The organism is Halorhodospira sp. 9622, assembly GCF_022228025.1.
Classification (GTDB): Bacteria; Pseudomonadota; Gammaproteobacteria; order Nitrococcales; family Halorhodospiraceae; genus Halorhodospira; species Halorhodospira halophila_A.
The window spans coordinates 1-57,071 of sequence record NZ_JAJNRE010000012.1; the positions used below are offsets into that span (position 1 = coordinate 1).

The 57,071-nt window shown below is 68.7% G+C and carries 51 protein-coding genes, 1 tRNA gene and 1 pseudogene (1 of these 53 running past the window's edge); 42 read left to right on the plus strand and 11 right to left on the minus strand.

Features of this window, described 5'->3' with window-relative positions:
* The 3 genes from LRG07_RS08175 to LRG07_RS08185 all read right to left on the minus strand — a co-directional run.
* On the minus strand, window positions 1-936 hold a 936-nt coding region (locus tag LRG07_RS08175; protein ID WP_238633491.1), incomplete at its 3' end, for an ArsA family ATPase.
* 25 nt (window positions 937-961) lie between these two features.
* Window positions 962-1,240, minus strand: coding sequence for a cory-CC-star protein (locus tag LRG07_RS08180; protein WP_201172916.1), 279 nt, complete (start codon window positions 1,238-1,240; stop codon window positions 962-964).
* Complete coding sequence (locus tag LRG07_RS08185; protein WP_201172914.1) at window positions 1,237-3,012, minus strand: carbon starvation protein A; 1,776 nt, start codon at window positions 3,010-3,012, stop codon at window positions 1,237-1,239. The genes LRG07_RS08180 and LRG07_RS08185 overlap by 4 nt, the downstream gene beginning before the upstream one ends.
* A gap of 95 nt (window positions 3,013-3,107) precedes the next feature.
* Between LRG07_RS08185 and LRG07_RS08190 the strand changes: the two genes are divergently transcribed.
* Window positions 3,108-3,554, plus strand: a complete 447-nt coding sequence (locus tag LRG07_RS08190) for a universal stress protein (protein WP_201172912.1) — start codon at window positions 3,108-3,110, stop codon at window positions 3,552-3,554.
* Between the two features lie 21 nt (window positions 3,555-3,575).
* Here the strand turns inward: LRG07_RS08190 and LRG07_RS08195 are convergent, their stop codons facing one another.
* Both LRG07_RS08195 and LRG07_RS08200 read right to left on the minus strand, forming a co-directional pair.
* Complete coding sequence (locus LRG07_RS08195) at window positions 3,576-3,941, minus strand: hypothetical protein (protein ID WP_201242319.1); 366 nt, start codon at window positions 3,939-3,941, stop codon at window positions 3,576-3,578.
* 125 nt (window positions 3,942-4,066) lie between these two features.
* Window positions 4,067-4,537, minus strand: coding sequence for an Hsp20/alpha crystallin family protein (locus tag LRG07_RS08200; RefSeq protein WP_201172908.1), 471 nt, complete (start codon window positions 4,535-4,537; stop codon window positions 4,067-4,069).
* Between the two features lie 95 nt (window positions 4,538-4,632).
* On the opposite strand from LRG07_RS08200, the gene LRG07_RS08205 reads away from it, so the two are divergent.
* The 3 genes from LRG07_RS08205 to LRG07_RS08215 are packed head-to-tail and all read left to right on the plus strand — an operon-like array spanning window position 4,633 to window position 8,008.
* Window positions 4,633-5,523, plus strand: coding sequence for an ion transporter (locus tag LRG07_RS08205; protein WP_238633495.1), 891 nt, complete (start codon window positions 4,633-4,635; stop codon window positions 5,521-5,523).
* A complete protein-coding gene (locus LRG07_RS08210; protein WP_011814972.1) occupies window positions 5,498-5,710 on the plus strand; it encodes a heavy-metal-associated domain-containing protein in 213 nt (70 codons plus the stop codon). The genes LRG07_RS08205 and LRG07_RS08210 overlap by 26 nt, the downstream gene beginning before the upstream one ends.
* A gap of 30 nt (window positions 5,711-5,740) precedes the next feature.
* The gene (locus LRG07_RS08215; protein ID WP_238642128.1) at window positions 5,741-8,008 is read left to right on the plus strand and encodes a cation-translocating P-type ATPase; all 2,268 of its coding nucleotides are present in this window, start codon (window positions 5,741-5,743) and stop codon (window positions 8,006-8,008) included.
* Window positions 8,009-8,018: 10 nt separating this feature from the next.
* Here LRG07_RS08215 and uvrA read toward each other — a convergent pair whose 3' ends face one another.
* Complete coding sequence (uvrA, locus tag LRG07_RS08220; RefSeq protein WP_238642129.1) at window positions 8,019-10,841, minus strand: excinuclease ABC subunit UvrA; 2,823 nt, start codon at window positions 10,839-10,841, stop codon at window positions 8,019-8,021.
* A gap of 229 nt (window positions 10,842-11,070) precedes the next feature.
* Here uvrA and ssb point away from each other — a divergent pair, with 229 nt between their 5' ends.
* Window positions 11,071-11,553, plus strand: coding sequence for a single-stranded DNA-binding protein (gene ssb / locus LRG07_RS08225; protein ID WP_201172894.1), 483 nt, complete (start codon window positions 11,071-11,073; stop codon window positions 11,551-11,553).
* A 167-nt stretch (window positions 11,554-11,720) separates the two neighbouring features.
* Here ssb and LRG07_RS08230 read toward each other — a convergent pair whose 3' ends face one another.
* Window positions 11,721-12,245 (minus strand): hypothetical protein, encoded by a 525-nt coding sequence (locus tag LRG07_RS08230; protein WP_238636700.1) that lies wholly within the window; start codon window positions 12,243-12,245, stop codon window positions 11,721-11,723.
* A 185-nt stretch (window positions 12,246-12,430) separates the two neighbouring features.
* On the opposite strand from LRG07_RS08230, the gene LRG07_RS08235 reads away from it, so the two are divergent.
* The 27 genes and pseudogenes from LRG07_RS08235 (at window position 12,431) to LRG07_RS08365 (ending at window position 38,059) form a co-directional block, all read left to right on the plus strand.
* Window positions 12,431-12,883, plus strand: a complete 453-nt coding sequence (locus tag LRG07_RS08235) for a hypothetical protein (protein ID WP_201172883.1) — start codon at window positions 12,431-12,433, stop codon at window positions 12,881-12,883.
* Window positions 12,884-12,972: 89 nt separating this feature from the next.
* Complete coding sequence (locus tag LRG07_RS08240) at window positions 12,973-13,593, plus strand: class I SAM-dependent methyltransferase (protein WP_201172999.1); 621 nt, start codon at window positions 12,973-12,975, stop codon at window positions 13,591-13,593.
* Window positions 13,594-13,679: 86 nt separating this feature from the next.
* The gene (locus LRG07_RS08245) at window positions 13,680-14,690 is read left to right on the plus strand and encodes an NAD-dependent epimerase (protein ID WP_201242323.1); all 1,011 of its coding nucleotides are present in this window, start codon (window positions 13,680-13,682) and stop codon (window positions 14,688-14,690) included.
* Between the two features lie 30 nt (window positions 14,691-14,720).
* Window positions 14,721-16,064, plus strand: a complete 1,344-nt coding sequence (locus tag LRG07_RS08250) for a UDP-glucose/GDP-mannose dehydrogenase family protein (RefSeq protein ID WP_201172875.1) — start codon at window positions 14,721-14,723, stop codon at window positions 16,062-16,064.
* A gap of 82 nt (window positions 16,065-16,146) precedes the next feature.
* Window positions 16,147-17,742: a glucose-6-phosphate isomerase gene (gene pgi, locus LRG07_RS08255; RefSeq protein WP_238642130.1), complete on the plus strand. Its 1,596-nt coding sequence runs from the start codon at window positions 16,147-16,149 to the stop codon at window positions 17,740-17,742.
* A gap of 217 nt (window positions 17,743-17,959) precedes the next feature.
* A complete protein-coding gene (locus LRG07_RS08260; protein ID WP_238642131.1) occupies window positions 17,960-18,922 on the plus strand; it encodes a metal ABC transporter solute-binding protein, Zn/Mn family in 963 nt (320 codons plus the stop codon).
* Window positions 18,923-18,933: 11 nt separating this feature from the next.
* The gene (locus LRG07_RS08265) at window positions 18,934-19,752 is read left to right on the plus strand and encodes a metal ABC transporter ATP-binding protein (protein ID WP_201242327.1); all 819 of its coding nucleotides are present in this window, start codon (window positions 18,934-18,936) and stop codon (window positions 19,750-19,752) included.
* On the plus strand, window positions 19,752-20,672 hold the full coding sequence (locus LRG07_RS08270; RefSeq protein WP_238633504.1) for a metal ABC transporter permease: 921 nt from the start codon (window positions 19,752-19,754) through the stop codon (window positions 20,670-20,672). The genes LRG07_RS08265 and LRG07_RS08270 overlap by 1 nt, the downstream gene beginning before the upstream one ends.
* Before the next feature lie 51 nt (window positions 20,673-20,723).
* Window positions 20,724-21,296, plus strand: coding sequence for a Slp family lipoprotein (locus LRG07_RS08275; protein ID WP_238635077.1), 573 nt, complete (start codon window positions 20,724-20,726; stop codon window positions 21,294-21,296).
* Window positions 21,297-21,304: 8 nt separating this feature from the next.
* Window positions 21,305-21,835 (plus strand): Slp family lipoprotein, encoded by a 531-nt coding sequence (locus LRG07_RS08280; RefSeq protein WP_238642132.1) that lies wholly within the window; start codon window positions 21,305-21,307, stop codon window positions 21,833-21,835.
* A complete protein-coding gene (locus LRG07_RS08285) occupies window positions 21,832-22,401 on the plus strand; it encodes an isochorismatase family protein (RefSeq protein WP_201242330.1) in 570 nt (189 codons plus the stop codon). The genes LRG07_RS08280 and LRG07_RS08285 overlap by 4 nt, the downstream gene beginning before the upstream one ends.
* Window positions 22,402-22,418: 17 nt before the next feature.
* The gene (locus LRG07_RS08290) at window positions 22,419-22,772 is read left to right on the plus strand and encodes an Hpt domain-containing protein (protein WP_201172835.1); all 354 of its coding nucleotides are present in this window, start codon (window positions 22,419-22,421) and stop codon (window positions 22,770-22,772) included.
* 117 nt (window positions 22,773-22,889) lie between these two features.
* The gene (locus tag LRG07_RS08295) at window positions 22,890-23,183 is read left to right on the plus strand and encodes an STAS domain-containing protein (RefSeq protein ID WP_201172833.1); all 294 of its coding nucleotides are present in this window, start codon (window positions 22,890-22,892) and stop codon (window positions 23,181-23,183) included.
* 26 nt (window positions 23,184-23,209) lie between these two features.
* Complete coding sequence (locus LRG07_RS08300) at window positions 23,210-23,572, plus strand: response regulator (RefSeq protein ID WP_201172831.1); 363 nt, start codon at window positions 23,210-23,212, stop codon at window positions 23,570-23,572.
* A 37-nt stretch (window positions 23,573-23,609) separates the two neighbouring features.
* Window positions 23,610-25,736 (plus strand): chemotaxis protein CheA, encoded by a 2,127-nt coding sequence (locus LRG07_RS08305; RefSeq protein ID WP_201172828.1) that lies wholly within the window; start codon window positions 23,610-23,612, stop codon window positions 25,734-25,736.
* Window positions 25,737-25,865: 129 nt separating this feature from the next.
* Window positions 25,866-26,405, plus strand: a complete 540-nt coding sequence (locus LRG07_RS08310; protein WP_201172849.1) for a chemotaxis protein CheW — start codon at window positions 25,866-25,868, stop codon at window positions 26,403-26,405.
* Window positions 26,392-27,804, plus strand: a complete 1,413-nt coding sequence (locus LRG07_RS08315) for a methyl-accepting chemotaxis protein (RefSeq protein WP_238633509.1) — start codon at window positions 26,392-26,394, stop codon at window positions 27,802-27,804. The genes LRG07_RS08310 and LRG07_RS08315 overlap by 14 nt, the downstream gene beginning before the upstream one ends.
* A complete protein-coding gene (locus tag LRG07_RS08320; RefSeq protein ID WP_238635073.1) occupies window positions 27,801-28,583 on the plus strand; it encodes a ParA family protein in 783 nt (260 codons plus the stop codon). The genes LRG07_RS08315 and LRG07_RS08320 overlap by 4 nt, the downstream gene beginning before the upstream one ends.
* A gap of 772 nt (window positions 28,584-29,355) precedes the next feature.
* Window positions 29,356-30,588 (plus strand): annotated as a pseudogene (locus LRG07_RS13930) (methyl-accepting chemotaxis protein); the annotation flags it as partial.
* Between the two features lie 45 nt (window positions 30,589-30,633).
* Window positions 30,634-31,452, plus strand: coding sequence for a CheR family methyltransferase (locus LRG07_RS08330; RefSeq protein ID WP_201172820.1), 819 nt, complete (start codon window positions 30,634-30,636; stop codon window positions 31,450-31,452).
* Window positions 31,421-32,104, plus strand: coding sequence for a chemoreceptor glutamine deamidase CheD (cheD, locus tag LRG07_RS08335; RefSeq protein ID WP_201172818.1), 684 nt, complete (start codon window positions 31,421-31,423; stop codon window positions 32,102-32,104). The genes LRG07_RS08330 and cheD overlap by 32 nt, the downstream gene beginning before the upstream one ends.
* Window positions 32,105-32,118: 14 nt before the next feature.
* The gene (locus LRG07_RS08340; RefSeq protein ID WP_201242334.1) at window positions 32,119-33,165 is read left to right on the plus strand and encodes a chemotaxis response regulator protein-glutamate methylesterase; all 1,047 of its coding nucleotides are present in this window, start codon (window positions 32,119-32,121) and stop codon (window positions 33,163-33,165) included.
* Between the two features lie 2 nt (window positions 33,166-33,167).
* Window positions 33,168-34,412, plus strand: coding sequence for a methyl-accepting chemotaxis protein (locus LRG07_RS08345; protein WP_201172813.1), 1,245 nt, complete (start codon window positions 33,168-33,170; stop codon window positions 34,410-34,412).
* A gap of 52 nt (window positions 34,413-34,464) precedes the next feature.
* Window positions 34,465-34,770: an STAS domain-containing protein gene (locus tag LRG07_RS08350; protein ID WP_201172810.1), complete on the plus strand. Its 306-nt coding sequence runs from the start codon at window positions 34,465-34,467 to the stop codon at window positions 34,768-34,770.
* A 41-nt stretch (window positions 34,771-34,811) separates the two neighbouring features.
* Window positions 34,812-36,545 (plus strand): fused response regulator/phosphatase, encoded by a 1,734-nt coding sequence (locus tag LRG07_RS08355; protein WP_238642133.1) that lies wholly within the window; start codon window positions 34,812-34,814, stop codon window positions 36,543-36,545.
* 14 nt (window positions 36,546-36,559) lie between these two features.
* A complete protein-coding gene (locus tag LRG07_RS08360) occupies window positions 36,560-37,243 on the plus strand; it encodes a TVP38/TMEM64 family protein (RefSeq protein ID WP_201172806.1) in 684 nt (227 codons plus the stop codon).
* A 213-nt stretch (window positions 37,244-37,456) separates the two neighbouring features.
* Window positions 37,457-38,059 carry a superoxide dismutase gene (locus tag LRG07_RS08365; protein ID WP_201172804.1) on the plus strand — a complete coding sequence of 201 codons (603 nt, stop codon included), beginning with the start codon at window positions 37,457-37,459 and terminating at the stop codon, window positions 38,057-38,059.
* Window positions 38,060-38,212: 153 nt separating this feature from the next.
* On the opposite strand, the gene metH is transcribed toward LRG07_RS08365, so the two are convergent.
* Entirely contained in the window at window positions 38,213-41,899 is a 3,687-nt protein-coding gene (metH, locus tag LRG07_RS08370; protein ID WP_238635071.1) for a methionine synthase, read from the minus strand.
* 365 nt (window positions 41,900-42,264) lie between these two features.
* Between metH and LRG07_RS08375 the strand changes: the two genes are divergently transcribed.
* Window positions 42,265-43,533, plus strand: a complete 1,269-nt coding sequence (locus LRG07_RS08375; RefSeq protein WP_238642134.1) for an O-acetylhomoserine aminocarboxypropyltransferase/cysteine synthase family protein — start codon at window positions 42,265-42,267, stop codon at window positions 43,531-43,533.
* A 109-nt stretch (window positions 43,534-43,642) separates the two neighbouring features.
* Here LRG07_RS08375 and ettA read toward each other — a convergent pair whose 3' ends face one another.
* Complete coding sequence (gene ettA / locus LRG07_RS08380; protein WP_238642135.1) at window positions 43,643-45,313, minus strand: energy-dependent translational throttle protein EttA; 1,671 nt, start codon at window positions 45,311-45,313, stop codon at window positions 43,643-43,645.
* A gap of 249 nt (window positions 45,314-45,562) precedes the next feature.
* Between ettA and LRG07_RS14060 the strand changes: the two genes are divergently transcribed.
* Window positions 45,563-47,206 (plus strand): PP2C family protein-serine/threonine phosphatase, encoded by a 1,644-nt coding sequence (locus tag LRG07_RS14060; RefSeq protein ID WP_238642136.1) that lies wholly within the window; start codon window positions 45,563-45,565, stop codon window positions 47,204-47,206.
* Between the two features lie 38 nt (window positions 47,207-47,244).
* Here LRG07_RS14060 and LRG07_RS08390 read toward each other — a convergent pair whose 3' ends face one another.
* Window positions 47,245-49,281 (minus strand): ATP-binding protein, encoded by a 2,037-nt coding sequence (locus LRG07_RS08390; protein ID WP_238635069.1) that lies wholly within the window; start codon window positions 49,279-49,281, stop codon window positions 47,245-47,247.
* A gap of 214 nt (window positions 49,282-49,495) precedes the next feature.
* Here LRG07_RS08390 and LRG07_RS08395 point away from each other — a divergent pair.
* A tRNA-Gly gene (locus LRG07_RS08395) sits at window positions 49,496-49,570 on the plus strand.
* 110 nt (window positions 49,571-49,680) lie between these two features.
* Here the strand turns inward: LRG07_RS08395 and LRG07_RS08400 are convergent.
* The gene (locus LRG07_RS08400; RefSeq protein WP_201172774.1) at window positions 49,681-50,220 is read right to left on the minus strand and encodes a zinc ribbon-containing protein; all 540 of its coding nucleotides are present in this window, start codon (window positions 50,218-50,220) and stop codon (window positions 49,681-49,683) included.
* Between the two features lie 194 nt (window positions 50,221-50,414).
* On the opposite strand from LRG07_RS08400, the gene leuS reads away from it, so the two are divergent.
* The 7 genes in view from leuS to rlmH are tightly spaced (at most 49 nt apart) and all read left to right on the plus strand, a layout consistent with a single transcriptional unit that may run on beyond the window.
* Window positions 50,415-52,868: a leucine--tRNA ligase gene (gene leuS, locus LRG07_RS08405; RefSeq protein WP_201172772.1), complete on the plus strand. Its 2,454-nt coding sequence runs from the start codon at window positions 50,415-50,417 to the stop codon at window positions 52,866-52,868.
* Between the two features lie 26 nt (window positions 52,869-52,894).
* The gene (lptE, locus tag LRG07_RS08410; RefSeq protein ID WP_238642137.1) at window positions 52,895-53,416 is read left to right on the plus strand and encodes an LPS assembly lipoprotein LptE; all 522 of its coding nucleotides are present in this window, start codon (window positions 52,895-52,897) and stop codon (window positions 53,414-53,416) included.
* Entirely contained in the window at window positions 53,416-54,420 is a 1,005-nt protein-coding gene (gene holA, locus LRG07_RS08415; protein ID WP_238642138.1) for a DNA polymerase III subunit delta, read from the plus strand. The genes lptE and holA overlap by 1 nt, the downstream gene beginning before the upstream one ends.
* Window positions 54,421-54,469: 49 nt before the next feature.
* The gene (locus LRG07_RS08420) at window positions 54,470-55,744 is read left to right on the plus strand and encodes a glutamate-5-semialdehyde dehydrogenase (RefSeq protein ID WP_201172757.1); all 1,275 of its coding nucleotides are present in this window, start codon (window positions 54,470-54,472) and stop codon (window positions 55,742-55,744) included.
* A 19-nt stretch (window positions 55,745-55,763) separates the two neighbouring features.
* Window positions 55,764-56,420: a nicotinate-nucleotide adenylyltransferase gene (nadD, locus tag LRG07_RS08425; protein WP_201172755.1), complete on the plus strand. Its 657-nt coding sequence runs from the start codon at window positions 55,764-55,766 to the stop codon at window positions 56,418-56,420.
* 9 nt (window positions 56,421-56,429) lie between these two features.
* Window positions 56,430-56,783: a ribosome silencing factor gene (rsfS, locus tag LRG07_RS08430; protein WP_201172753.1), complete on the plus strand. Its 354-nt coding sequence runs from the start codon at window positions 56,430-56,432 to the stop codon at window positions 56,781-56,783.
* Window positions 56,759-57,071, plus strand: the 5' portion of a protein-coding gene (rlmH, locus tag LRG07_RS08435) for a 23S rRNA (pseudouridine(1915)-N(3))-methyltransferase RlmH (protein WP_201172744.1). The gene runs 152 nt beyond the window's last position; the window shows 313 of its 465 coding nt (coding positions 1-313); its start codon is at window positions 56,759-56,761; its stop codon lies off the right edge, out of view. Before rsfS ends, rlmH begins: the two co-directional genes overlap by 25 nt.

Here is a 57,071-nt window from a genome sequence, read left to right on the forward strand (position 1 = left end):
GTCCCGCAGATGCCCGGCAACGGCACGGAGGTCGTCCAGGTCGCGCACGTCGGCGGCGCGAAGCGGCACGTAGTAGCGCCGCCGATCGGCAAAGTGCTGCTCGATCGCCGCCAGGTGCTCCGCCTCGGCCTCGCGGCGGCGGGCGACGAAGGTGCCGTCGGCCTCCTCCGGCAGCACCTTGTTGATCACCAGCGCCCCCACCCGCAAGCGGTGGCTGTCGAGTTCCGCCAGCGCGCGCCGCGTCTCCTCCACCGGCAGGTGTTCCGGGGTGAGGACGAAGACGAAGGCCGTCATGGCCGGATCCAGCATCAGATCGCGGACCGCCGCGATCCGCCGGCGCCGCTCGCTGAGTAGATCGTAGAGCGGATCCTCGGGCACCTCGCCATCGCCGAGCCACTGCGAGCGCTCGCGGTTGTGCTCCGTGCGCCGGCGCAGCAGGCCGTCTACCCAGGCGCCCATGAGCTCCGGCAGGGTCAGTAGCCGGATGGTGTGCCCCGTGGGTGCGGTGTCGAAGACCACTTGATCGTAGCCCTGCGCCTCGCCCGGGTGCGCCTCGTCCAGCAGGATCCCCACCATGCGGTCGAACAGGGCCGCCTCGTACGCCCCGGGGGCGCGGCCGGCCATGTCGATCTGCCGTTCCGCCTCCTCGATCATGGTCGAGCGGACCGTGGCCCGGATGTTCTGCTTGACCTGCTCGATGTAGCGGGCGCACTCGGCATCCGGGTCGATCTCGATGGCATCGAGGTTCCCGGCCACGCGGGTGGGCTCCCCGCCGAGGGGGCGGCCGAAGGCGTCGCCCAGGTTGTGGGCCGGGTCGGTGGAGACCAGCAGGACCCGTTGCCCGCTGTCCGCCGCGGCCAGTGCATGGGCGGCTGCCGTGGTGGTCTTGCCCACGCCGCCCTTGCCGGAGAAGAACAGGATCGGTTCGCTGATCACCGCTTGGCCTCCCGCGGTTCGTCGTTCAGCAGCACCGGATGTGGTCCAGCGGCGAGTGATCCATCCCCATGCGCTGGTGCCACTCGTGGTAAGACTCGATCAGTGCCGGGTAGAGCTCCAGGGTGTAGTAGGAGGCCGGGTTGGGGAGGCCCATGGCCTCCCCGAAGAGCATCAGCAGGATCAGGTCCTCCTGGTCCTGCAGCTCCCGCTTGACCTCGGCGTCGTGGCCGAGGCGCAGCGACTGATCGTAGCCGCGCAGCAGCTGCTGAAGCCGTTCCCACCAGGAGCCGTCCGTGGCGCTCATGACCGCCCCTCGCGCTCCGGCTCTTCGTCGGCCGGGTCCCGCAGCGCCTCGAGTTCGTCACGGCTGCGGAACAGCCGCACCGCCTCGAGCAGGATCCAGATGGCGAAGCCGAGGATCACCGCGCCCAGGCCGAAGAGCAGCCACTCGGCGTCGGCTTCGCGCAGGCCGGACCACTCGAGGACCACCTGCTCGGTCATCGCCCAGATGGTCATCGCCAGCAGGAAGACCATCGGGATCAGCGTCGGGATGGGGCTGCGGCCCTTCCGGTAGAGCCACAGCGAGATCAGCATCAGGGTGATCCCGGCCAGCAGCTGGTTGGAGGTGCCGAACAGCGGCCAGAGCAGATAGCCGCCGGAGCCGAGCCCCTCGCCGCCGTCGGGGACCAGCACCAGGAAAGCGGTCAGGCCCACGGCCAGCGAGGTGGCCACGTGGCGGCGGGTGAGGTTGGGGATGCGGTACTCGGTGCCCAGCTCGCCGATGATATAGCGCAGCAGGCGCACCGCCGAGTCCAGCGTGGTGGCGGCGAAGCAGACGATGATCAGGGCGACGATGGTGGCGGCCACGTCGGAGGGGATGCCGATGCCGCCGGCCAGTTGCGAAGCCCCCTCGACGAAGTTGCCGACACCGGCCTGGCCGGCGGCGGCGAAGCTCGAGTAGCTGTCGGTGAACTCGGCGGTGCTGGCGAACAGCGTGGCTACGGCGATGATGGTGATCAGCGCCAGGGTGCCTTCGCCGAGCGCCCCCAGGTAGCCCACCGTGCGGGCGTCGGTCTCCTTGTCCAGCTGCTTCGAGGACGTCCCCGAGGCCACCAGGCCGTGGAAGCCGGAGATGGCGCCGCAGGCGATGGTGATGAACAGCAGCGGGAACCAGGAGGTGGTCGCCTCGGTGTTGTAGGCCGGGGCCGTGACCTCGGGCTGCATCACGAACAGGCCGAGGTAGAGGATGCCCAGGCCGACGACCAGCTGCTGAGCGTTGATGTAGTCCCGCGGCTGCAGGAGCTTCCACACCGGCAGGGTGCTGGCGAAGTAGACGTAGGCCAGCAGGACCAGGATCCACACCAGGAAGCTCGCCGGCGTGGCCTCCAGCCCGAACAGGGCTGTGGTCTCGCCCTCGCCGCCGAACCAGCGCACCAGGTCGATCTGCAGGAACTCGTAGTGCGTGGTGAGGATCGCCGTTCCGTACATGATCACCAGTGCGATCAGCGACGGCACCAGCAGGCTGCCGCCGCGGCGCAGGACCATGTAGCCGATCCAGATCGCCACCGGCACCTGCAGGACCACGGGCAGGACGGCCGCCGGGTTGCTGATGAACAGGTTGGCGATCACCCAGGCGAAGACCGCGTTCACCATCAGGATGAGGATCAGGATGATGAACAGGAACAGGAGCTTGGCGCGGCGGCCGATAAGGCGGTTGGCCATGGTGCCCACCGACTGACCGCGGTGGCGGTTGGAGAGCACCAGGGCGCCGAAGTCGTGCACGCCGGCGGCGAAGACGGTCCCCAGGGCCACCCAGGCCAGCGCTGGTCCCCAGCCCCAGTACATGGCGATGGCCGGCCCGACGATGGGCGCGGCGCCAGCGACCGAGGTGAAGTGGTGCCCCCAGAGCACCCACTTGTTGGTGGGGACGAAGTCGACGCCGTCCCGGTAGCGGTGGGCGGGGGTGGTGAAACGCGGATCCAGGCGGTAAATCCGCTCCGCCAGGAATCGCGAGTACCAGAGCCAACCGAAGATGTAGAGGGCGACAACGGCAACCGCAAGCCAGATGGCATTCATTTCGCCTTCCTTTCCCCGTAGTCTGTGCCGGTGGTTAACGGACTATAATTCACACGGTACGCCGAAAAACAGCCTGCACGACCCAAGGGGGACTTATGAGTTCGATAGTGGTTGGCATGGACGGCTCCACAGGCGCGCAGCGTGCCCTGAACTGGGCCGTCAATGAGGCGGCGCTGCGCCGGTGCCCGGTACGCGCGGTCTACGTCATCGACCGGCGCTACCTGGATTCCGATCTCGGCGTTCTGGTTGCCCCCGCCGCCTCGGAGTTGGAGGCGGAAGCGCAGGCGATTCTCGATCGGGCGGTCAACGGGGTCGGCGAGCTCCCCGAGGGCGTCGAGATCCGTAAGGAGGTGGTGCACGCCGAGCGCCATGGGATCGTCGGCACGCTGCTCGACCAGGCGGGGCAGGATGCCGAGCTGTTCGTGGTGGGCAGTCGGGGCCACGGCGGCTTTGCCGGGCTGCTGCTCGGCTCGGTGAGCCACCAGGTGCTTCAGCACGCGACCTGCCCGGTGGTGGTGGTCCCCCACGGGCGTGACGCCTAGAAGGTTCGCAGCGCCCCGGGCCTAGCGCTGCGGGAAGCGCCGCCAGGCGTCGCGGCCGTAGATCTCCGGGAAGGTGCCGAGGATCTCCGACTGCTCTTGGCGGATGCCTTGCTGGAGTTCGTGGAAGCCGGCCTCGAGTTCAGCGTCGCGGCCCAGGTTGCGCATCTCGGTGCCCGTCGCACGCATCTCCTCCCGGGCCTGGCGGTCGCCGGCGTCCGGGTCCATCTGATATCCGCCGGGCCACTGGCGGGGATCGCTGTAATCCGGCCGCGGCTCGGCCTGCTCCGCGGCGGGTGGTTGCCCGTAGCCGGTGCAGCCGCCCGCCATCAGGGCGGCGAGCAGCAGGGATCCGAGGCCGATCGCCGTTGTCCAGCTTCGATCCTTCATCCTTGGCAGTATGCGATGCGCCACGCCGTCGGGGAACCCCCGCCCGACGTCGTCGATGGGCGCGGTCCGGCACGAAAAAAGCCGCGGCGGGGCCGCGGCCGGTGGAGTGGTCGGCGCGCCGGAGGTTACCCGTCGTCGGCTTGGACCTGGATGCGCTTGGCGGGCTCTTCCTGGCGCTTGGGGACCGTCACCTCCAGGACGCCGTTGCGGGCGCGGGCCTGAATCCCTTCCGCGTCCACGTTGTCGGGCAGCGTGAAGCGGCGGAAGAAGGTGCCGCGGACCCGCTCCATGCGCTTCCAGTTGGCGCCGCTCTCCCTCTCCTCGGACTCGCGCTGGCCCTTGATGGTCAGCATGCCGTTGTCCATGGCTACCTCGATCTCCTCGGGGGAGACGCCGGGCAGGTCCACGTGGACCACGTAGTTCTGCTCATCCTCGTGGATATCCACGGCCGGCAGCCAGTTGCTGGCGGTCTCGCCGTTGTCGTCGCCGGCTTGCGCCATGGCGCCTGGGCGAGCCGAGCCCGGTGCAAAGATCCGGTCCAGGTCGCTCTGCAGGTCGCGCAGCGTGCTCCAGGGGTCGTAACGCATGATGGCCATACGCATCACCTCCTGTCTGGTTATACTGGGGGGTTCTTCGGAGCGGGGCCCGGTGGGCGGCGTCCCCGTCCGTAACAGTAAGGATGGAGGCGGGTTTGGCTTTTTCAAGTGGCCGCGAGCCGGGGGCGCGCTCCCCGCTCCGGAAATGGCACGCGCGCCTGCAGGCGCTGGTCGAGGCGCCGCTTTTCCAGAACACGGTCATTGCCGTGATCTGCATCAACGGTGTCACTCTGGGGCTGGAGACCTCCGACGACCTGGTGGCCTGGAGCCGCGGCGCCATCCCGCTGATCAACGAGATCATCCTCGCCTTCTTCGTCGTGGAGATCACGCTGCGGGTCGTCGCCTGGGGGCCGCGCTTCTTCCGCGGGCCCTGGAACCTGTTCGATTTCGGTATCGTGGCCATCTCTCTGGTGCCCGACGCCGGCGCCTACACGGTGCTCCGCGCGCTGCGCATCCTGCGCCTGCTGCGCCTGCTCTCTCAGGTATCGCGGCTGCGGGTGATCGTCGAGTCGCTGCTGCGCGCGCTGCCGGGCATCGGCTGGATCGGTGCGCTGCTCGGGCTGGTTTACTACGTCTTCGCCGTGATGGGTACCGAACTCTACGGCGACACCTTCCCGGACTGGTTCGGCAGCATCGGCGCGAGCATGTACACGCTGTTCCAGGTGATGACGCTGGAAAGCTGGTCGGAGGCCATCGCGCGGCCCGTCATGGAGGAGCACACCGGGGCCTGGTTCTACTTCGTGACCTTCATCTTGGTTTCAGCGTTTACCGTTCTGAACCTTTTCATCGGTATCATCGTCAATAGCATGCAGTCCCTGCACTGGGAAGAAGAGGAAGAGAAACGGGTGGCCACGGAGCAGAAAGCGCACGACGAGCGCGAGGAGATGCTCCGCCACCTGCGCGAGTTGCACGCGAAAGTCGATAGGCTGGAGCAACGGGTCCAAGCAGACGGAGCGAGTCATGGAAACGGTCAGAATCCGGATTGAGGGCATGAGTTGTGCCCATTGCGAGGCCTCGGTGCGCGAGGCTCTGGAGAGCCTGCCCGGGGTCGAGCGGGTGGTCAGCGTCAGCGCTGAGGACGACGAGGCCGCCGTGGAAGGGCGTCCCGATCCGGCGATGGTCGCCCAGCGCCTGGAAGAGCTGGGCTTTACCGGTATGGTGACCGACGATTAGCGTCCCGATATTCGGGCGCGAGGAGGCTGATTGGCCGAGGCGCGCGTTGAACTGAGCGTTGAGGGCATGTCCTGCGCCTCGTGCGTGGCGCGGGTGGAGCGCATTGCCCAGCGTCTGCCGGGGGTCAGCGAAGCCTCCGTCAGCCTTGCCACCGAACGGGCCAGCATCGCCTACGATCCGGCCCGTGTGAGTCCCGCTACGATCGCTGAGGCCCTGACCCGGGGTGGGTTTCGGGCCTCGCCGCGGAAGAGTGACGAGGCCGCCGCTGCGGGTCGCGATCGGGAGCTGAGCGGTCTGTGGCGTGATCTGGTTTTGGCCGCTGCACTGACCGTCCCGCTGGTCCTGGTGGCCATGGGCCCGATGCTTTGGCCGGCCCTGGCGGATGCCATGGCGGCACTGGCGCCGGATCGGGCCTGGCTGTGGGTCGAGTGGGCGCTGGCCACGCCGGTGTTGGCCTGGGCGGGGCGGCGTTTCTTCAGCCACGGCTTGCCCGCACTGCGCCGGCTGGCCCCCGAGATGAATACCCTGGTGATGCTCGGTACCTCGGCGGCGTGGTGCTACTCCACCGCGGTGTTGGTTGCCCCCGGGCTGTTTCCCGAGGAGGCCCGCGGCGTCTATTTCGAGGCGATCGGCGTGATCATCACGCTGGTTCTCGTCGGGCGCTACCTCGAACTCAAGAGCCGCGGGCGGGCCTCCCAGGCTATTCAGCGGTTGATGGCCCTGCAGGCCCCGACGGCCCGGGTGGAGCGCGATGGCGCGGTTCGCGAGGTCCCGGTGGAGGAGGTGCAGCCCGGCGAGCGGGTGCTGGTGCGCCCCGGCGAACGGGTGCCGGTGGACGGCGAGGTCATCGAGGGCTCGAGTTACGTCGACGAGTCCATGGTCACCGGCGAGCCGGTGCCGACGGCCCGGGGCGCCGGGGACGAGGTCATCGGTGGCACCATCAACGGCAGCGGCGCATTTGCCTTCCGGGCCACCCGGGTCGGGGGCGACACCGTCCTTGGCCAGATCGTGCGCATGGTCGAGGGGGCCCAGGCCTCCAAGCCGCCCATCCAGTCCCTGGTGGACCGGGTGGCCGGGGTGGTCGTCTGGGGGGCCATCTTCCTGGCACTGGGCGCGGTGGTGCTGTGGACCATGCTGGGGTTCGGTATCGATCACGCCCTGGTCGTGGCCGCGGCGGTCCTGCTGATCGCCTGCCCCTGCGCCATGGGTCTGGCCACGCCCATGGCCATCATGGTGGGCACCGGGCGGGGGGCCGAGCAGGGCATCCTCTTCCGCCGGGGGGCTGCCTTCCAGGCCTCGGCGGGGATCGACACCGTGGTCCTGGACAAGACCGGGACCCTGACCGAGGGGCGTCCCGCCCTGACGGAGCTGGTGCCCGGCGGCGACTGGCAGTACGACGAGGTCCTGGCGCAGGCCGCTGCCGTGGAGGCGCACAGCGAGCACCCGTTGGGTGTGGCCGTGGTGGCGGCCGCGCAGGAGCGGAGGCTGGCGGTACCGGCCGCCGAGCAGGTCGAGGCCGTGGCCGGCTTCGGTATCCGCGGTCGGGTCGCCGGCACCGATGTGGCCGTCGGCGCGCGGCGCTATATGGAGCAGCTGGGCGCGGACATCGAGCCGGATCAGGCGGCGGAGGCCGACGCCCTGGCCCGGCGTGGGCGGACGCCGATGTACGTCGCCGTCGACCGTCGCGTCGCCGGTCTGGTAGCGGTCTCCGACCCGATCAAAGATGGCGCGGTGGACGCCGTGGCGGCCCTGCAGGGGCTGGGGCTGCGCACGGTGATGCTCACCGGCGATGACCGCGCCACCGCCGAGGCGGTGGCCGCCGAGCTGGGCATCCGCGAGGTGCGCGCCGAGGTGCTGCCAGCGGACAAGGAGACGGCGATCCGGGATCTACAGGCCGAGGGGCGGCACGTGGCCTTCGTCGGTGACGGCATCAACGACGCGCCGGCCCTGGCGCGGGCGGACGTGGGGGTGGCCGTGGGCACGGGCACCGACGTGGCCATCGAGGCCGGCGACGTGGTGATCATGGCCGGCGATCCGCGCAGCGTGGCGCGCGGTCTGGGGCTGGCCCGTCAGACCTTCCGGACCATCCGGCAGAACCTGTTTTGGGCTTTCGTCTACAACGTGACCCTGATGCCGGTGGCCGCGGGGGCGCTGTACCCGTTCTTCGGTGTGCTCCTCTCGCCGATGATGGCCGCCGGGGCGATGAGCCTCTCGAGCCTGCTGGTGGTGACCAACAGTCTACGGTTGCGCCGGACGGTGCTGCCCGGCGGAGGGCTGGAGCCGGCGCCGGGGCGCTGAGCCGGGCCGCTCAGCCGCCGAGCAGCGGGCCCAGGTAGGCGGCGGTGTGGGATGCCTCTGCGGTGGCGACGGTCTCCGGCGGGCCGGCCGCCAAGACCTGCCCGCCGCCGTCGCCCCCCTCCGGGCCGAGGTCGATGATCCAGTCCGCGCAGCGCATGATGTCCAGATCGTGCTCGACCACCACCACTGTGTTGCCGTGGTCGCAAAGGCGCTGGAGCACCGCCAGCAGCTGCTCCACGTCGGCGAAGTGCAGCCCGGTGGTCGGCTCGTCGAGGATGTAGAGGTTGCGGCCGTGCTCGCGCCGGGAGAGCTCCCGGGCCAGCTTCACGCGCTGCGCCTCGCCGCCGGAGAGGGTCGTCGCGCTCTGCCCCAGGCGCAGGTAGCCCAGGCCCACCTCGCGCAGGGTTTCAAGCTTGCGCCGGATGCCGGGGACCGCCTCGAAGAAGTCGTGGGCCTGGTCCACGGTCATCTCCAGGACCTCGTGGATGGTGTAGCCGCGGTAGCGGATCTCCAGGGTCTCGCGATTGAAGCGGGTGCCGTGGCAACTGTCGCAGGCTACGTAGAGATCCGGCAGCAGGTGCATCTCGACGCGCACCACGCCCTCACCCTGGCACGCCTCGCAGCGCCCGCCCTGGACGTTGAACGAGAAGCGCCCCGGCTTGTAGCCACGGGCCCGTGCCTCGGGCGTGGCCGCGAAGAGCTCGCGCACCGGGCCGAAGACCCCGGTGTAGGTCGCCGGATTGGAGCGCGGCGTCCGGCCGATGGGGCTCTGGTCGATATCCACCACCTTCTCGAAGTGCTCAAGCCCTTGGAGGCCGTCGTGCTCCGCAGGGCTGGTCTGGGCGCCGTTGAGATCGCGGGCGGCGCTGCGGTAGAGGGTGTCGTTGATCAGCGTCGACTTGCCGGAACCGGACACCCCGGTTACGCAGGTCAGCAGGCCCACGGGGATTTCGGCGCTTACGTCCTGCAGGTTGTGGCCGCGGGCGCCGGTGATCCGCACCCAGCGTTCGTCCTCCGGCGGTCGCCGGCGCTGCGGCAGCGGGATGCTGCGCCGGCCGCTGAGGAAGGCACCGGTGACCGAATCCGGGTGCTCGGCGACCGCCTGTGGCGGGCCCGCGGCCACGACCGTGCCACCGTGGACGCCCGCTCCGGGCCCCATGTCGATGATGTGATCGGCGGCGCGCATGGCATCCTGCTCGTGCTCGACCACGATGACGCTGTTGCCCAGATCGCGGAGCCGGCGGAGGGTGTCGAGTAGCCTGCCGTGGTCACGGGGGTGGAGCCCGATGGAGGGTTCGTCGAGGACGTAGAGCACTCCCACCAGGCCGGCGCCGATCTGGCTGGCCAGGCGGATGCGCTGGGCCTCCCCGCCGGATAGCGTTTCCGCCGCCCGGTCGAGGGTCAGGTAGCCCAGCCCCACATCCTCCAGGAACCCGAGACGCTGCCGGATCTCCTCGAGGATTGGCCGGGCGATGGCCCCGCGGGCGCCCTCCGGCTCCAGGGCCCGCGCACGCTCGCGGGCAACATGGATCGGCAGCGCCGCGATCTCTGGCAGGTTGTAGCCCTCCACCCGCACGTTCCGGGCGCGCTTGTTGAGCCGTCCGCCGCGGCACTCCGGGCAGGTGCGTTGCGCCATGAAGCGGCCCAGCTCTTCTCGCACCGTGGCGGAGTCGGCCTCGCGGAAGCGTCGCTCCAGGTTGGGGATGACACCTTCGAAGGGGTGGACGCGCTCCGTGTGACCGTTGCGGCCGGGGTAGCGGAAGGTGATCGGCTCGTCCCCCGAGCCGTAGAGGATGCAGTCGCGGGTCGGCTCCGGCAGTTCGGCCCACGGGGTCTCGAGGCTGAATCCGTAGTGCGCGGCCAGCCCCTCCAGGATGGCGAAGTAGTAGAGGTTGCGCCGGTCCCAGCCGCGGATCGCTCCTTCGGCGGGCGTGAGCTGGGGGCGGCTGACCACCCGCTCCGGGTCGAAGAAGTGCTGTGTCCCCAGGCCGTCGCAGGTCGGGCAGGCGCCTTCCGGGTTGTTGAACGAGAACATGCGCGGCTCCAGCGGCTCCACCGCGTGGCCGCACTGCGGGCAGGCCGGCTGCGCGGAGAAGGCCAGCGGCTCGCGCTCGGGCGCGTCCATCCAGGCGGCCCGTACGACGCCTTCGCCGATGCGAAGCGCCGTCTCGATGGAGTCGGCCAGCCGCCCGGCCAGGTCGTCGCGCACGCGGAAGCGGTCGATCACCGCCTCGATGTCGTGCTCGCAGTCCCCATCGAGCTGGGGTAACGGGTCGAGCTCGACGACCCGGCCGTCGATCCGCACGCGGATGTAGCCCTGGCTGCGCAGCTGTTCCAGCGTGCGCTGCTGTTCGTCCGGGTGCCAGTCGGCTGCCGGGGCGAGCAGCATCATCTTGGTGCCCGCGGGCTCGGCGAGGATGCGATCGACCATCTCCGAGACGCTGCTCGCCTCCAGCGCCACCTGGTGCTCGGGGCAGTAGGGGGTGCCGGCGCGGGCGAAGAGCAGGCGCAGGTAGTCGTGGATCTCGGTGACGGTGCCCACCGTGGAACGGGGGTTGTGGGACGCCGACTTCTGCTCCACGGAGATCGCCGGGGAGAGACCCTCGATGTGGTCCACGTCGGGCTTGTCCATCATCGACAGGAACTGCCGCGCATAGGCCGAGAGGGACTCGACGTAGCGCCGTTGCCCTTCGGCGTACAGGGTGTCGAAGGCCAGCGACGACTTCCCGGAACCCGAGGGCCCGGTGATCACCACCAGGCGGTTGCGCGGGATGTCGATATCCAGGTTATCGAGGTTGTGGGTGCGGGCGCCGCGGATGCGGATATGGTCCATGCTGCTCTCGACGCGGGATAGCGGGCGAACCCTCTACGGTATCGCGCCGCCGGCATCCTGTCAGGTTGCCGGTGCCAAGGGGGGTCGGTTTCGCCGCGCCGGCAAAACCTTTACATTGAGGCCACCTGCGGGGTGACGCACAGGGAGGGTGTGCACCCTGCTCGCCCGACCGCCCAGCGGTTCTCGATCCCACTGTTCAGTAAAGCATTTTTTTTGGAGGAGCACGGCCATGGCCAGCAGAGGTGTCAACAAGGTCATCTTGATCGGCAACCTGGGGAGGGACCCCGAGGTTCGATATACCGCGTCGGGTAGCGCGGTGGCCAATCTCGCCCTGGCAACCTCGGATACCTGGCGCGACCGTCAGACCGGTGAGCAGCAGGAGCGCACCGAGTGGCATCGCGTGGTCATGTTCAACCGGCTTGGCGAGATCGCCGGCGAGTATCTGCGCAAGGGCAGCAAGGTCTATATCGAGGGGCGCCTGCAGACGCGCAAGTGGCAGGATCAGAATGGCCAGGACCGCTACACCACGGAGATCGTCGCCAACGAGATGCAGATGCTCGACAGCCGAAGCGGCGGTGGTGGTGCCCCGATGGGCGGCGGCGAGCAGCGCCCGGCCCAGGCCCCAGCGGGGGACGCCGGCGGCGGCAGCGGCGGTAGCGGCGGCGGCATGCAGGAGGCGCCGGCGGATTTCGACGACGACATCCCGTTTTAAAACGAATCTGCAAGGCCTTGTAAAGAAGGCTGATCCCAAGGCTGGAGCGTCCGCATCGTGCGGGCGCTCCGCCTCTGCCTACCCCGCTTTCGAGCGTCAACAACGGTCTTGCTTGACAGCCCCGGGTTCTCTCGCCCGCGTTGCCGGGCGTGCGGTGCAGGCCCCGCTTACTGGCCGGATTCCGTCAGGGACAAGGTGACCAGCAGCTGGCGCTTCGCGGCGTCCGTGCGTACCTCCGTGACACAGACCCGGTTGAAGACGCCTGTGGGCAGCGGGCCGGACCACTCCTGCTGATCGAGCCACCGGTGGATGTGCACGCGGGCCCGGGCGCCGATGATCTCCATCTCGGGCATGCGGCCGAGCGCCTTCAGGACGAAGGGGGCAGCGAAGAAGGGCGTGGTGCGCTCGAGGTGCAGCTCTACGCAGGGACCGGCGGTCCCCGGCGGTGGCGCCACGGCGATGAAGGTCACCGAGAAGGGGATCCACACCCCCTTCCTTTTCTCGCCGCTGACCACGATGCGCCCACCTTGGCGGATGCGCAGGGCCAGGTGGCGTAGGCTGGGGTCCCGGACCCCGGTGACCGTGCGCGCCATGGCGCGCTCCGGGATGGGGACGCAGACGCTACGCTGGCGCAGCCGCTCCACGATGCGCGAACCGGTCCGGATCAGCTCCTCGGGGTGCAGGTGTTCCATCCTCGCTCCTGGCGGCTCGGGTTGGCCGGCGGGGTTCCGTCCCGCGGGCCGGGCCAGTATGCCACTACGCTAGGGGGTGGCGGCGAGCCGCGCGCCTTTGGCTCGGCTGTCGGATGCGCGTCGCCGGTGCGATCCTGGGCGATCACGCATCGGTACGGGTTTGGGTTCCTCTGGAGGAGATGAGCATGAAGCGGTGCATTCGCTGGTCCGTTTTGATCCTGGTCCTGGCGCTGCTGGCCGCCGGTTGCGAGCGCGGCCAGTCCGGCCCCACCGAGCAGGAGGTCCGCGAGCTGCTGTTCGAGGACGACTCCGAGCTCTACCTCGGCGACGTGAAGGTCTTCGAGTTGGTGGACTTCGAGCTGGTCTCCACCCACGAGCGCGACGACGGCTCCTACCTGATCCGCGTGCGCAAGGAGGTGGCCATCACCGAGGATGGTGTCGAGTTGTTGCGCGATCCCGGGGCCTTCGGCGACCGGGCCTTCAGTACCGATACGCCGCTGGACAGCCTGGAGATGGTCCTCTCGCTGTGGGGGTTCGCCCTGCGCCAGGCCGGCCAGGTGGAGCCGGGCAGCACCATGGAGCACAAGGACGAGCTGGAACTGGTGCGGACGGATCAGGGCGAGTGGCGGATCTGGTAGGATCCCGGGCGGTCGGCGCGGCGGTCCGGTACGGGCGCTCGCCGGCCCGCAGCAGTCAGCCGCCACCCGTGAGACCCCCCATGCGAGGCATCCGCAGTGCCGTTTACGACGCCTTGATCCTCCGGCTTACCGCCCGCTGGTACGCGGCGGTGCTTGAGCAGCTGCCGGCGGGGGCGCATGTGTTGGATGTCGGCGTCGGGACGGCAGGCGCCTTGCTGGCCAACGCCGGGCAGTTGCGCGAGCGGGATCTGCGGGTGACCGGGGTCGATATCGACGGCGACTACATCGAGCGGGCCCGCCGCCGGGTTGCCGCCTCCGCGGTGGCCGATCGGGTCACGCTTCGCCACGAGTCCGTCTACGACCATCATGGCGGGCCCTACGACGCGGTCTACTTCTCGGCCAGCTTCATGCTCCTGCCGGAGCCGGAGCGGGCCCTGCGCCACGGCTGCAAGCTCCTGCGTCCGGGAGGACGCCTGGTGTTCACCCAGACCATCCAGCGGCGGCGTGCTCCGTGGCTCGAGCGCCTCAAGCCCATGCTCAGGCGCCTGACCAGCATCGATTTCGGGCGCGTGACTTATGAGGAGCCGTTCCGGGCCCAGCTCCGGGCCGCTGGCCTCGAGCTGGAGCGCTTCGAAACCCTCGCCGAGCACGGCGGGCGCGCCTCCTGTTTGGTGCTGGCCCGGCCGGGGGGCGACGCGTCGGGTACCTGAGCCACCGCCCTGTACGGCGCATGGGGCGTCGGGTACGCTAGAGCCCGTTTGATCCCCGGTCCATCTGCGCGAGAGGAAGGATACCCGTGCGAATCCTCGTCACCGGCGTGGCCGGTTTCATCGGCATGCATGTGGCCCGGCAGCTGATCGAGGCGGGCCATCAGGTCGTCGGCATCGACAACCTCTGCGACTACTACGACGTCACCCTCAAGCAGGCGCGCCTCGACGAGCTGCGCCGCTGCGGCGGGGACTTCTACTTCGCCCGCGTCGATCTCGCCGATGCCGCGGGTATCGACGCGCTCTTCCGCGAGGGGCGTTTCGATCGCGTCATCCATCTGGCCGCTCAGGCCGGGGTGCGCTACTCGCTGGACAATCCGCGCGCCTATCTGGACAGCAACCTGGTGGGCTTCGGCAACATCCTCGAGGGCTGTCGCCACCACGACGCCGGGCACCTGGTCTACGCCTCCTCGAGTTCGGTTTACGGCGCCAATACGCGCATGCCGTTCTCGGTCCACGACAACGTGGACCATCCAGTTTCGCTCTATGCGGCCACGAAGAAGTCCAACGAGCTGATGGCGCACACGTATGCGCACCTCTATCGCCTGCCGGTGACCGGCCTGCGCTTCTTCACCGTCTACGGCCCTTGGGGGCGCCCGGACATGGCGCCCTTCAAGTTCACACGGGCGATCCTCGCCGGGGAGCCTATTGAGGTCTACAACTACGGGCGCATGCGCCGTGACTTTACCTACATCGACGACATTGTCGACGGCGTCCTGCGCGTGATGGACACCCTGCCGGAGCCGGACCCGGCATTCTCCACCGATGCTCCGGACCCGGCGCGCAGCAATGCCCCCTACCGGGTCTACAATATCGGCAATCACCGGCCGGTGGCCCTCGAGGATTTCATCGCGGTGCTCGAGCAGGCCTGCGGGTGCCGGGCGGAGCGCCGGGAGCTGCCTATGCAGCCGGGGGACGTGGCCGCGACGTGTGCTGAGATCGACGATCTGACCGCCGCCACGGGGTGGCAGCCCCGCACGGAACTCGAGCAGGGGCTGCCGCGGTTTGTGGCTTGGTATCGAGCGTTTTACGGGGTCTGAGAGCAGGCCCCTCATGGAGTGGAGTGAATCATGAAGGTCACGATCTTCGGCAGCGGCTACGTGGGTCTGGTTACCGGGACCTGTTTCGCCGATGCCGGCAACGATGTCGTCTGTGTTGATATCGACGCGGAACGGGTGGCGCAGCTTCGGAGCGGCGAGGTTCCCATCTATGAGCCGGGACTCGACGAGATGCTCTCCTTCAACCAGGAGGAGGGCCGGTTGCGCTTTACCACCGACGCCGCCGAAGGGGTTCACCACGGGCTGTTCCAGTTTATCGCCGTGGGCACACCGCCGGACGAGGACGGCTCGGCGGATCTGCAGCATGTGCTCGCCGTGGCCCGCAGCATCGGTCAGCACATGAACGACTACCGCGTGGTGGTCAACAAATCCACCGTGCCGGTGGGCACGGCGGACCGGGTGCGCGCCGCCCTGGGCGAGGAGCTCGCCGCCCGTGGGGAGCAGCTCGAGTACGACGTCGTCTCCAACCCGGAGTTCCTCAAAGAGGGGGCGGCCATCGACGACTTCGTCAAGCCGGACCGCATCATCGTGGGCACCGACAATCCGCGCACCGGCGAGTTGATGAAGGCCCTCTACGCCCCGTTCAACCGCAACCACGACCGGTTGCTGACCATGGATGTGCGCGCCGCGGAGCTGACCAAGTACGCCTCCAACGCGATGCTGGCGACCAAGATCAGCTTCATGAACGAGCTCTCTAGCCTGGCCGAGCGCCTGGGGGCCGACATCGAGCAGGTTCGGGTGGGGATGGGCTCCGATCCGCGGATCGGCTACCACTTCATCTACCCGGGGTGTGGCTACGGCGGCTCCTGTTTCCCCAAGGATGTCAAGGCACTGACACACACCGCCCACGAGTACGACTACCGGCCCGAGCTGCTTGAGGCGGTGGAGAACGTCAACGACCGGCAGAAGCGGTTGCTGGTGCGTCGGCTGCACGCCCACTTCGGGGAAGATCTTGCCGGGCGTACCTTCGGTCTCTGGGGGCTGGCATTCAAGCCGAATACCGACGACATGCGCGAGGCCCCCAGCCGTGTGGTCATGGAGGCGCTCTGGGAAGCCGGCGCGCGGGTGCAGGCCTACGACCCCGAAGCGATGGATGAGGCCGAGCGCGTCTACGGCAACCGCCAGGACCTGGAACTCTGCGACAACCTCTACGATGCCGTGGAGGACGCCGATGCGCTGATCGTCTGCACCGAGTGGCAGGTCTTCCGCAGCCCTGATTTCGAACGTATCCGCGATGCCCTGCGCCAACCGGTGGTGTTCGACGGGCGTAACGTCTACCCGCCATCGATGATGGAGGCCCTCGGCTTTACCTACTACGGTATGGGGCGGGGCGAGAGCATCCGCCGCCCCCTCTAGGCGGGGGTGCCGCGGGGCTTGAAACCGGCGGCGGCTGCCTCGATGACCGAGGGTGTGTGAGGCGATAGAGGATGGACCGTGCATGACGACCGCGCTGACGCACTCTCCGGTCTGGCAAGAGTTGCTTGACCAGGATGATGCCGGGCACGCCGGTGCGCTCCTTGAGACCGATCCGGGACGCGCCGAGCGGTACTGCTTGGACCACGACGATCTGCGCGTGGACCTTTCGCGCCACCCGCTCACCGATGCCACCTGGGAGCGGCTGCTGCGCCTGGCCGAGGAGCGCGGGCTGCCCCAGCGCATCGAGGCGCTGTTCTCGGGAGAGACGGTCAACGAGTCGGAGGGTCGGCCGGCCCTGCACACGGCGCTGCGCAGCAGTCCCGACGCCTGCGTGAGGGTGGACGGCGAGGACGTGATCCCGGCGGTCCACGAGGAGCTGAGGCGCATGGGCGCCTTCGTTGAGGCGCTGCGCGGGGGCGGGATCTGTGGCTACGACGGCCGGCCGCTGCGCCATGTGGTGAATATCGGGATCGGCGGTTCCGAGGCCGGAGTGACCATGGCCCACCAGGCCCTGGCCGATGGCGACGAGCCGCTGCGGCTGCATACCGTCTCCGGGGTCGATGGCCGCGAGCTGGCGGCTGTCTGGGAGCGTATCGATCCGGCTGAGACCCTCTTCTGTGTCGCTTCCAAGTCTTTCTCCACCCTGGAGACACTGACCAACGCCCGGACCGCCTGGGCGTGGCTGGAAGCCGAGGCCGGGCGTCCGGTGCCTGAGCAGTTCGTCGGCATCTCGGCCAGCGATACCGCCATGGCCGAGTTCGGCATCCCCGCCGAGCGCCGTTTCCGGATCTGGGAGTGGGTCGGCGGGCGCTACTCGCTACCGTCGGCCATGGGGTTGCCACTGGCGGCGGTCATCGGCATGGAACGCTTCAACGAGTTGCGCCGCGGCATGCGCGCCATGGACGAGCACTTTCGCAGTGCGCCGGCGGCGCGGAACATCCCGCTGCTGTTGGGGCTCCTCGGGGTCTGGCAGATCAGCCTGCGCGGCGCCACCGGGCATGTGGTGCTGCCCTACCATCCGGGGCTGCGCCGGTTGCCCGCCTATTTGCAGCAGCTGGATATGGAAAGCCTCGGCAAGTCGGTCACGCGGGACGGGCAGCCGGTCGATTACCCCACCGGCACGAGTTGCTGGGGCGAGGTGGGCATCAACGGGCAGCACTCCTTCTTCCAGTGGCTGCACCAGGGCACCGGCCGGGTGATCGCCGAGTTTCTGGTCCCGGTGGAGGAGAGCGGGCTGCCCGGGCGCCACGCCGGGCTGAACCTGGCCAGTGCCCTGGGGCAAGTCCAGGCGCTGTGCCAGGGACAGGCCCCTCGGGGAGAAGGGCCGGAGGCCGAACATCACCGCTATGAGGGCAATCGACCGGTCACGCTGGTCCTCTTCCGTCGGCTCGATGCCTTTACGCTGGGGCGGTTGCTCGCGCTGCACGAGCACCGGGTCTTTGTCCAGGCGAGCGTCTGGGGGATCAACCCGTTCGACCAGTGGGGGGTCGAACTCGGTAAGCGTGTGGCCAAGGAGTTGGCACCGGCTGCCCGCGGCGAGGCGCCACCGCCTGCGGAGGCGGATGCCGCCACCCGTCTTGCGCTGCGCTGGGCCGGGTCGCCGGGTACCGGGGCGTAGCCCTGCGGGCGTGTTGACATCTCTTTTGAGCGCTTCTAAAGTAAGAATCAAATATTAGAAGCGTTCAAAGGTGTAGCCATGAAGCCCGCAACCGCGCTCCGTAGCCGGATCGCCCGCAGTGCGCGCCGCCCGGCGGCCAATCAGTCGTGCTGTGGCTGCCACGGGCGTCGGCGCGGGTGGCTGGACGTGGGCGATCGCAGCAGGGAAACTGACCAGCATGAAAGACATCGACAAGCCGAAGGGGCCGGTTACGCCTGGGGGCAGGCGTGGCTGGCGGGTGGCCCGCGCTAGGCACGGGTTGCTGGGGCTAGCTGCCGCTTTGGTGCTGATCCCATGGAGCGCCGCGGCCGCGGAGCAGCTGCGTGTGGCTGCCACCTTTACCATTCTGGCGGACCTGGTTGAGCAGGTCGGTGGGGAGCGGGTGACGGTCAGCAGCCTCACCCCGGTGGACGCCGAGGTTCATGAGTGGGAGCTGCAGCCGAGCAACTTCCGGGATCTTGAGCGGGCCGACTTGGTCTTCTACAACGGCTACGACTTGGAGCAGTGGATGCGCCAGGTGCGTGCCACTGCCGGGGATGGCGTGCCGGTTATTGCCGTGGCCGAGCGCTCTGGTCATGCGACCCTGCCGATCCGTACCGGCGACTTTGAGGGCGATCCGGATCCGCATCTGTGGATGGATCCGCGCGCCGTCGAGGGCTATGTGGATGCCATCCGCGACGCCCTGATCGAGCTCGACCCCGAGGGCAAGAACGTCTACCGCGACAATGCGGCCGCTTACCGGGACGAGCTGGAGGCGCTCTACGAGGAGCTCAAGGAGCGCCTCGAGGCCGTCCCCGAGGGGCGGCGCTTCCTGGTCACCAGCGAGGCGGCCTTCCCGTATTTCGCCGACGCCTTTGGCTTCGAGCACGATGGGATCTGGGGCACCAACGCCGAGCAGGAGGGGTCGCCCCGGCAGATCATGCGGGTCATCGACCGGGTCCGCGAGTGGCAGCCGGCAGCGGTGTTCTGGGAGAGCACCATCTCGGATCGCCACGTCCGATCGGTGGCCGACGAGGCCGGCACCGAGATCGCTGGTCCCCTCTACGTCGATTCGCTCAGCGGACCGGATGGTCCGGCCGCCAGCTACCTGCAGCTGATGCGCCACAACGCGACGACCATCGTCCGCGCGCTGACGGAGTAGGGCGGGGCGGTTTGGCGGATCACGCGGGTAGACCAGCGGCGGGGGCGGGGCGTGGTGAAGGCGTCGCGGCCATCGAGGCCGAGGGGCTTTGTGCCGGTTATCACGGCGTGGATGCAGTGGCGGATGCCCATCTGCGCATTCCCGCCGGTGAGCTGGTGGCCCTCGTTGGCCCCAACGGTGCCGGCAAGTCCACGCTGCTCAAGCTGATCATGGGCCTGATCCGGCCGCGCTGCGGGCGCATCCGCATCGGCGGTCGGGCGCCCGGTCAGGCGCGCGGTGCCGGGGACGTGGCCTACATGCCGCAGCACGAGACCCTCGACTGGGACTTCCCCGCTTCGGTGCGTGACGTGATCTTCTCGGCCCGCTACCCGAGTCTGCGCCGCTCCGGCGTGCAGCGCTGGCTGCCGCGGCGGTTGCTTGGGGCGGAGCACCACGAGGCGGTGGCCGAGGCGCTGTCGGCGACGGCCATGGCGGAGCTGGCCGACCGGCACATCAGCGAACTCTCCGGGGGGCAGAAGAAGCGCGTGCTGCTCGCGCGTGCCCTGGCGCAGCAGGCGCGGCTGTTGCTCCTCGATGAGCCGCTGGTTGGGGTCGACCGTTCCAGCGAGGCACTGATCTTCGAGGTGCTGCGCGATCTGCGTGCCGCCGGTCGAACCGTGGTACTGGTTACCCACGACATCGCCGGGGCGCGGCGCCACGCCGATCGGCTGGTGCTGTTCAATCGTTCGGTGATTGCCTCGGGGCCTCCGGAAGAGGTCATGACCGACGAGCGCTCGCTTCTGCGTGCCGCCGATCCGCTCTTCGCCCGTGGGCTTCAGGAGGCGGACTGATGGCGTGGGCGGAGGCCGTGATCGACTTCCTGCTGGCTGGACTGATGGCCGTTGTGGGTCTGCTGCCCGAGCCGCTGGCCGAGCCGTTCAGCTATCAGTTCATGCAGCGCGCCCTGCTCACCGCCATCGCCGTCGGGCTGGTCTGCGGGGTGCTCTCCTGCTTCGTGGTCCTCAAGCGCTGGGCCCTGCTCGGGGATGCCATCTCCCATGCGGTGCTGCCCGGGGTGGCCATCGCCTACCTGCTCGGCTGGCCGTTCTTCATCGGCGCCTTCCTGGCTGGCGCGCTGACCTCGCTGGGGATCGGCTTCATCGAGCGGACCACCCGCCTGAAGTCCGATACCGCCATCGGCATCATGTTCACGGCGGCGTTTGCCTTGGGGGTGGTGATCATCAGCCAGGTGGCCACCTCCACCCACCTGATGCACGTGCTCTTCGGCAACGTGCTGGGTGTGGACCGCGCGGCGCTGCTGCTCACCCTGGGCGCCGGTGTGATCGCGCTGCTGGCCGTGGCCTTGGGTTACAAGGCGCTGTTCGCCTACACCTTCGACGAGATCCACGCCCGGGCGTTGGGCATGAATACGGCCGTGATCCACTACGGCCTGATCCTGCTCCTGACCCTGACCATCGTCGCCAGCCTGGAGACGGTGGGCATCATCCTCGTGGTGGCCATGCTCATCACGCCGGGGGCGACCGCCTACCTGCTCACCGACCGGCTGACCCGCATGATCGTCCTGGCCGCCTTCTGTGGTGTCACTGCCGCGGTCGTGGGGCTCTATCTGGCCTACCACTTCGACGTCGCCTCGGGCGGGGCGATGGTGCTGGTTTCCGCAACGCTGTTCCTGGTGGCGCTGCTGGTTGCCCCCCGTCACGGCCTGCTGCCGCGGTGGGTGCGCCGCTGGCGGGCGCTGGCTGCCGGCTAGCGGCTTTGTATACTAAGGGGGGACAAGCCCGTTCCCAGGGAGGTGGCCGTGGTGTCCATCCGAATCCTTTTGCCGGTGGTGGCGGCCGGGCTGTTGCTAGGGTGTGCGGGCACCGTGCCCGACCCGGTACGCACTGCTCCGGACGAAGCCCCCTCCCTAGCCCAGGTGCGTGCGGATGGCGCCAGCGCCCACGACGGCGAGCGGGTGCGCTGGGGCGGGGAGATCGTCGAGGTGCGCAACGAGGCCGACGCCACCTGGCTGGAGATCGTCGAGCGTCCCCTGCGCCGCGGCGGCGAGCCGCGCGATGCCGACCGCACCGAGGGGCGGTTCCTGGCGCGGGTGGACGGCTTTCTTGAGCCGACCCTCTACGCGCCCGGCCGGCAGTTCACCGTCTCCGGTTCCCTGGATGGGACCGTGAAGGGGGCCATCGGGGAGTACGCTTACACCTACCCGGTGGTAGCGGTCCAAGCCCATCACCTCTGGCAGGAGCCGGCCGATCCCAAGCGCACCACGCCGCGCTCCTATCGCTACGATCCGTGGTACGACCCCTGGTATGGCGATCCCTGGTACCGCCATCCGGGGTATCCCTACTACTACGGGCCCTATCGGCGGCCGTACTGGTGATGGTTGCCGTGGCGCTGTCCCTGGGACGGTCCCCTGCCCGCGCGGCGCGCTGGCTCCTGCTGGCGGCGGTGGCAGGCGTAGCCCTTTTTGGCTGCGCCACCGGGGCGCCCTTCGAGCGTAATGATGACCTGATGGCCGATCTGACCGCGCGCGAGGCCGCTGCCGCCGGCGAGGCAGTCATCGGTAGCCAGGTCCTCTGGGCAGGGCGTATCCTCCAGGTGGAACACTTGGAAGAGACGACCCGGCTCGAGGTGGTGGGGTACCCGCTGGATCGCGCCCAGCGACCCCGCACGGCGGCCTCGCCCGAGGGGCGTTTCCTAGTGGATTACCCGGGCTTCCTGGAGAGCGCCGACTACCGCCCCGGGCGGTTGATCACGGTGCGCGGTGCGGTGGATGCCCTACGCACCGGACGGGTGGGTGAGCAGGCGTTGACCTATCCGGTGGTCGCCACCGAGGACGTCCACCTCTGGCCACCGGCGACGGCCACCAGGAGCCAGCCGCAGGTTCGCTTTGGTGTGGGAGTGATGTTCTCGCGATGACGGATACGCTGATCGACCCGGCGCGCAGCGCTCTGTTGCTGATCGATCTCCAGGAGCGTTTGCTGCCGGCCATCGATGGCGGCGAGCAGGTGGTCGCCGCCGCGGACTGGCTGGCGGGGGTCGCCCACGAGCTCGGCCAGCCCGTCCACGCGACCGAGCAGTATCCGGAACGCCTCGGCCCGACCGTTGCGGCGCTCGCCCGCTCGGTGCCGGCGTCCCGGCGTCATACCAAGATGCACTTCGCCTGGACCCGCGACCCCGAAGCCGCCGGTATCCGCCTGCCGGAGCAGGTGGTCATCGCCGGCACGGAGGCCCACGTCTGCGTCCTGCAGACGGCACTGGGTTTGCAACAATCCGGTCACCAGGTCTTCGCCGTCGCCGAGGCGGTCGGCTCGCGCCGGCCCGCGGATCGCGAGCTCGCCCTGGCCCGCATGCGCCAGGCCGGTGTGGTGGTGGCGGGGGCTGAGATGGTGGCCTTCGAGTGGCTGCAATGCGCCGGCACCGAGGCATTCCGGCGGCTGTTACCGCGGCTGCGCGAAGGCTGGCAGCCCGCCGCCCGATCTTGAAGCAGAGGAGCCGGCCCATGTCCGATCACCCCGTCATCGACCTGGAAGAGTTGCTCGACAATCTCGGTCGCGATGAGCAGCTGGCGGACATGCTGCTCGAGCGCATGCAGGAAGACCTTCCGTCTCGCCTGGCGGCCCTGCGCGAAGCCCTGGAGCAGGGTGATCCGCAGGCGGTCCACGCGATCTCTCACCCCGTCAAGGGGGCTCTGGCCAGTGTGCGCGCCGTCGAGGCACGGGAGTGCGCCCGTCGCCTCGACGATGCTGCCCGCACCGGCGATCTGCAAACGGCCTGGGGCTGTCTGCCCGAACTCGAGCGGGCCGCCGAGCGGCTCGAGGCCGCCATCGACGCGCGGCGCGCGCGCACCTCCTGATCCCCCGCGTGTGGCGCTGTGGCGGTGAGGTATGCCACTCAAGTTAATGCCGCCTCTTGCCGTTAACGATGATGACGGGCAATCTCAACGGACAACCGGCAAACGCGTAGGGACATCATGGCGGCCCACCAGCACATCGATCTGGGCGAACAGCTCGATATCACCGTGGCGGCGACCCTCAAAGAGACCCTGGCCGACGCGCTGTCCTCCGGGCAGCCCGTGGCACTGGATGGTGCACGGCTGCAGCAGGTTGACGCCGCCGGCGTCCAGCTGCTCGCTGCCTTCGCACGGGCGGCGGCGAGCCGCGCCGGCTGGTCGTGGCAGGGCGGGGGGGCGCCGGCCCCGGTCACCGAGGCTGCCGCCGATCTCGGCCTGACCGATGAACTCGGGCCCGGCGGCGCAGCCCGCTAACCCCGACAGACTAAGGGAACGAGACGATGGCGAAGATCCTGGCGGTCGATGATTCCGCCTCCATGCGGCAGATGGTGACCTACACCCTCAAGCAGCAGGGCTACGAGGTCACCGAAGCGGTGGACGGCACGGACGCATTGACCAAGGCCAAGGCGGGCGGCTTCGACCTGGTGATCACGGACGTGAACATGCCGAAGATGGACGGCATCACACTGGTCCGTGAACTCCGCGGGCTGCCTACCTTCAAGTTTACGCCGATCCTGCTGCTGACCACCGAGTCGGCACCGGAAAAGAAGCAGGAGGGCAAAGCGGCCGGAGCCACCGGCTGGCTGGTCAAGCCCTTCGATCCGGACCAGCTGGTGAACACGATCAAGAAGGTGGTGCGCTGACGGAAGGCGCCCGGAGCGCCCGACGGGGGGGCGAGCGATGAGCGTAGATCTGAGCCAGTTCCTGCAGACCTTCTTCGAGGAGAGCTTCGAGGGGCTGGACACCATGGAGTCGGGCCTGTTGGAACTCGACCCGGAGCGTCCGGATCCGGAGACCCTCAACAACGTCTTTCGTGCCGCGCACTCGATCAAGGGGGGTGCCGGGACCTTCGGCCTGACCGCCGTCTCCGACTTCACCCACCGCATGGAGACATTGCTCGACCGCCTGCGCGACGGTCAGCAGGCGGTCACACCGGACGCCGTGAACGTGCTGCTCAATGCAGTCGATTGCCTGCGCAGCATGCTCGCGGCGATCCAGAGCGATCAGGCGCTGGACGCCGATGCGATCAGCACCGCGCAGCGTCAGCTCGATGAGCAGCTGGGTCAGACCCCCACTGGTACGGCATCCGGGGCTTCCGGCCCCGCCGGGGATACGGGTGGTGATCGTGGCAGCGCGGGCGGCGGCGGAGACGCGACCCCGCCGTCCGGCGGTGGCGGGTGGTGGATCCGCTTCGAGCCGCAGCCGCACCTTTTCGCTACCGGCAACGACCCGCGGCGCCTGTTTCTGGCGCTGCAGGATCTCGGCGAGCTCGAGGTCGAGTGCGACACCTCGGGGTTGCCGCCCTTCGAGCAGCTCGACCCGGAAACCTGTCAGCTGGCCTGGACGCTGCGCCTCTACGCCGACGTGACCGAGGCGGCGGTGCGCGAGGTCTTCGAGTGGGTCGAGGACGATGCCCGCCTCGAGATCCGTCCCCTTGAGGCTGCCGGGACGGAACCCGCCGCGGCGGCCGAGGGCGGCGCGGCCGCGGCTGTCGCCGCCGAGCCGGCCGCCGGCGCAGAGGCCGCGGCGCCGGCCGGTGGCGAGGGTCGCAAGTCGGCCGCACGCCGGGGCGGCGCGGGTGGGGGCGGGAGCAGCAGCTCCATCCGTGTCGACACCGAGAAGATCGACGCGCTCATCGACATGGTCGGCGAGCTGGTGATCACCCAATCGATGCTCAGCCAGATCGGCAAGGAGTTCACCGCCGAGCGTCTGGAAGAACTCCAGGACGGCCTCGCGCAGCTCGAGCGCAACACCCGCGAGCTGCAGGAGAACGTCATGCGCATCCGCATGGTGCCGATCAGCTTCGCCTACTCGCGGTTGCCGCGCATCGTCCACGACACCAGCCGTGCCCTGGGTAAGGCCGTCGATTTCCAGATGGAGGGCGAGCAGACCGAGCTGGACAAGACGGTGATGGAGAAGATCATCGATCCCCTGGTCCACTTGGTTCGCAACAGCGTCGACCACGGCATCGAGCTACCGGAGGAGCGCGCCGCCGCGGGCAAGCCGGAGACCGGCACCATCACCATCGAGGCGTACCACAAGGGCGGCAACATCATCATCGAGATCGCCGACGACGGTCGCGGTATCAACCGCGACAAGCTGCTTGGCAAGGCCCGTGCCGCCGGCCTGGTGGAAGATGGCAGCGAGCTGGCCGACGAGCAGATCTACGACCTGATCTTCCACCCTGGGCTTTCCACCCACGACCAGGCCACCGAGTACTCCGGCCGCGGCGTGGGTATGGACGTGGTCAAGCGCAACGTCCGCTCCCTTTCCGGCAACATCCATGTGCGCTCCACCCACGGCCAGGGGACGACGATCACCATCTCCCTGCCGCTGACGCTCTCCATCCTCGATGGGCAGCTCTTCCGGGTGGGGGATCAGACCTACATCATCCCGCTGGTCTCGGTCATCGAGTCGCTGCAGGTGGACGCCAGCAAGGTCAGCCGCGTGACCAGCCGCGGCGAGGTCTACCACTGGCGCGAGGGCTACGTGCCTATCGTCCGGCTGCACGAGCTCTTCGACACCGAGCCGGTGCGTCGTGAACTCGGAGGCGGGCTGATGGTGATCGTTGAGGACGAGGACACCTACCTCGGTGTCTTCGTCGACGACCTGCTCGATCAGCAGCAGGTGGTGATCAAGAGCCTGGAGGCCAATTACCTGCAGGTGCCCGGCATCGCCGGGGCGACCATCCTCGGCGACGGCACCGTGGCGCTGATCCTCGATATCGCCGGACTGATCGAGATGAGCCGCGGTGGCCGGCGTCAGCCCTACATCCCCGACCGGGAGGACAGCGATGAGGCCGCCTGAGCCCTTCGTGTCCGGGATCCCCCAGTTTCCAAGCGGAGAGCAGTCATGACTCAGGACAGCGAGCACGGAACCCTCGGAGACGACCGCAAGGCCGCCGCGCTCGGCAGCGGGGCGGATACCGTCGATGCCATGCAGGCGGCGGCCGACGGGGACCAGTACCTGACCTTCACGCTCGGGGAGGAGGAGTACGGTGTGGACATCCTGCGGGTGCAGGAGATCAAGGGCTGGCAGCGTGTCACTCCCATCCCCAACACGCCGCACTACGTCAAGGGCGTGATCAACCTGCGCGGCACCATCGTCCCGGTCATCGACCTGCGCGAACGCTTCGGCATGTCCGCCCAGGAGTACTCGAAGTTCACCGTGGTGGTGATGGTCCGCGTGGTTTCGGCGGGCGGTCGTGAGCGGATCATGGGGCTGGTGGTGGACGCCCTCTCCGAGGTCTACACGTTCCAGTCCGAGCAGATCCGGCCGGCCCCGGAGTTCGGCGCAGCGCTGCGCACCAATTTCCTCCGCGGGCTGGCCACGGTGGACGACAACAAGATGGTCATCATCCTCGATGTCGACGAGCTGCTCAGCGACGAGGATCTGGCCATCGCCGACGATCAGAGCCGGATCGCCGCGGTGGTTCGCGCGGACAGCGAAGGAGGCACGGAGCATGGCAACGACTGAAATGGGTGCCGGGGCGCCGCTGGAGACCGATCGCGACGCCCTCGAGCAGGCCGGCTGGCTGCCTCCGGAGCGCGTCGAGGAGCTGGTCGGGATCGTGGAGCAGATCGCGGAGGGCGATTACGCCAGCGTGCCCCCGGGGCAGTGTCGGGTCTCCGAGGCGTTGCACCGTCTCGCCGAGCAGCTCCTCGACCGGGATACCCGTCAGCTCTGCGAGACCGTGGAGTTGGCCGGCGAGGCGGCCGAGAGCCTGGTTGCGGCATCCGGGATGCGCATGACCATCCGCGAGACCAGCGAGCGTAGCCAGACCATCGCCTCCACCGCCGAGGAGCTGGCGGCCAGTGTGGACACCATCGCGGACAACAGCGCTGCGGTGGCGACCGAGACTGAGCGCGTGCAGGAGCTGGTGGATTCCGGCGACAAGGCCTCGCAGCAGACGGACCAGACCGTTCAGGAGATCGCCGGCCTGGCCGAGACTGCCTCGCAGCGGGTCAAGCAGCTGAACCAGGCCTCCAACGAGATCGGCTCGATCATCGAGCTGATCGAGGAGATCGCTTTCCAGACCAATATGCTCGCCCTCAACGCCTCGGTGGAGGCGGCGCGGGCCGGGCAGGCCGGCGCCGGCTTCTCGGTGGTCGCCCAGGAGGTGCGGCGGCTCGCGGACCAGACCAAGAGCGCCACGGTGGACATCGCCCAGCGCATCCGGACTCTTCGTGACGAAACCGAGGCCATCTCCGCCTCCGTCGAGGAGATGGGCGGTGCCGTCGAGCGGGGCCGCTCGGCCACGGGAGAGACGCGGGAGACCATGCAGCAGGTGGCCGAGCGCATGCGCGGGGTCACCGAGCACATCCACAACGTCTCCTCGGTGATCAACGAGCAGAAGGGCGCGGTGACCGACGTGGCCGAGTCGATCAGCGCGGTCACGGACCGGACCGAGCGCAACGTCACGGACGTGGAGCACACGCTGGAGGCCCTCGGCAAGTCCAACGCCATCCTCACCGAGCAGATCGGGCGTCAGGAGGAGCTCAATCTGCCGCGCTACTTCATCGAGCGCAGCAAGTTCGACCACGTGATGTGGAAGCGGCGCATCGCGGCGATGCTCGCCGGGCGTGAGGATGTCGATCACCGCGAGCTCACCGACCACCACGCTTGTCGCCTGGGCAAGTGGTACGACTCGGTGGAGGAGCCGTGGATCCGCAAGCTGCCCGCCTTCGTCGAGATCGAGACGCCGCACCGGGCGGTCCACGAGCACGGCAAGCAGGCCGCCAAGCTCTACAGCCAGGGCGAGGTGGACGCCGCGGCCGGTGAGCTGGAGCAGCTGGCCGACAACTCTCGCCAGGTCGTGGGTCTGCTCGAGCAGCTCGCCGATGAGATGGACCGGGCGCGTGGGGAGCGGAAATGAGCGCAGCCGGATCGCGCGTTACCTGCTTTCTGAACCAGAAGGGCGGGGTGGGCAAGACCACCTCCTCGGTGAACGTCGCCCACGCCCTGGCCCGGGCCGGGCGCGATGTGGTGGGTATCGACCTCGACCCCCAGGGCCACTTCGCCGCCAGCCTGGGGCTTGAGGGCCTCGATCCGGGGCTCGATGACGTCCTCTTCGATCAGGTGCCGCTGGCCGAGCGCCTGCAGCCCGCCCGGGAGAGGGTCCGTCTGGTGCCGCCGGGGCCGCGTCTGCCCGAGGTGGAGCAGATGGTCGGTGGGCGCGAGCGCGGCTGGCTGCTGCAGCGGGCCGTGGCGGGGCTCGACCCGTTCCCGGACTACGTGGTCATCGACTGCCCGCCCTCGTCGGGACTGCTGGCGATCAACGCGCTGCTCGCTACCGACGAGGTGGTGATGCCGGTCTCCTGCGACTACCTGGCCCTGGAGGGGTTGGCTGGGCTCATGCGCACCCTGATGCGGGTCGAGCGGGGGTTGGGTATCCACACCCGCAAGTACGTCCTGGTGACCCGCTACAACGGTCAGCGCCGCCTGCCCAAGGAGGTACTCGGCAAGCTCAAGGAGTACTTCCCGGGCCAGGTCCTGAAGACGGCGGTGCGCGACAACGTCGCCCTGGCCGAGGCACCCGGGTTCGGGCAGACGATCTTCGAGTACCGCCCCGAGAGCAACGGGGCGAAGGATTACCGGGCGTTGGCCGAGGACCTGGAGCAACACCGGGTCTTTGAGCCGGCGGCCGAAGCGTAGAGGAGGAGCAGCCGTGGCGAAAAGCAGCGGATCGAGCGGCGGCGACAGGAAAAGTGGCGGCGAGAAGAAGCTCGGTCGCGATCCCCTGGCATGGATGAAGGACGACACGGAACAGCCGTCGGCACCCGAGGAGGCGTCAGCCGCCGGAGCGCCGACGGAGGCACAGGGCGAGGAGCCGGCCGCGGCGCCGGCGCACCAGCAGGTAGCGCAGACGCAGTCAGACAGCGGGGAGAGCACCATGGCGAGCAGCGACCAGAAAAGAACGATCACCGTCGACCGGGAGGAGTACATCGAGTACTACCGGGCCAAGAAGGCCATGCACACCGCGACCACGGCCTTCCTGATGACCAACCCGGACGGCACGATCCACTACGTCAACGAGCCGATGCAGGCCATGCTTGCGCGGCACGAGGCGCAGATCGTTGCGGTCAACCCCGGTTTCACCTCGCGGGATCTGGAGGATCGGCTCTCGCTCTTCGACCTGTTCCCGCAGCTGCGCTCGGTGGCCGGGCAGATGCAGCGGATCCGCGACGACGCCCTGCACCAGGAGCTGCACGTCGGCGAGCTGCGTTTCAACGTCTACATCACCGGCGAGGACGACGAGGAGGGCAACTTCCTCGGCAATACGCTGGAGTGGTTCGACATCACCGAGGACTGGCACCGGCGCGACAACGAGAAGAAGGCGCAGCGCGACGTCGAGGCGCTGATCGAGCGGATCCAGGCCGGTGAGCTCAGTCACCGGGTGGAGACCTCGGAGATGTCCGAGGGGTTCATCCGGACCCTCAGCGAGGACATCAACATGGTCCTCGACGTTACGCAGGCCCCGGTGCGGGAGGTCATCCGGGTCATGGAACTGGTCTCCAAGGGGGACCTGACCCAGCAGATGCAGGGCGAGTTCAAGGGCGACTTCGGCCAGCTCCAGGACTGGGTCAACTCGACCATCGATGTGTTGCGCCGGACCGTGGACAGCGTGCGCGAGACCGCCAACGGCATCGCCAGCGCCTCCTCGGAAATCGCCCAGGGCAACCAGGATCTCTCCCAGCGGACCGAAGAGCAGGCCAGCTCCCTGGAGGAGACCGCCTCGAGCATCGAGGAGCTCACCTCGACGGTCAAGCAGACCGCCGACAACGCCCGCGAGTCCAATCAGCTCGCCACCTCGGCCCGTGAGCGGGCCGAGCGCGGACAGGACATCTCCGGCCAAGTGGTCGAGGCCATGGGGGCGATCAAGCAATCGAGCCGCGAGATCTCGGACATCATCACGGTCATCGACGAGATCGCCTTTCAGACCAACCTGCTCGCCCTCAACGCCGCCGTGGAGGCGGCCCGCGCCGGCGAGCACGGGCGCGGCTTCGGGGTGGTGGCCGCCGAGGTGCGCAACCTGGCCCAGCGCAGTGCCACCGCGGCCAAGGACATCAAGAAGCTGATCAACGACAGCGGTGAGAAGGTTGAGGACGGCACCCGCCTGGTCAACGAGTCCAACGAGACCCTCAAGGAGATCCTCGAGGCGGTGCAGACGGTGACCGACAAGGTCGCCGAGATCTCCGCGGCCAGCGAGGAGCAGTCCTCGGGCATCGACGAGATCAACAAGGCGGTCAGCCAGCTCGACGAGGTCACCCAGCAGAACGCCGCCCTGGTGGAGGAGGCCGCCTCCGCGGCCGAGTCCCTGGACGAGCAGTCGGACAACCTTGTGGAACTGATGTCCTTCTTCGGCGGCGGCGAGGAGACCCCGAAAGGCGGTGGCGCCAAGACGAACCGCTCCGGCCACGCTGGCCAGAAGAGCGGGCAGGCGACGGGCCAGGCCAAGGGCCAGGCGGGCGGCGGCGCCCGGGCCGGGCAGAGTGGCTCGCGTACCGGCACCGGTGCCGGCGGACAGCGCACCAGCGGTTCCGGCGGGCAGCAGCGCACCAGCGGCACGAGTCAGCAACGCCGCAGCACGGCCGGCAACGGCGGGGGCCGGCGCACCGCGAGCACCGAGGTGAACGACGGCGAGTGGGAAGAGTTCTGAGGCGCGGTGGGAGGGCGATCGTGACGGGCAGCCAGGAGGGCGTCGGTGAGTGGTGAGCGTGAGTTCCGTTTTACGCGAGAGGACTTCGAGTGGATCCGCGAGACCGTGGGACGCGAGACCGGGATCCAGCTCAGCGACGCCAAGAGCGACATGGTCTACTCGCGCCTGGCGCGCCGCCTCCGGGCCCTCGGGCTGCGGGATTTCGCGAGCTACCGCAAGCTGCTGCTCGACGACCCCGAGCGCCAGGAGATGGCGCACTTCGTCAATGCCCTGACCACCAACCTTACGGCGTTCTTCCGCGAGGCGCACCACTTCGAGCACCTGGCCGGGGTGCTCGAGGCGTCCTCCGGCACCGTTCGCATCTGGTCGGCGGGCTGCTCAACCGGCGAGGAGGTCTACTCGGCGGCCATCGTGGCCCGGGAGGTCTTCGGCGATCGGGCTGCTGATCGGGTCCAGATCCTTGGCACGGATCTCGACAGCAACGTACTCGAACGCGGACGCCGCGCGGTCTACGATCAGAAGCGCGTCGACGGGCTGAGCCGGGAGCGCCTGCGCAGGCACTTTCTGCGCGGCAAGGGCAGCAAGGAGGGCATGGTCCGCGTCCGCCCGGAGGTGTGCCGGCTGGTCGAGTTCCAGCAGCTGAACCTTCTGCATGAGTGGCCGTTCCGGGAGCCGTTCGACATCGTCTTCTGTCGCAACGTGATCATCTACTTTAACAAGGAGATCCAGCGCCGGCTGTTCGACCGCATGGACCGAGCCATGGCCCCCCGGGGCTGGCTCTACATCGGGCATTCCGAGACCCTGTGGCGGGTCAGCGAGCGATTCGAATCCCATGGCCGCACCATCTACCGCAAGCAGGACTGAACTGCGCCGTGCTTCCTGGCGCAACCGCGGCGTGGAGCTGCCCGAGTGCCTGCCCGGTTTCGAGCACATCAACCGGTACTGGGATCCGCAGCATGAAGCCTTTGCGGCCAAGATCCTGCCCGGCGAGTTCTACGTGACCCGGGGCCCGGAGATGGTGGTCACCGTGCTCGGCTCCTGCGTCTCGGCGTGTATCCGCGATCGCCGCCGGGGCATCGGCGGGATGAACCATTTCATGCTGCCGATCCGAGGTGGCGACCCGCACCACTGGGAGGGTGATCCACTGAGCACCGCCACGCGCTACGGCAACCACGCCATGGAGCAGCTGATCAATCGCATCCTCGCCGCCGGGGGCAGTCGCGATGAGCTGGAGGTCAAGCTCTTCGGCGGCGGCCGGGTCATGGCGGGGATGACCGACGTCGGCCAGCGGAACATCGAGTTCGCCCTGGAATACGTCCGTACCGAGCAGCTCCGCGTGATCGCGCAGGATCTCGGCGGGGAGTACCCGCGCAAGGTGCAGTACTATCCCGAGAGTGGTCGGGCCCGTTCCAAGAAGCTGATGAGCACGCGCAACGATACCGTGGTCCGGCGCGAGGAGCACTACCTCCACGAGATCGACGAGCGCCCCGTGTCCGGCGACGTGGATCTGTTCTAACGGGGGGGGGGCGCATGATCCGGGTACTGATTGTTGATGACTCCGCCCTCATCCGCCGGATGCTCACCGAGCTGTTCGCCGGTGTCGACGACATCGAGGTGGTGGGCACGGCGCGGGATCCCTACGACGCCCGCGAGAAGATCAAGCAGCTCAACCCCGACGTCCTGACCCTGGATGTCGAGATGCCGCGCATGGACGGCATCACCTTCCTGCGCAACCTGATGCGGTTGCGCCCGATGCCGGTGGTCATGGTCTCTTCGCTGACCGAGGAGGGCGCCGAGGAGACCCTTGAGGCGCTGGCACTCGGCGCCGTCGACTTCGTAACCAAGCCGCGCACCGATGTCAGCCACACCTTGGACGCGTATGCCGAGGAGATCATTGCCAAGGTGCGTACCGCCGCGCGGGCCCGGGTGCGGCCGGGGCACAGCCAGCCCCGGGGTGCCGCGCCGCAGCCGCATCAGCGCACCACGGACAAGGTGGTGGCGATCGGTGCCTCCACCGGTGGTACGCTGGCGGTGCAGCGGCTGCTCGAGGTGATGCCGCCCAACGCCCCGGCCACCGTGATTACCCAGCACATGCCGCCCGGCTTCTCGGCGGCCTTTGCCGAACGGCTCGATCACATCTGCGCCGTCTCGGTCCACGAGGCGCGAGACGGCCAGCGTGTGCTCCCGGGGCACACCTACATCGCCCCCGGTGGCTACCACCTTGAACTCCACCGCGACGGCAGCAAGTACATCTGCCGGATCACCGAGGACGAACTGGTCAATCGTCACCGGCCCTCGGTGGACGTTCTGTTCGACTCGGTGGCCCGGGCGGCCCGGAGCAACGCCGTGGGCGTGCTGCTCACCGGCATGGGCAGTGACGGGGCCGCCGGACTGGGGCGCATGCAGGCCGCCGGGGCCGTTACCATCGCCCAGGATGAGGCGAGCAGTGTCGTCTGGGGGATGCCGGGCGCCGCCGTCAAGGCCGGCCACGCGGATCAGGTCCTGCCGCTGGAGCGGATCGCCGAGGCGATCCTGGCGGCGGTGGCGCCGCCCTCCCACCCCACCCAGGAGAGGTGACTATGGTCGAGGTTGCCGAGGATCGCGACGGCGAGTCCATCGTCTACCACCCGAAGACGGCGTGGCTGCGCCACTACGGTGCGCCCTCCGCGCTAACCGTGGCAGCCATGGCGATCGCCTACGCCTGGCCGGCCACGGGGCCGCTGGCGGTGCTGCTCGGCGCCAGCGGTTGGGCCGTGGTCGGCTACCTGCGCCGACGCGAGACGGGCTGGAACGAGGCGACGGATACCGTGGAGGATCTGGAGGACGCCCTGCGCGATCTGCTCTACGACATCGACGACAGCCTCAACGCCGAGTTCCGGACGGTGAACAGCGACCTGGAGCAGATCCGCGGGCTGGTCGGCGATGCCGTGCAGTCGCTGAACCAGAGCTTCAACGGCATGGATCAGGCCACCGATGAGCAGGAGCGCCTTGCCCGGGCCGTGATCGAGCAGACCGGCGGGGACTCCGCGGTGGAGCAGTTCGGTATCTCCGAGTTTGTCCGCGAGACCGAGAGCTTCCTGAACAACTACGTCGACATGATCGTCGACATGAGCCGGCGCAGCGTGAAGACCGTCGAGCGCATCGACGACATGGTCGCGCAGATGGGGCGGATCCACGAGCTGCTTGCCGACCTCAAAGGGATCGCCAGCCAGACCGACCTGCTCGCCCTCAATGCCAGCATCGAGGCGGCCCGGGCCGGGGAGTCCGGTCGCGGCTTCGCGGTGGTCGCCGAGGAGGTGCGCAAGCTCTCCGAGAAGGCGAATCAGTTCAACGAGCAGATCGGCGAGGAGGTCAAGACGATCACCAAGCTGGTGGAGGAAGCCCGCACCGAGGTCGGCGAGATGGCCTCCAACGACATGAATGTGACCCTCTCCACCAAGGACCAGATCTCGGAGATGATGAAGAGCCTGCAGGATGTGGATCAGCAGGTGGAGCAGCAGGTCACGCGCATTTCCCAGGTCAGCGGGCAGATCGATCAGCATGTGGCCGACGCCGTTCGCGCGCTGCAGTTCGAGGATATTGTGACGCAGCTGGTGGATGGCTCGCGCGCCGGCGTCGAGGGGCTGGATGACTACCTCGACGGGGTACGCAATGTCCTTCAGGCCATCGCTGCCGACGACGTCCACGGCAGCCAGTACGCAGCACGCCTTCGGGAGGCCCGCGAACGGCTGGCCCAGCAGCGCCAGGAGCGTGAGGCGGCGCGGGCGAACCAGCGCAAGGTCGAGCAGCAGTCCATGGATCACGGCGACGTGGAGCTCTTCTGAGCCCCGCGGCGCCCCGCGAATTCGACACCGACAGCAAAGCAGGAGCGTAACGATGGGCATCCGAACCGAGCGCGAGGACGAGGGGCAAACCCTCGTCATGGCGATCCAGGGTTTCTTCGACTTCAGCCTGCACAAGGATTTTCGCCAGGCCTACAAGGGGGAGGAGGGCGTCCGTCGCTACGTGATCGACCTCTCTGAGACCGAATACATGGACAGCTCCGCCCTCGGCATGTTGCTGCTGCTGCGGGAGTCGGCCAGCGATCAGGGCGCCGAGGTGGTGCTGCGCAACTGCTCCCGCGAGGTGCGCAAGATCCTCGAGATCGCCAACTTCCAGCGCCTGTTCACCATCCAGGAGTAGGCCGCGTGGACGGCGCCGGGGGCGGGGAAACGGGGGGCACCATGGACAGGCTGGCCGAACAGGCGCTGCCCACTTTTCTGGTGGTTGATGACGAGCCGGTGAACACCATGCTCCTCGAGGCGATCCTCGGGGCGCGGGGCTTTCACGTGATTACGGCGGCCGATGGCGAGGAGGCGGTGGCCCGCTTCCGCGAGCAGCCGGTGGACATGATCCTCATGGACATCATGATGCCGCGGATGGACGGCTATCAGGCCACCCGGCAGATCAAGGCCATGGATACCGGGGGGTTCATCCCGGTGCTCTTCGTTACCGCCCTGACCGATGAGCAGCGGCTGGCGCAGTGTGTCGAGGCCGGCGGCGATGACTTCGTCACCAAGCCCATCAGCCGGGTGCAGCTCAACGCCAAGATCGACTCCTGGCTGCGCACCCGGGCCCTCTACCACACTGTCGTCACCCAGCGCGACGCGCTGCGCAGCCACCAGGAGCGGCTCGAGCGCGAGCAGGAGACCGCCGAGCGCATCGTCGCCCGGGCTACGGCCTCCAGTGACCTGCAGGCGCCGGGGGTGCGCTACCACTATCAGCCGGCGGCTATCCTCAGTGGCGATATCCTGCTGGCCGCCCGCCGGCCCAACGGCAATCTGCTGATCCTTATCGGGGACTTCACCGGCCACGGGATCGGCGCGGCGGTCGGTGTGCCCGGGCTGGCGGCGGTCTTCTACGACCGGGTCGGGCGGGGGGCACACCCCGCCGAGTTGCTCGACGACGTCAACGAGAAGCTCTTCCGGAGCCTGCCGGCGGATATGTTCCTCACCGCGGCGATGCTGGAGGTGGACTGCCACAATCGCCGGCTCGGCGTGTGGAACGCCGGCATGCCGCCGGTTTGGGTCCTGCGCGGCGGTGAGGTGGTGCAGCGCTTCCCGTCGGTGGACCTGCCCCTGGGGGTGATCCGCGATACCGCGCCGGGGCGCCGGCAGCTGGCCTACCTGGAACTGACCTCCGGGCTCCACGCCTACGCCTGCTCGGACGGCATCGTTGAGGCCACCGATGCCGGCGGGCGGCTCTTCGGCAACGAGCGCATCGAGGCAGCGCTTTGCAGTGGGGATCCCGCTGCCGGATTCGACGCCTTGCTGGAAGCTGTCGGAGCCTTCCGGGCCGGGGACGAGCAGGGCGACGATACCACCCTGGTCTCCGTGGACTTGGACCGGCTGCTGGCCGAGGGGGCGATGGGCGGCTACGGGGCGGCCGCCGCCGAGAACTGGTACAGCGAGTTGGTCCTGGACGCCGCGACCCTGGCCCACGTCAATCCGGTGCCGCCGATCATGAATCTGCTCGCCGAACTCGGGGCGCTGGAGGAGGACCGGCAGAGCCTCTACGTGGTCATCGCCGAGCTCTTCACCAACGCCCTGGAGCACGGCGTGCTCGGGCTCGACTCGGCGCTCAAGAGAGACCCGGATGGCTTCGAGGCCTATTACCAGCAGCGCGCCAGGGCGCTGGAGGCGCTGGAAGAGGGCGAGATCCGCCTGCGCGTGCAGTGCGACGCCGCCGACGGCAGCGGATACGGGATCGAGATCGAGGTGGAGGATTCCGGCGAGGGGTTCGACTACCGGCGCATTCTGGAAGGCGGCGGCGGCCACGGGGCGCCCATCGGTGCGGGCCGGGGCATCCTGCTGGTGCGCTCACTGTGTGACGAACTGAGCTACTTCCCGCCCGGCAACCGGGTGCGGGTGCGGTATACGCCGGGGGGGCGCCCGCGCCCCTCGCGGCCCGATTCGTAGTAGCATCGGGCGCCATGCGCTTGCGTCTTCCCCAACCCTCGGTGCGCTGGTGGCCGGGGTATCGCCCCTTCCTGCTCGCGCTGCTGCTGCTCAGCGGCCTGGCGGTGGCCGTGTGGGGGCCCTGGGATGCCGAGGACGTTGTCGCCTGGGGCGAGCTCCTGGTCGAACGTCCCTGGTTGCTGCTGGTGGTCGTCGTGCTGCAGGCGGCGCTGTTCACCCTGGCGTTGCCGGGCAGCCTCTTCCTCTGGGTCGTCGCCCCGTTCTACCCGCCTTGGATGTCCACGCTCACGCTGGTGGCGGGCAGTACCCTGGGCGCCCTGGGGGCGTACGGGGTGGCGTGGTTGCTGGGCCGTGATGCGGTGCCGGCGGACAGCCGCTGGATCCGGGTGCTCCGGGGCAACAGCGATTTCCTCAGCCAGTGCGCCATCCGGGCCCTGCCCGGCTTTCCGCACCCGCCGCTGAACTACGGGGCCGGCTGGCTGGGGTTGCCGTTGAAGACCTTCGTCGTCGCCACGGTGGTTGGGCTGGGGATCAAGTGGGGGGTCTTCTCGCTGGCGATCTACAGCGCGGTCGAGGCAGCCGCCCGGGGCGGGGAGATCGATACCCGGGCCGTGGTGGTCCTGCTCGGGGTGGCCGTGCTGTTCGTCGCGGGGGCCTTCCTGCGGCGACGCCTGACCGGGCGCGGGAAGGACGCCTGAATACGCGGCGCCGCGGGTTGATCAGACTGCTCGATGCCCGAGCGGCCATAACGGCTATAGTGTCCCCCGGGCGGGCTCCCGATAGCGGCGGGCGGAGACAACCCAGAATCCGCGGGATTGATGCCGTGCCCCTCGGCCCCCCATGATGGATTTGTACGCCCTGGCACAAAGCGCAGGGACGTCACGACCGCGCGAAGGAAAGGAGAGATCCTGATGGCCTATCAACTCCCCGATCTGCCCTACGACTACGGCGATCTGGAGCGCTCCATCGACGCCCAGACGATGGAAATCCACCACACCAAGCACCACAACACCTACGTTACCAAGCTCAACGATGCCGTCTCGGGGACGGAGCACGAGGGGCAGCGGCTGGAGGATCTGCTTGCGCGCGTCTCGAGCCTGCCTCTGGCGATCCGCAACAACGGGGGCGGACACTGGAACCACGACCTGTTCTGGCGGGTGATGTCGCCCAATGGCGGCGGCAAGCCGTCGGGGGATCTGGCCACGGCCATCGACTCGGCCTTCGGCTCCTTCGATCAGTTCCGCGAGCAGTTCACCCAAGCCGCGCTGGGGCGTTTCGGCTCCGGCTGGGCGTGGCTGATCCAGACCTCGCGAGGGCTGGAGATCACCGATACCCCCAATCAGGACAACCCGCTCATGGACGTGGCGCCCAAACAGGGTACGCCGCTGCTCGGCCTGGATGTCTGGGAGCACGCCTACTACCTGCGCTACCAGAACCGGCGGCCGGACTACGTCGAGGCGTGGTGGGATGTCGTGAACTGGGATGAGGTCGCCTCGCGGTTCCAGGCCACGTAATGCTCTTGAGGGGGGCAGGGGTAGGGGGTAGCGTTCGCGGCCTGCCAGGCGGTGCGTGATGCCCCGGGACCCCGTCCCTGATTCCCAGAGCTTGCAGTGGGCAGGCCCCCTCGCCCGTCTCGGCGGGCGAGGGGTCTTGACGGGCGGTTCGCCTCAGTCCTCGGGGTCGTAGCCGAGGTTCGGCCCCAGCCAGCGTTCCGCCTCCTTGCGGGACATCCCCTTACGCTTGGCGTAATCCTCCACCTGGTCCTGGAAGATCTTCCCGACGCCGAAGTACTTGGCCTCCGGGTGGCCGAAGTACCAACCGGACACGGCAGCGGTGGGGACCATGGCCTTGGACTCGGTCAGGCTCAGGCCGATATTCTCCTCGACGTTAAGGATCTCCCAGAGGCGGTCCTTCTCGGTGTGGTCGGGGCAGGCCGGGTAGCCCGGTGCCGGGCGGATGCCCTGGTACCGCTCCTTGATCATGTCCTCGTTGGACAGGTTCTCGTCGGCGGCGTAGCCCCAGAACTCCTTGCGCACCCGCTCGTGCAGGCGCTCAGCGAACGCCTCGGCCAGGCGGTCGGCCAGGGCCTTGAGCATGATAGCGCTGTAGTCGTCACCGGCGGCCTCGAAGCGCTGGATGTGCTCGTCGATGCCGATCCCGGCGGTGACCGCGAAGGCGCCCATCCAGTCCGGCACGCCGCTTTCCTTGGGCGCGATGAAGTCGGCCAGGGACTGGTGCGGCTTGCCCTCACCCTTCTCGGTTTGCTGGCGCAGATGACACAGCGTGGCCAGCACCTCGCTGCGTGCCTCGTCGGCGTAAACCTCGGTATCCTCGCCAGTGCTGTTCGCCGGGAAGAGGCCGAACACCGCGCGGGCGGTCAGCCACTTCTCGTCGATGATCCGCCGCAGCATCGCCTGGGCGTCGTCGAAGAGCTTGCGCGCCTCCTCGCCCTGCTTCTCGTCATCGAGGATCTTCGGATACTGGCCCCGCATCTGCCAGGCGGCGAAGAACGGCGTCCAGTCGATCCGCTCGACCAGATCCTCCAGCGGGTAGTCGTCCAGTACCTGGACTCCCGGCCTCTCGGGCTCCTGGGGCCGGTGGGTCGACCAGTCGATGGGCGTGGCGTTCTTCTTGGCCTGCTCGAAGGAGACCCACTTGGTCTTCTGCTGCCGGGCCTCGTGCTGTTCGCGCACCTGTTGATACTCAGCGGCCAGCTCCTGCTTGTACGGCTCGGCCTGGGTTTCGCTGACCAGCTTGGAGGCCACGCCAACGGCGCGCGAGGCGTCCTTGACGTAGATGCTGGGCGCCGAGTAGTTGGGCGCGATCTTCACGGCGGTGTGCACCCGTGAGGTGGTGGCACCGCCGATGAGCAGCGGGCAGGTGAAGCCCTGGCGCTCCATCTCCTGGGCCACGCCGATCATTTCGTCGAGCGACGGCGTGATCAGCCCGGAGAGGCCGATGATGTCGGCGTTGACCTCCTTGGCCTTCTGCAGGATGGTCTCCGTGGGGACCATGACGCCGATGTCGTGGACCTCGAAGTTGTTGCACTGCAGGACCACCGCCACGATGTTCTTGCCGATGTCGTGGACGTCGCCCTTGACGGTGGCGATCAGCACCCGGCCGGCGGGCTCATCGTCACCGGACTTCTCGGCCTCGATGTAGGGAAGGAGGTGGCTCACCGCCTGCTTCATTACGCGGGCGGACTTGACCACCTGGGGCAGGAACATCTTGCCCTCGCCGAAGAGGTCGCCGACGGTGTTCATACCGTCCATCAGCGGTCCCTCGATCACCTGGATCGGGCGCTCGTGCCGCTGCCGCGCCTCCTCGACGTCCACGTCGATGTAGTCGGTGATGCCCTTGATCAGGGCGTGCTCGAGGCGCTTCTCCACCGGCTCCTCGCGCCAGGAGAGGTCCTCCTCCTTCTTCTTGCCGCCCTGGCCCTTGTAGCGGTCGGCCAGCTCCAGCAGGCGGTCCGTGGCGTCGTCGCGGCGGTTGAGGATGACGTCCTCGCAGAGCTCGCGCAGCTCCTTGTCGATCTCGTCGTAGACCTCGATCTGGCCGGCGTTGACGATGGCCATGTCCAGTCCCGCCTTGATGGCGTGGTAGAGGAAGACCGAGTGCATGGCCTCGCGGACCGGCTCGTTGCCGCGGAACGAGAAGGAGAGGTTGGACAGGCCGCCGGAGATCTTGGCGTGGGGCAGGTTCTCCTTGACCCAGCGGGTCGCCTCGATGAAGTCGACGGCGTAGTTGTTGTGCTCCTCGATGCCGGTGGCCACGGCGAAGATGTTCAGGTCGAAGACGATGTCCGCGGGCTCGAAGCCGTCATTGACCAGCGTGTTGTACGCCCGCTCGGCGATCTCCAGGCGCCGCTCGTAGGTGTCGGCCTGCCCCTTCTCGTCGAAGCACATGACCACGGCGGCGGCGCCGTAGCGCTTGAGCTTGCGGGCCTGCTGCAGGAAGGCTTCCTCGCCCTCCTTGAGGGAAATGGAGTTGACCAGGCCCTTGCCCTGGATGCGCTTGAGTCCCTCCTCCATGATGTCCCACTTCGAGGAGTCGATCATGATCGGCACCCGGGAGATGTCCGGTTCGGACCCGACCAGGTTGAGGAAGTCGATCATCGCATCCTTGGAGTCGAGCATGCCCTCGTCCATGTTGATGTCGATGATCTGGGCGCCGTTCTCCACCTGCTCCTTGGCCACCTCCAGGGCGGTCTCGTAGTCGCCCTCCTTGATCAGGCGGCGGAAGCGGGCCGAGCCGGTGACGTTGGCGCGCTCGCCGATGTTCACGAACAGCGAGTCGTTGCCGATGTTGCACGGCTCGAGCCCGGACAGGCGCATGACGTCGGGCGCCGCTTCCGGTACCTGACGCGGGGCGAAATCCTTGACCTGCTCGCGGATGGCGGCGATGTGCGCCGGCGATGTGCCGCAGCAGCCGCCGATGATGTTGATCAGCCCCTCCTCGGCGAAGGTGCGCACGATCTTCGCCATCTCCTCGGGGCTTTGGTCGTACTCGCCGAACTCGTTGGGCAGGCCCGCGTTGGGGTGCGTCGAGATGTGCGTGTCGGCGATCTTCGACAGTTCCTGCAGGTGCGGGCGCAGGTCCTCGGCGCCGAGGGCGCAGTTCAGGCCGACGGAGATCGGCCGGGCGTGGCGCACCGAGTTCCAGAAGGCCGCCGCGGTCTGGCCCGACAGGGTCCGGCCGGAAGCGTCGGTAATGGTGCCGGAGATCATCACCGGCAGGCGCCGGCCCGATTCCTCAAAGACCTCCTCGAGGGCGTAGATGGCCGCCTTGGCGTTGAGGGTGTCGAAGACTGTCTCGATCAGGATCAGATCGGCGCCGCCTTCGAGGAGGCCCCGGGCCTGCTGCGCGTAGGCTTCGAACAGCTGGTCGAAGGTGATGTCGCGATAGCCGGGATTGTTGACGTCCGGGGAGATGGAGGCCGTCTTGCCGGTCGGGCCCATGGTGCCGGCGACGAAACGCGGGATGCCGGTCTCCTGCTCGACTTCGTCGCAGACGGCGCGGGCGAGCCGGGCCGCCTCGATGTTCAGCTCGTCGACCAGATGCTCGGCGCCGTAGTCGGCCTGGGAGAGAACCTGGGAGTTGAACGTGTTGGTCTCGACGATGTCCACACCGGCGTCGAGGTTCTGCCGCGTGATGTCGCGGATGATATCGGGCCGGGTGAGGACCAGCAGGTCGTTGTTGCCCTTGAGTTCCGAGGGGTGATCAGTGAAACGCTCGCCGCGGAAGTCGGCCTCCTCGAGCGGGTACTTCTGGATCTCGGTGCCCATCCCGCAGTCGAGGATCAGGATGCGCTGGGCGAGCTGGTCGCGAAGCTGTTGGCTACGATCGGTCATGGTCTAACGGTTCGCTCTGTGGCTCACGGGTTCTTCAGGCGCCCGCGCGCTATGCCGCCGCGAGGCTGCAGCCCGGATACGGCTTGCGTGGGAAGACGGAGAAGAGGGCGCGCACTCGCGCGGCCCGGCGCGGGGATGGGTGCCTGGTTGGATAATCGTTATCACGCCAGTATCTCAACCGCCGCCGCGGATTTCAACGTCGCCGCGGCGGAGGCCGTCCGCCAGGGCGCCGAGGCATAAGCTTAGCGCCGCCGGTTGCTTGATTCCCCGCAATGGCGATGCCACTTTTAATGAGCGCACGCGCGCCCGCGAGCCGGTAACGGCGGGGGCGCCCGATCCGGAACGTGGCAAAGGAGTCATCCGCGGTGAAACTTGAGACCCAGGCCGTCCATGCCGGCTACACCCCCGATCCGACCACCCGGGCGGTGGCGGTGCCCATCTACCAGACCACCTCCTACGCCTTCGATGACACGCAGCACGGGGCGGATCTCTTCGACCTGAAGGTGGAAGGGAACATCTACACGCGGATCATGAATCCGACCAACGCCGTGCTCGAGCAGCGGGTGGCGGCTATGGAAGGGGGCATCGGCGGCCTGGCGGTGGCCTCCGGCATGGCGGCGATCACCTACGCCATCCAGGCGATTACCCGCGCCGGCGATAACATCGTCTCCACCTCGCGGCTCTACGGCGGTACGTACAACCTCTTCGCCCACTCGTTGCCCATCCACGGCATCGAGGTGCGCTTCGCCGCCCAGGACGATTACGAGCGGATGGAGGCGCAGATCGACGAGCGGACGAAGGCGCTGTTCTGCGAGAGCGTCGGCAACCCCTCCGGTGAAGTGGTCGATGTCGAGCGGCTGGCCGCGATCGCCCACCGCCACGGCATCCCGCTGATGGTCGACAATACCGTGCCGACGCCCTACCTGTGGCGGCCCATCGATAACGGGGCGGATATCGTCATCCACTCCCTGACCAAGTACATGGGCGGTCACGGCACTACGGTGGGCGGGGTGATCGTCGACTCCGGCCGCTTCCCCTGGGCTAAGCACGGCGACCGGTTCCCGATGATGGTCGAGCCGGACCCCTCCTACCACGGCGTCGTCTACACCGAGGACATGGGCGAGGCGGCTTACATCACCCGCTGCCGGGTGGTGCCGCTGCGCAATATGGGTGCGGCGCTGTCGCCGTTCAACGCCTTCCAGCTGCTGCAGGGGATCGAGACCCTGCCGGTGCGCATGGACCGGCACTGCGAAAATGCCCAGCGCGTGGCCGAGTACCTGCAGTCCCATCCGCGGGTGAGCTGGGTGAAGTTCGCCGGCCTGGAGGACAGCCCGTACAAGCCGCTGGCCGATCGCTACATGGGCGGACGGGCGGCCAGCATCCTGAGCTTCGGGGTGAAGGGCGGCTTCGAGGCGGGGGCGCAGTTCATCGATGCGCTGCAGCTGATCACGCGGCTGGTGAACATCGGCGATGCCAAGTCCCTGGCCTGCCATCCGGCGAGCACCACCCACCGCCAGCTCAATGAGGAGGAGCTGGAGAGCGCCGGGGTGTCGCGGGATCTGGTCCGGCTGTCCATCGGCCTGGAGCACGTCGACGACATCCTCGCCGACATCGATCAGGCCTTGAAACAGTAGTCAGCGTTCAGCGGGTCGGGCTCAGAAGGAGGGTTTCAGGGGCAGGCTCCCGGTTGTAGCGGGGCTGGTGGCAGCGAGGCCCGCCGCCACCAGCCTGTCGCCAGATCCCTCAGCCCGTACCCAGACGCTTGTACTTGATGCGGTGGGGCTGGGCGGCCTCCTCGCCGAGGCGCTTCTTGCGGTCCGCCTCGTAGTCTTGGTAATTGCCCTCGATGAAGACCGTCCGGCTCTCACCCTCGAAGGCCAGGATGTGGGTGGCGATCCGGTCCAGGAACCAGCGGTCGTGGGAGATCACCAGGGCGCAGCCGGGGAAGGTGAGCAGCGCATCCTCGAGGGCCCGCAGGGTCTCCACGTCCAGATCGTTGGTCGGCTCGTCGAGGAGTAGGGTGTTGCCGCCGCTCTGCAGCAGCTTGGCCAGGTGCACCCGGTTGCGCTCGCCGCCGGAGAGGTCGCCGACGCGCTTTTGCTGCTCGGAGCCGCGGAAGTTGAACTTGCCCACGTAGGCCCGCGACGGGGTCTCGAAGTTGCCCACCCGGATGTAGTCGTGGCCGCCGGAGATCTCCTGCCAGACGGTGTTCTCCGGGTTGAGCGCGTCCCGGCTCTGGTCCACGTAGGCGAGCTCCACCGTATCGCCGACCTCGATGGAGCCGGCGTCGGGCTGCTCCTCGCCGGTGATCATGCGGAACAGCGTGGTCTTGCCGGCGCCGTTGGGGCCGACCAGGCCGACGATGGCCCCCGGCGGGATGATGCAGCTCAGGTCCTCGTAAAGCAGCTCGCCGCGGAAGGCCTTCTGCACCCCGTCGGCGATGATCACCTTGTCGCCCAGGCGCGGCCCCGGCGGGATGTAGAGCTGCTGGGTCTCGTTGCGCTTCTGGAACTCCTGGGACTGCAGCTCCTCGAACTGCTTGATGCGCGCCTTGTTCTTGGCCTGGCGGCCCTTGGGGTTCTGCTGGACCCACTCGCGCTCCTGCTGGATCGCCTTGCGCTGGGCCTGCTCCTCGCGGGCCTCCTGCTGTAGCCGCTTCTCCTTGTACTCGAGCCACGCGGAGTAGTTGCCCTGAAAGGGGATGCCCTCGCCGCGGTCGAGCTCGAGGATCCAGCCGGCCACGTTGTCCAGGAAGTAGCGGTCGTGGGTTACCGCCACCACGGTGCCGGGGAACTCGTGGAGGAAGCGCTCCAGCCACGCCACGCTCTCGGCGTCCAAGTGGTTGGTGGGCTCATCGAGCAGAAGCATGTCCGGCGCCGAGAGCAGCAGCTTGCACAGGGCCACCCGGCGGCGCTCGCCACCGGAGAGATTGGCCACGGAGGCGTCCCACGGCGGCAGGCGCAGGGCGTCGGCCGCCTGCTCCAGCTTGCGGTCCAGGTCCCAGGCGCCGGCGGCCTCGATCTGGTCCTGCAGCTTGGATTGCTCGGCGATCAGGGCGTCGAAGTCGGCTTCCGGATCGGCGAACTGCGCGGAGACCTCGTTGAAGCGATCCACCAGGGCCTTGGTCTCGGCTACGCCTTCCTCGACGTTGCCGCGCACGTCCTTGTCGTCATTGAGCCTCGGTTCCTGGGGCAGGTAGCCGATCTTGATGCCAGGCTGCGGCCGCGCCTCGCCGTCGAACTCCTGGTCCTCGCCGGCCATGATGCGCAGCAGGCTCGACTTGCCCGCCCCGTTGAGCCCGAGAACGCCGATCTTGGCGCCCGGGAAGAAGGACAGCGAGATGTCCTTGAGGATCTGTCGTTTGGGGGGTACCACCTTGGATACCCGGTTCATGGTAAAGACGTACTGGGCCATAGCTCCGCCGCGTTAACGAACAGGGGTGGATGATCCGTAGGGTTACGGTCGCGATACCCCTGATTCTACCGCGTGATGGGCGGGTGGGCATCCGTTGACCATCCGGTGCACGCGCAGCACGCCTCCTTAGAGGGCGCCGTCGGATAGCGGTCTACCGTGTGCGTGGGTGATCGCGTAGAGTACCGCTGCCGGTGGGCCGCGGCCTGGGGGGGATGGTCAGGCGATTTGCTGCTTAACCGATTCTGGAGGGTGACACGACGGCATGATCAGCGGGTGGCGGCGAGCGGCGGGCGAATGACCAGCGGTTGGTGGGCATCATGGGGCGGCGCACGGCTGAGCTTGAGGGCCCTGCTGGCGGTGATGGTCGTATCGGTTGCCCTGGGCACCTTTCTAGCGACCGCCTCGGTGACGCTGTTCATCCACGAAAGCCTCATCCGCGATCACGCCGAGCGCACGGCCGAGGCAACGGCCGAACACACCTTCAGCTCCATGTTCCAGGTCATGAGCCGTGGTTGGGGCCGGGAGGATCTTGAGGCCTACATCGACGCGCTGGAGGCGACCTACGACGACAGTCCGCTTGGGGTGGCGCTCTACCGTGGTGATCCAGTCGAGGCGCTGTACGGGCCCGTCGAGGGTTCCCGGGAGCCGGACCCGGTCATCGAGCAGGCCCTGGCCACCGGGGAGTCCCAGCATCGCCGGGACGGTACCCGGCAGCGGCACGTCATGCCTGTCGTGGCGCAAAGCGAGTGCCTCGACTGCCATGTCAATGCCGACTCCGGCGATGTCCTTGGCGTCGTGGCGGTCAAACAGGACCTCAGTCCCCAGCTGAGCGAGGCTCGTGCCGGCTTCGGCTGGCTGTTCCTGATTTTCGTGCCCCTGACTCTGCTCGCCGGAGCGGCCGCCGCCCACTGGCTCAACGTGCACCTGACCCGCTCGCTGGAGCGCTTCAGCGCACAGGTCGAGCGGGTCAATGCCATCGGCGATCTTGAGGACTTTCAGCCGCGGACCATCAGTCTGGGGTTCTCCGAGCTCAACCGCGTCATGCACCAGGTCGATGCCCTGATCCGTCGGCTGCAGACGGTTGCGGCGGACAAGGCGGTTCTCGACGCCCACCAGGCCCAGCTGGATGAGGAGCAGGAGACGGCGCAGCGCATCGTGGCGCGCGCTACGGCCTCCGCGGCCCGGGAGGCGCCGGGGGTGCGGTACGCCTATCAGCCGGCCGCAATGCTTGGCGGTGATGTCTTCCTTGCCGAGCGCCGGCCGGACGGCACCCTGGTGCTCCTGCTCGGCGACTTTACCGGACACGGAATTGGCTCCGCGGTGGGGGTGCCGGCCCTGGCAGCCCTTTTCTACGACATGGTTCGGCGTGGGCTGGACAGCGAGGCGCTGCTCGAGACTGTCAACGACCGGCTTTACCGCAACCTGCCGCCCGAGATGTTCCTCGCTGCCGCGCTCTTCGAGATCGACTGCCGCGAGCGTCGTCTGGGGGTCTGGAGCGGAGGCATGCCCCGGGCCTGGCTCCTCGGTCCGGGAGGGGGTGAGACGAGGCTCGATGCCGAGGGCCTGCCGCTGGCGGCCGTCCCTGGCGGGGCGGTCGAGCACCGGCGGTTGGCGTACCATCCGCTGTTTGCCGGTGCCCGGCTGATCGCCTGCTCCGACGGCCTGACCGAGATGGCGTCGCCCGCCGGCGTGCGCTACGGGGAGGAGCGAGTGGAAGCCCTCCTGGCGCACACCCGTCCGGGAGAGGCCTTCGATGCGCTGCTCGCGGATGTGGCCGCATGGCGCGGCGACAGCGAGGCCGGCGACGATCTGACCCTGCTGGGGGTGTCTTTCGACGAACTCTTTGCGGAGGCCGCCGAAGGCTGTCCAAGGGCATCCGCTCCGTCCGCCTAGTCGCCGGGAGCGGTGCTCCGGTGCGGGCGTGCAGCCGGTCAGGGAGGGTCCCGGGGCGCCAGGCGCACCAGCAGTGCCTCGAGATCGGACCGGCGGGCCGGCTTGGTGAGGAATTCGTCGCAACCGGCCTCGAAGCCCTGCTGCTCCACCTCGCTGCGCGCGTGGGCCGTGAAAAGGGCGATCGGGACCGGGGGCGCGTCCCGGCCCTCGGCCTCCTCGTCGCGGATTGCCCGCGTCAGCCGCAGGCCGTCGAGACCGGGCATCTGCAGGTCGAGCAGGAGGAGGTCGAAGGGGTGTTGGCGCCAGGTGCGCAGCGCGCTCGCGCCGTCCTCGACTACGGTGACCCGGGCCTCCATCCGTTCCAGAAGGGTCTGCGCCAGCATGGCGTTGGTCGGTTCGTCCTCGGCGACCAGGATGCGTAGACCGGGCGGGGGGCGCTCCGTCGTCTCTGTCGGCGGGCGCTGCGCCCGGGAGGCGCGCCGGTCGTCCAGCGCCTCCAGCGGGGTGGTCAGGGTGAAGGTCGATCCCCGGCCTTCGACGCTGTGCAGGTGGAGGTCGCCGCCGATCATCTGCGCGACTTCCCGGGTAATGGCCAGCCCGAGCCCGTGCCCCGGTTGCTCGCCTTCGTAGTCGCCCCGATCGAAGGCCGCGAAAACTTGGTCTCGCGTCGCCGCGGGAATGCCGGGGCCGGTGTCCTCGATGGCAAAGGCCAGCTGTTCGCCCTCGGGGCGGGCCGTCACGGTGACCCCGCCGGCCGTGGTGTACTTGACGGCGTTATCGATGAGGTTGGAGAGCGCCTGTTCCAGTCGCGTCCGGTCGCCCCGCACCCAGCGCGGGAGCCCGGCATCGACTCGGCAGATCAGATCGATGCCCTTCGCTCGCGCGGTCGGCCGATAGAGGGCGCATTGCCCCTCGATCAGCGAGGGGAGGTCCAGCGGTTCGGTATGCGCCTGTAGGCGGCCACTCTGCAGCTGGCTGAGCTCCAGCAGCGAGTCGATCAGCCCGTGCAGTCGTTCGCCGCCGCGCTGGCAGTATTCGGCGTAGCGCCTGCGTTCCTCCGCCGTGAGGTCCGTCTCGGCGAGCAGCTGGGAGAACCCCATCAGCGCATTCAGCGGGGTGCGCAGATCGTGGCTGATGGCGTTCAGGAAGTCGCTCTTGGCGCGCAGGGCCTGCTCCAGCTGCTGCTCCACCCACTTCTGATCGCTGATGTCGAAGGTCACGCTCAGGGTGGCGATGAGGTTGTTGTCGCTATCGGTGATCGGGTGGACCGAGAAGACCGCCGGGAAGGTGGTGCCGTCGCTGCGCAGCAGCTCCATCTCGCGGCGCACCGGGGTGGAATCGTGGCGGAGGTGCTCGATGATGGCCTCCGGGTGGAAACGGTCCTCGGGGAGGTGGACCAGCGAGACCGGCCGGCCGACCAACTCGTGGCGGGCATACCCGAAGAGCGCCTCGGTGCCGGTGCTCGTCTCCTCGATGATCCCCTCCAGGTCCGTCTTGATCAGGCTGACCGAGGTGGCCGCCTGGAAGATGGCTTCGAGCTCGCGCTGCCGGTGCTCCAGCTGCCGGCGCAGCCGCTGCTCGTTCTCGCGGTGACGCAGCTCGAGCTGCGCGATGAGCAGATCGGCCAGATCCTCCAGCGGGATCAGCTCCTCCTTGCTGATCGTGCGCGGTTCGCGGTCCTGGATGCAGAGGACCCCGACGGGTTGCCCGGCGGGCGTGACCAGTGGGGCACCCGCGTAGAAGCGGATGCCGGGAGGGCCGGTGACGAGCGGATTGTCGTGGAAACGCGGATCGGTGCGCGCGTCCTCGACCACCAGCAGCCCCCCTTCCGCGATGACGTGACCGCAGAACGAGATGGAGCGGGGGGTTTCGCAGTCTTCCAGGCCGCGGGCCGACTTGAACCACTGCCGGTCGCGGTCGACGAAGGAGACCGCGGCGATGGGTACGTCGTAGATTCGGCAGAGGGTGCGGACACAGCGATCGAAGGCCGCCTCGGCCTCGGTGTCGAGGATGCGGTAGCTGTACAGTGCCGCTAGCCGGATGTGTTCGTCATCGGGAATCGGGGCGGACTTCATGGCGCCTCCCTGGGGCGGCCGGTTCGGCTTGGACGGGTTGCACGGGCCGATACGGCTTCCAGGCCCCGGGTCCAGTTCTGCTCAGCATTACCCGCTTCGGGGCGGGGTTTCAAGTGGCCGTGGCACGCGAGCCCCGGCTCTCGCCATTGCCTGCAGAAACAAGGGGGTTGACGCCGGCGGCGATGCCTGTAGAATGCGCACCCGTAACGACACAGCGGGTGTAGCTCAGTGGTAGAGCACAACCTTGCCAAGGTTGGGGTCGTGGGTTCGAATCCCATCACCCGCTCCATCTCCCCTCCCTTTTCCGTTGTTTCCTGCTTCATGGCGCAGTGAATCGCGCCGAGTCCGAGTGGCCCGTCCCTCGCCACGGGCCACCTCCGCGTCTTGTCCGTCAACACATTACCGCTCTGCGTCGCGGTGTGCCGTGCGTACAAACTCGGTGTGCTCGCAGCCCGGGCACGGCGGGATGTGGCCGGGGCGCTGCAGCGTGATGGTGCGCCCGCAGGCGATGCACGCCAGTTCGCCGGGGCCGGCGATCTCGTCGGTGTGGTAGAGGCTGGGCTCGCCGGTGGTTACGAATCCGCGCAGTTCCATGCTGGTGCGGTCGGCCACCGAGGAAAAGGCGTCCCACAGCCAGCTCTCCAGCATCTGTAGGTCCATGCGCAGCCAGTCGCGCAGCGGGTGGTCGTGGCTGCGGTCGGCCAGCCAGGCGCCCGCCTCCTCCAGGTCGCGCTGCAGGGCGTCGCCCACCCGGTCGGCGTCGGCGCGGGGCAGTTCGCCGTCGGCGACCATGGCTCGCTTGACCTCCTCCAGGGCTTGGGCCAGGCGCGGGCCGCCATCCTCGCAGCTGGCGAAGCGCTCGCGCAGGCGGGTGAGCATGCGCTCGTAGCTGGTGGGCAGGTGGCCCGCCTGGTGTTCCGGGTCGGACTTTTTGCTCATGCGGCCTCCGTGTCGGGTCGATGCCATCGCACCTCGGGTACTGGGTACCAAGGTACTAGCAACGCCGGCCGATGTGCAGATTGCTTGCCGGATGCGAGCCTGCCCGGCGGATCCGGGGGCCGCGCAACTAGAACCCCGGGACGTGGCTCCGTTATCCTGCACGGCTCACCTGCCCGGGAAAGCGACAGACACCGATGGACAACCAGTACCGACCGAAAGAGATCGAAGCCGAGGCCCAGGCCTACTGGGAGCAGCAGCAGACCTTCAGGGCGCGCGAGGACACCGGACGCCCCAAGTACTACTGCCTGTCGATGTTCCCGTACCCCAGCGGACGGCTGCACATGGGCCACGTACGCAACTACACCATCGGCGACGTGGTCAGCCGGTATAAGCGCATGCAGGGCTACAACGTCCTCCAGCCCATGGGCTGGGACGCCTTCGGACTGCCCGCCGAGAACGCCGCCATGGAGCGCGGGGTGCCACCGGCAGCGTGGACCCGCGAGAACATCGCCGCCATGCGCGAGCAGCTCAAGGGGCTCGGCTTTGGGTACGACTGGTCCCGCGAGCTGGCCACTTGCGATCCCGACTACTACCGCTGGGAGCAGTGGCTGTTCACGCGGCTCTACCGCAAGGGGCTGGTCTACCGCGATACCGCGGCGGTGAACTGGGACCCGGTGGATCAGACCGTGCTCGCCAACGAGCAGGTGATCGAGGGGCGGGGCTGGCGCTCCGGGGCCCTGGTCGAGCGGCGCGAGATCCCGCAGTGGTTCCTGCGTATCACCGACTACGCCGACGAGCTGCTCGAGGCGCTCGATGAGCTCGAAGGGTGGCCCGAGCAGGTGCGCAATATGCAGCGCAACTGGATTGGCCGTTCCGAGGGCGTCGAGCTGAGTTTCGATCTGGCCGGTCGCGACGAGCAGCTGACCGTCTTTACCACGCGCCCGGACACCCTCTACGGGGTCACCTATATGGGCCTGGCGCCGGAGCATCCGATCAGCCTGGAGCTGTCCGAGGGCAACCCGGCCATCGCCGAGCTGGTTGACGAAGCCCGCTCGGGCGGCACGGCGGAGGCCGATCTGGCCACCCGCGAGAAGCGCGGCGCCGACACCGGGCTCGAGGCCGTGCATCCGCTCACCGGTGAGCGGATCCCGGTCTGGGTTGCCAACTTCGTGCTCATGGAGTACGGGTCCGGCGCGGTCATGGCGGTGCCCGCCCACGATCAGCGTGACTGGGAGTTCGCCAGCGCCTATGGGCTGCCCATCCGGCCCGTCGTGCACCCGGCCGACGGCAGCGAGCTGGACATCTCCGCCGGTGCCTTCAGCGACTACGGCGTGTTGGCCGACTCCGGCCCGTTCAGCGGCATGCCCTCTGATCGCGCCTTCGTGGCCATCGCCGAGCGCCTCGAGGGCGAGGGGCGGGGCCAGCGTCGGGTGCAGTACCGCCTGCGCGACTGGGGTGTGTCGCGGCAGCGCTACTGGGGCGCCCCGATCCCCATGATCCACTGTGCCGACTGTGGCCCGGTCCCCGTTCCCGACGATCAGCTGCCGGTGACGCTGCCCGAGGACGTGGCGATCAGCGGTAGCGGCTCGCCGATCAAGTCCATGCCGTCGTTCTACGAGACCACCTGCCCCGAGTGTGGCGGTGCGGCGCAGCGTGAGACGGACACCTTCGACACCTTCATGGAGTCGTCCTGGTACTTCGCCCGCTTCGCCTGCGCCGATCAGGACAGCGCCATGCTCGACGAGCGGGCGGACCACTGGGCCCCGGTGGATCAGTACATCGGTGGGATCGAGCACGCCGTTCTGCATCTGCTTTACGCGCGTTTCTACCACAAGGTGTTGCGCGACGAGGGGCTGGTCAGCTCCGATGAGCCGTTTACCCGGCTGCTCACCCAGGGCATGGTGCTCAAGGACGGGACCAAGATGTCCAAGTCCAAGGGCAATACCGTCGACCCCCAAGAGCTCGTCGAACGTTTCGGCGCGGATACCGTGCGCCTGTTCACCATGTTCGCGGCGCCGCCGGATCAGTCCCTGGAGTGGTCGGATTCCGGGGTCGAGGGCGCTTACCGCTTCCTGCGCCGCCTCCATGGCCTGGTGCGCGATCACGTCGCACGCGGTTCGGCGCCGGCGCTGGATCCGCAGGCGCTCAGCGACCCCCAGCGCGATTTGCGGCGCAAGGTTCACGAGACCATCGCCAAGGCCTCCGATGACATCGGCAAGCGCTTCACCTTCAATACCGCCATCGCGGCGGTGATGGAGCTGTGCAACGCCCTGGGCAAGGCCGGGGACGACAGCGACGCTGGCCGTGCGGTGATGCAGGAGGGGCTGGAGGCAGCCGTGCTGATCCTGGCGCCGATCACCCCGCACCTTTGCCACCACCTGTGGTTCGAGCTCGGCCATACGGCCCCGGTGGTCGAGGCCGCCTGGCCCGAGGCGGACGAGCAGGCGCTGGTCCGTGACGAGGTGGAGCTGGTGGTCCAGGTTAACGGCAAGCTTCGCGGCCACGTCACCCTGCCCGCCGACGCCGATGAGCAGCAGGCCCGGGAGGCGGCGCTGGCCGAGCACAACGTGCAGCGCTTCGTGGCCGACAAGGAGATCAGGAAGGTGGTCTTCGTCCCCGGCAAGCTCATCAACGTGGTGGCCAAGTAGCGGCCTTCCGCCGCCAGGGGGTGCGGATGCGATTATCGTGGCGGAACCGGTCCCAGGGGGTGGTCGGGCTGCTGGGCGTGGCAGTACTGGCCCTGGCGCTGAGCGCCTGCGGTTGGCAGCTGCGTGGCGCCCCGGGCGGGATCTCGCTGGACGACCGGGTCATTCAGGTGGTGGACGAGGCGGGTAGCAGCGAGCTGCGCCGCGAGGTGCGCCGCGCCATCGAGGGGGGCGGCGGGCAGTACACCGAGAGCGCCGCCGAGGCCGACTGGGTACTCACCCTCCACGGGCGGGGCAGCAGCCGCGAGACCGCCTCCGTCGGTGCCGATGGTGATGCGCAGGACTACCGGCTGACCTACACCATCGACTACAGCGTGGCCGACGCCGCCGGCGAGACCCGCATCCAGCGCACGTCCTTGGATGCGCAACGCACCTTTGCCGCCCCCGCCGGGGGTGCCGACGAGCGCCGCGCCCGGGAGTCGGAGTTGGAGGACGAGCTGCGTGCCGACGCCGTGCGCCTGTTGATGCTGCGGCTGCAGGCCCTGCGCTGATGGCCGAGCGTCCAGAGGCCCTCTACCGGCAGCTGGAGCGGGGGGCGCTGCCGCGGGTCTGCTTCATCGCCGGCGAGGAGCCGCTGCTCCAGCGCGAGGCCGTCGACGCCGTGCGCCGGGCCGCGCGCGAGGCCGGCCACGCCGAGCGCGAGGTGCTCGATGTCGATGCCGGGTTCGACTGGGGGCGGCTGACCGAGGCTGCGGGCAGCCTGTCGCTGTTCGGCGATCGCCGCCTCCTGGAGGTGCGCATGCCCGGCGGCAAGCCCGGGCGCGACGGGGCCGAGGCCCTCAAGTCCTACTGCCGCGACGCCCCGGAGGACACCGTCTTGCTGGTGACCAGTGGCCGCCTGGAGCGTTCGGCCCGGGAGGCGGCGTGGGCGCGGGCGCTGGCCGGGGCCGGCATCTTTGTCTACTGCTGGCCGGTGCCGGGCCGCGACATGCCGCGCTGGGTGGCCGAGCGGCTGCGCCGCGCCGGGCTGCAGGCGGACCCCGAGGCGGCGGCGCTCATCGCCGAGCGCTCCGAGGGCAACCTGCTGGCTGCGGACCAGGCGGTGGAGAAGCTGCGCCTGCTCGTCGGCAGCGGGGGCGGTGTGGATGTCGAGACGGCCGCCGGGGCCCTGGCCGACAGCGCCCGCTATACCGTGGACGATCTGGCCGACGCTGCCCTGGACGGGGAGTGGACGCGGGCGCTGCGCGTTCTGGCCGCGCTGGAGGAGGAGGGCGTGCAGCCTCCGCTGATCCTCTGGGCCCTGGCCCGGGATATCCGTGTGGCGGCACGGCTGGCGGCCGGCGCCGACGAGGGCGTGCTGCAGCGCGAGCGGATCTGGAAGCGGCGGGCCGCGCGGTTGCGCAATGCCGCCCGCCGGCGCCCGGTGGCCACCTGGCGGCAGTTGCTGCAGCGCTGCCACCGGGTGGATCGGGCGATCAAGGGGCTCCCGCCGGGGGAGCCGTGGGAGCAGCTGCGGGCCCTGGTCTCTCGCCTGGCGCGTGCCATGGCAAAATAGTGCCGGAAGGTACACCCTGTTCCTGATCGAGGCCATTTGAGCAAACCCGATGAGTGCAGAGCAGTCGAGCGACATCACCGAGACCATCCGCCGGGTCGGGCAGCAGGCCCGGGCGGCCGGGCGTGCCCTGGCACGTTCCGGCACCGGGGCGCGTAACAGCGCCCTGGCAGCCATTGCCGCCCGCATCGAGGCGGGTGCCGAGGCCATCGCCGCGGCCAACGCCGCGGACCTGGACGCTGCCCGCGAGGCCGGGCTCGATCCGGCCCTGATCGACCGCATGGAGCTGACCCCGGGGCGCATCCAGGGTATGGCCGACGGGTTGCGCGAGATCGCCGGGCTGCCGGACCCGGTTGGCGCGGTGCGCGAACTCTCCGCGCGGCCCTCGGGGATCCAGGTCGGCCGCATGCGCATGCCCATCGGGGTGATCGGCATCATCTACGAGTCTCGTCCCAACGTCACCGCCGATGCCGCCGGGCTGTGCATCAAGTCGGGCAACGCCACCATCCTGCGCGGCGGCTCCGAGGCGATCCGTTCCAATCGGGCCATCGCCGAGCAGATCCGCGCCGGGCTGGAAGATGCCGGGCTGCCCGGCGACGGCGTCCAGGTGGTCGCGACCACGGATCGGGATGCCGTCGGCGCCCTGATCCAGATGCCCGAGTCGGTGGACGTGATCGTCCCGCGCGGCGGCAAGGGCCTGGTCGAGCGCATCGCGCGCGAGGCGCGGGTGCCGGTGATCAAGCACCTCGATGGGGTCTGTCACGTCTACATCGACGGGGCGGCCGATACCGACAAGGCAGTGGCCATCGCCGTCAATGCCAAGACGCAGCGCCTGGGCACCTGCAACACGATGGAGACGCTGCTGGTGGACGAGGCCGCCGCCGGGCGCGTCCTCCCGGAGATCGGCCGCCAGTTGCGCGAGGCCGGGATCGAGGTGCGCGGCTGCCAGCGCACCCGGGACCGGCTCGCCGAGGCTGTACCTGCCACGGAAGCGGACTGGGCTACCGAATACCTGGGGCCGACCCTCTCGGTGCGAGTGGTGGACGGTTTCGAAGAGGCCGTGGCGCACATCGAGCGCTATAGCTCCGGGCATACCGAGGCCATCGTCACCGAGAGTTATCCGCTGGCCCAGCGCTTCCTCCGCGAGGTGGATTCCAGCTCGGTGATGGTCAATGCCTCGACCCGTTTCGCCGACGGTCAGGAGTACGGCCTCGGTGCCGAGATCGGGATCAGCACCGACAAGCTCCACGCCCGCGGCCCGGTGGGGCTGGAAGGGCTGACCACCGAGAAGTGGATCGTCCTTGGTGACGGCCACGTCCGCAGCTGACAGCGAGGTGAGTCGCCGCGTGAGACAACCGCTGCGCACCATTGGCCTGCTTGGTGGCACGTTCGACCCGATCCACTACGGTCACCTGCGCCCGGCTGAGGAGGTCCGCGAGGCGGTACAACTCTCCGAGCTGCGCCTGATCCCGGCGCGCATCCCGCCCCACCGCGCTCGCCCGCGGGTCGGGCCGGAGCAGCGGGCGGAGCTGGTGCGCCGGGCCGTGGCGGGCAATCCCAGCGCCTGTGTCGATGAGCGCGAGCTCCATCGCGACGGCCCCTCCTACACCGTCGACACGCTGGCCGAGCTCCGAGCCGAGCTGGGCGGGGTCTCGCTTTGTCTGATCCTTGGCTACGACACGTTCCTGGGCCTGCCGGGCTGGTCGCGCTGGCGGCTGCTGTTCGAGCGTGCCCACGTCGTGGTCACTGAGCGGCCCGGCGTGCGCGGCGCGCTGCCCGAAGCACTTGCCGAGGAAGTGGCCGACCGCGTCACCGAAGAGCCGGCGGGCCTGCGTCATAGCCCGGCCGGGCGCATCCTGTTCCAGGCGGTGACACCGGTGGATATCTCCGCCACGGGGATCCGCCGTTCCCTGGCCGTGGGTCGGTCCGTGCGCTATCTGCTGCCCGAGGCGGTGCGGCAGCGGGTGGTCGAGGCGGGCTGGTACGGCTATCCGCAGTTGTAAGAGGTCGTCATGGTGGTGGAAGAGCTGGAGCAACGGATCCGCGAGTCCCTCGACGGGATCAAGGCCCTGGACACGGTGGCCATTGATGTCCGCGGGCGCACGCCGGTGACCGACCTGATCGTGGTCACCACTGGCACCTCCCGTCGCCACGTGCACGCGGTGGCGCGCAGCCTGGTCGACGACGCCAAGGCCAGCGGGCTGACGCCGCTGGGCGTGGAGGGCGACGAGCCGAACTCGGAGTGGGTGCTGATCGACCTGGGTGATGCCGTGGTCCACGTCATGACCCGGGAGAGCCGCGATTTCTACCGGCTTGAGCGCATGTGGGAGATGGACGAGGCGTGCGCCTCCACCTCGTCGCAGTAGGCCAGAAGCCGCCGCGCTGGGTGCGGGACGGTTTCGAGGACTACGCCCGGCGCCTGGGCAGGGGGTGGCGTCTGGAACTGCACGAGGTCAGTGCCGGCGGGCGCGGCAACGACGACCCCCACGCCCGCGAGCGCGAGGGCGAGCGGCTACTCCGGGCGCTGCCGTCGCGGGCGGTCTGCGTGGCCCTGGACGAGGCCGGCAAGCCCCGCGACACCCGGCAGTGGGCGCGCAGCCTGGAGCGCTGGAGCCACGAGGGTGGCGAGGCAGCCTTCGTCATCGGCGGCGCCG

Bases quoted from the DNA above. Each gene is read 5' to 3' on its own strand.
- LRG07_RS08180 (WP_201172916.1), bottom strand. From the start codon at position 1,240: ATGAGCGCCACGGACGGCTCCTGGTGGGAACGGCTTCAGCAGCTGCTG.
- LRG07_RS08185 (WP_201172914.1), bottom strand. From the start codon at position 3,012: ATGAATGCCATCTGGCTTGCGGTTGCCGTTGTCGCCCTCTACATCTTC.
- LRG07_RS08190 (WP_201172912.1), top strand. From the start codon at position 3,108: ATGAGTTCGATAGTGGTTGGCATGGACGGCTCCACAGGCGCGCAGCGT.
- LRG07_RS08195 (WP_201242319.1), bottom strand. From the start codon at position 3,941: ATGAAGGATCGAAGCTGGACAACGGCGATCGGCCTCGGATCCCTGCTG.
- LRG07_RS08200 (WP_201172908.1), bottom strand. From the start codon at position 4,537: ATGGCCATCATGCGTTACGACCCCTGGAGCACGCTGCGCGACCTGCAG.
- LRG07_RS08210 (WP_011814972.1), top strand. From the start codon at position 5,498: ATGGAAACGGTCAGAATCCGGATTGAGGGCATGAGTTGTGCCCATTGC.
- uvrA (WP_238642129.1), bottom strand. From the start codon at position 10,841: ATGGACCATATCCGCATCCGCGGCGCCCGCACCCACAACCTCGATAAC.
- ssb (WP_201172894.1), top strand. From the start codon at position 11,071: ATGGCCAGCAGAGGTGTCAACAAGGTCATCTTGATCGGCAACCTGGGG.
- LRG07_RS08230 (WP_238636700.1), bottom strand. From the start codon at position 12,245: ATGGAACACCTGCACCCCGAGGAGCTGATCCGGACCGGTTCGCGCATC.
- LRG07_RS08235 (WP_201172883.1), top strand. From the start codon at position 12,431: ATGAAGCGGTGCATTCGCTGGTCCGTTTTGATCCTGGTCCTGGCGCTG.
- LRG07_RS08250 (WP_201172875.1), top strand. From the start codon at position 14,721: ATGAAGGTCACGATCTTCGGCAGCGGCTACGTGGGTCTGGTTACCGGG.
- pgi (WP_238642130.1), top strand. From the start codon at position 16,147: ATGACGACCGCGCTGACGCACTCTCCGGTCTGGCAAGAGTTGCTTGAC.
- LRG07_RS08260 (WP_238642131.1), top strand. From the start codon at position 17,960: ATGAAAGACATCGACAAGCCGAAGGGGCCGGTTACGCCTGGGGGCAGG.
- LRG07_RS08270 (WP_238633504.1), top strand. From the start codon at position 19,752: ATGGCGTGGGCGGAGGCCGTGATCGACTTCCTGCTGGCTGGACTGATG.
- LRG07_RS08285 (WP_201242330.1), top strand. From the start codon at position 21,832: ATGACGGATACGCTGATCGACCCGGCGCGCAGCGCTCTGTTGCTGATC.
- LRG07_RS08290 (WP_201172835.1), top strand. From the start codon at position 22,419: ATGTCCGATCACCCCGTCATCGACCTGGAAGAGTTGCTCGACAATCTC.
- LRG07_RS08295 (WP_201172833.1), top strand. From the start codon at position 22,890: ATGGCGGCCCACCAGCACATCGATCTGGGCGAACAGCTCGATATCACC.
- LRG07_RS08300 (WP_201172831.1), top strand. From the start codon at position 23,210: ATGGCGAAGATCCTGGCGGTCGATGATTCCGCCTCCATGCGGCAGATG.
- LRG07_RS08305 (WP_201172828.1), top strand. From the start codon at position 23,610: ATGAGCGTAGATCTGAGCCAGTTCCTGCAGACCTTCTTCGAGGAGAGC.
- LRG07_RS08310 (WP_201172849.1), top strand. From the start codon at position 25,866: ATGCAGGCGGCGGCCGACGGGGACCAGTACCTGACCTTCACGCTCGGG.
- LRG07_RS08315 (WP_238633509.1), top strand. From the start codon at position 26,392: ATGGCAACGACTGAAATGGGTGCCGGGGCGCCGCTGGAGACCGATCGC.
- LRG07_RS08320 (WP_238635073.1), top strand. From the start codon at position 27,801: ATGAGCGCAGCCGGATCGCGCGTTACCTGCTTTCTGAACCAGAAGGGC.
- cheD (WP_201172818.1), top strand. From the start codon at position 31,421: ATGGCCGCACCATCTACCGCAAGCAGGACTGAACTGCGCCGTGCTTCC.
- LRG07_RS08340 (WP_201242334.1), top strand. From the start codon at position 32,119: ATGATCCGGGTACTGATTGTTGATGACTCCGCCCTCATCCGCCGGATG.
- LRG07_RS08345 (WP_201172813.1), top strand. From the start codon at position 33,168: ATGGTCGAGGTTGCCGAGGATCGCGACGGCGAGTCCATCGTCTACCAC.
- LRG07_RS08350 (WP_201172810.1), top strand. From the start codon at position 34,465: ATGGGCATCCGAACCGAGCGCGAGGACGAGGGGCAAACCCTCGTCATG.
- LRG07_RS08355 (WP_238642133.1), top strand. From the start codon at position 34,812: ATGGACAGGCTGGCCGAACAGGCGCTGCCCACTTTTCTGGTGGTTGAT.
- LRG07_RS08360 (WP_201172806.1), top strand. From the start codon at position 36,560: ATGCGCTTGCGTCTTCCCCAACCCTCGGTGCGCTGGTGGCCGGGGTAT.
- LRG07_RS08365 (WP_201172804.1), top strand. From the start codon at position 37,457: ATGGCCTATCAACTCCCCGATCTGCCCTACGACTACGGCGATCTGGAG.
- metH (WP_238635071.1), bottom strand. From the start codon at position 41,899: ATGACCGATCGTAGCCAACAGCTTCGCGACCAGCTCGCCCAGCGCATC.
- ettA (WP_238642135.1), bottom strand. From the start codon at position 45,313: ATGGCCCAGTACGTCTTTACCATGAACCGGGTATCCAAGGTGGTACCC.
- LRG07_RS08390 (WP_238635069.1), bottom strand. From the start codon at position 49,281: ATGAAGTCCGCCCCGATTCCCGATGACGAACACATCCGGCTAGCGGCA.
- LRG07_RS08400 (WP_201172774.1), bottom strand. From the start codon at position 50,220: ATGAGCAAAAAGTCCGACCCGGAACACCAGGCGGGCCACCTGCCCACC.
- leuS (WP_201172772.1), top strand. From the start codon at position 50,415: ATGGACAACCAGTACCGACCGAAAGAGATCGAAGCCGAGGCCCAGGCC.
- lptE (WP_238642137.1), top strand. From the start codon at position 52,895: ATGCGATTATCGTGGCGGAACCGGTCCCAGGGGGTGGTCGGGCTGCTG.
- holA (WP_238642138.1), top strand. From the start codon at position 53,416: ATGGCCGAGCGTCCAGAGGCCCTCTACCGGCAGCTGGAGCGGGGGGCG.
- LRG07_RS08420 (WP_201172757.1), top strand. From the start codon at position 54,470: ATGAGTGCAGAGCAGTCGAGCGACATCACCGAGACCATCCGCCGGGTC.
- rsfS (WP_201172753.1), top strand. From the start codon at position 56,430: ATGGTGGTGGAAGAGCTGGAGCAACGGATCCGCGAGTCCCTCGACGGG.